This window comes from Zobellia uliginosa, from assembly GCF_018860745.1.
GTDB lineage: Bacteria > Bacteroidota > Bacteroidia > Flavobacteriales > Flavobacteriaceae > Zobellia > Zobellia uliginosa_B.
On the sequence record NZ_JAHKPY010000006.1, the window covers coordinates 57672 to 115342 of the forward strand.

60 protein-coding genes (2 of these 60 cut by a window edge) are annotated in these 57671 nt (G+C 36.9%); 20 read left to right on the forward strand and 40 right to left on the reverse strand.

Annotated elements, in window-relative coordinates; all coding sequences use genetic code 11:
- The 3 genes from KO521_RS10205 to KO521_RS10215 all read right to left on the reverse strand — a co-directional run.
- On the reverse strand, positions 1-779 hold the 5' portion of the coding sequence (locus KO521_RS10205; RefSeq protein ID WP_215939822.1) for a quinone-dependent dihydroorotate dehydrogenase. 256 nt of this gene lie to the left of the window's left edge; 779 of the gene's 1035 nt are visible here — the first part of the coding sequence; its start codon is at positions 777-779; the stop codon falls past the left edge of the window.
- Positions 780-894: 115 nt separating this feature from the next.
- Entirely contained in the window at positions 895-1332 is a 438-nt protein-coding gene (locus tag KO521_RS10210; RefSeq protein ID WP_215939823.1) for a hypothetical protein, read from the reverse strand.
- Positions 1333-1474: 142 nt separating this feature from the next.
- Positions 1475-4333 carry a TonB-dependent receptor gene (locus KO521_RS10215; RefSeq protein ID WP_215939824.1) on the reverse strand — a complete coding sequence of 953 codons (2859 nt, stop codon included), beginning with the start codon at positions 4331-4333 and terminating at the stop codon, positions 1475-1477.
- Positions 4334-4474: 141 nt separating this feature from the next.
- Between KO521_RS10215 and pepT the strand changes: the two genes are divergently transcribed.
- Complete coding sequence (gene pepT / locus KO521_RS10220) at positions 4475-5704, forward strand: peptidase T (protein WP_215939825.1); 1230 nt, start codon at positions 4475-4477, stop codon at positions 5702-5704.
- A gap of 48 nt (positions 5705-5752) precedes the next feature.
- On the forward strand, positions 5753-6352 hold the full coding sequence (locus KO521_RS10225; protein WP_215939826.1) for a YdeI/OmpD-associated family protein: 600 nt from the start codon (positions 5753-5755) through the stop codon (positions 6350-6352).
- Positions 6353-6507: 155 nt separating this feature from the next.
- Here KO521_RS10225 and KO521_RS10230 read toward each other — a convergent pair whose 3' ends face one another.
- The 4 genes from KO521_RS10230 to nusB form a co-directional block, all read right to left on the reverse strand.
- Positions 6508-6675, reverse strand: coding sequence for a hypothetical protein (locus KO521_RS10230; protein WP_215939827.1), 168 nt, complete (start codon positions 6673-6675; stop codon positions 6508-6510).
- 111 nt (positions 6676-6786) lie between these two features.
- Positions 6787-7074 carry a preprotein translocase subunit YajC gene (gene yajC, locus KO521_RS10235; protein WP_215939828.1) on the reverse strand — a complete coding sequence of 96 codons (288 nt, stop codon included), beginning with the start codon at positions 7072-7074 and terminating at the stop codon, positions 6787-6789.
- Between the two features lie 22 nt (positions 7075-7096).
- On the reverse strand, positions 7097-7567 hold the full coding sequence (locus KO521_RS10240; RefSeq protein WP_215939829.1) for a DUF1573 domain-containing protein: 471 nt from the start codon (positions 7565-7567) through the stop codon (positions 7097-7099).
- 39 nt (positions 7568-7606) lie between these two features.
- A complete protein-coding gene (gene nusB / locus KO521_RS10245) occupies positions 7607-8554 on the reverse strand; it encodes a transcription antitermination factor NusB (RefSeq protein ID WP_215939830.1) in 948 nt (315 codons plus the stop codon).
- 323 nt (positions 8555-8877) lie between these two features.
- Between nusB and KO521_RS10250 the strand changes: the two genes are divergently transcribed.
- Both KO521_RS10250 and KO521_RS10255 read left to right on the forward strand, forming a co-directional pair.
- Positions 8878-10632, forward strand: a complete 1755-nt coding sequence (locus KO521_RS10250; protein WP_215939831.1) for an ABC transporter ATP-binding protein — start codon at positions 8878-8880, stop codon at positions 10630-10632.
- Between the two features lie 73 nt (positions 10633-10705).
- The gene (locus KO521_RS10255) at positions 10706-11086 is read left to right on the forward strand and encodes a PUR family DNA/RNA-binding protein (RefSeq protein WP_215939832.1); all 381 of its coding nucleotides are present in this window, start codon (positions 10706-10708) and stop codon (positions 11084-11086) included.
- A 76-nt stretch (positions 11087-11162) separates the two neighbouring features.
- On the opposite strand, the gene KO521_RS10260 is transcribed toward KO521_RS10255, so the two are convergent.
- Genes KO521_RS10260 through KO521_RS10270 form a run of 3 tightly spaced genes read right to left on the reverse strand, consistent with a single transcriptional unit; the run spans position 11163 to position 13466 of the window.
- Positions 11163-12206 (reverse strand): 1-acyl-sn-glycerol-3-phosphate acyltransferase, encoded by a 1044-nt coding sequence (locus KO521_RS10260; protein ID WP_215939833.1) that lies wholly within the window; start codon positions 12204-12206, stop codon positions 11163-11165.
- On the reverse strand, positions 12203-13123 hold the full coding sequence (locus KO521_RS10265; RefSeq protein WP_215939834.1) for a bile acid:sodium symporter family protein: 921 nt from the start codon (positions 13121-13123) through the stop codon (positions 12203-12205). The genes KO521_RS10260 and KO521_RS10265 overlap by 4 nt, the downstream gene beginning before the upstream one ends.
- Before the next feature lie 4 nt (positions 13124-13127).
- A complete protein-coding gene (locus KO521_RS10270; protein ID WP_215939835.1) occupies positions 13128-13466 on the reverse strand; it encodes a tRNA-binding protein in 339 nt (112 codons plus the stop codon).
- A gap of 115 nt (positions 13467-13581) precedes the next feature.
- On the opposite strand from KO521_RS10270, the gene KO521_RS10275 reads away from it, so the two are divergent.
- Positions 13582-14139: a thioredoxin family protein gene (locus KO521_RS10275; RefSeq protein WP_215939836.1), complete on the forward strand. Its 558-nt coding sequence runs from the start codon at positions 13582-13584 to the stop codon at positions 14137-14139.
- Positions 14140-14169: 30 nt separating this feature from the next.
- Here KO521_RS10275 and KO521_RS10280 read toward each other — a convergent pair whose 3' ends face one another.
- Positions 14170-14712: a YfiT family bacillithiol transferase gene (locus tag KO521_RS10280; protein WP_215939837.1), complete on the reverse strand. Its 543-nt coding sequence runs from the start codon at positions 14710-14712 to the stop codon at positions 14170-14172.
- Positions 14713-14821: 109 nt separating this feature from the next.
- Here KO521_RS10280 and KO521_RS10285 point away from each other — a divergent pair, with 109 nt between their 5' ends.
- Positions 14822-15460: a peroxiredoxin gene (locus KO521_RS10285; RefSeq protein WP_215939838.1), complete on the forward strand. Its 639-nt coding sequence runs from the start codon at positions 14822-14824 to the stop codon at positions 15458-15460.
- A 306-nt stretch (positions 15461-15766) separates the two neighbouring features.
- Positions 15767-15961, forward strand: a complete 195-nt coding sequence (locus KO521_RS10290) for a cold-shock protein (protein ID WP_013994176.1) — start codon at positions 15767-15769, stop codon at positions 15959-15961.
- A 535-nt stretch (positions 15962-16496) separates the two neighbouring features.
- Here KO521_RS10290 and KO521_RS10295 read toward each other — a convergent pair.
- From KO521_RS10295 to KO521_RS10305, 3 genes are all read right to left on the reverse strand, one after another.
- A complete protein-coding gene (locus tag KO521_RS10295; RefSeq protein ID WP_215939839.1) occupies positions 16497-17429 on the reverse strand; it encodes a peptidylprolyl isomerase in 933 nt (310 codons plus the stop codon).
- Positions 17430-17583: 154 nt separating this feature from the next.
- Complete coding sequence (locus tag KO521_RS10300) at positions 17584-18966, reverse strand: M28 family peptidase (RefSeq protein ID WP_215939840.1); 1383 nt, start codon at positions 18964-18966, stop codon at positions 17584-17586.
- On the reverse strand, positions 18963-19847 hold the full coding sequence (locus tag KO521_RS10305; protein ID WP_215939841.1) for a PPK2 family polyphosphate kinase: 885 nt from the start codon (positions 19845-19847) through the stop codon (positions 18963-18965). The genes KO521_RS10300 and KO521_RS10305 overlap by 4 nt, the downstream gene beginning before the upstream one ends.
- A gap of 198 nt (positions 19848-20045) precedes the next feature.
- Here KO521_RS10305 and KO521_RS10310 point away from each other — a divergent pair, with 198 nt between their 5' ends.
- Positions 20046-20735 carry a hypothetical protein gene (locus tag KO521_RS10310; protein ID WP_215939842.1) on the forward strand — a complete coding sequence of 230 codons (690 nt, stop codon included), beginning with the start codon at positions 20046-20048 and terminating at the stop codon, positions 20733-20735.
- Positions 20736-20782: 47 nt separating this feature from the next.
- Here the strand turns inward: KO521_RS10310 and KO521_RS10315 are convergent, their stop codons facing one another.
- The 10 genes from KO521_RS10315 to KO521_RS10360 all read right to left on the reverse strand — a co-directional run bounded on the left by KO521_RS10315 (position 20783) and on the right by KO521_RS10360 (position 30390).
- A complete protein-coding gene (locus tag KO521_RS10315) occupies positions 20783-21946 on the reverse strand; it encodes a sigma-54-dependent transcriptional regulator (RefSeq protein ID WP_215939843.1) in 1164 nt (387 codons plus the stop codon).
- Positions 21947-21958: 12 nt separating this feature from the next.
- Positions 21959-22834: a DUF6268 family outer membrane beta-barrel protein gene (locus tag KO521_RS10320; RefSeq protein ID WP_215939844.1), complete on the reverse strand. Its 876-nt coding sequence runs from the start codon at positions 22832-22834 to the stop codon at positions 21959-21961.
- Position 22835: 1 nt separating this feature from the next.
- Complete coding sequence (locus KO521_RS10325; RefSeq protein WP_215939845.1) at positions 22836-23762, reverse strand: mechanosensitive ion channel family protein; 927 nt, start codon at positions 23760-23762, stop codon at positions 22836-22838.
- Positions 23763-23764: 2 nt separating this feature from the next.
- Positions 23765-25093 carry an ABC transporter permease gene (locus tag KO521_RS10330; RefSeq protein ID WP_215939846.1) on the reverse strand — a complete coding sequence of 443 codons (1329 nt, stop codon included), beginning with the start codon at positions 25091-25093 and terminating at the stop codon, positions 23765-23767.
- Complete coding sequence (locus tag KO521_RS10335) at positions 25086-26027, reverse strand: ABC transporter ATP-binding protein (RefSeq protein ID WP_215939847.1); 942 nt, start codon at positions 26025-26027, stop codon at positions 25086-25088. The genes KO521_RS10330 and KO521_RS10335 overlap by 8 nt, the downstream gene beginning before the upstream one ends.
- A 184-nt stretch (positions 26028-26211) precedes the next feature.
- Positions 26212-27342, reverse strand: coding sequence for a molecular chaperone DnaJ (gene dnaJ, locus KO521_RS10340; protein WP_215939848.1), 1131 nt, complete (start codon positions 27340-27342; stop codon positions 26212-26214).
- Positions 27343-27351: 9 nt separating this feature from the next.
- Positions 27352-27897, reverse strand: coding sequence for a nucleotide exchange factor GrpE (locus KO521_RS10345; RefSeq protein ID WP_215939849.1), 546 nt, complete (start codon positions 27895-27897; stop codon positions 27352-27354).
- Between the two features lie 205 nt (positions 27898-28102).
- Entirely contained in the window at positions 28103-29068 is a 966-nt protein-coding gene (locus tag KO521_RS10350; protein WP_215939850.1) for a TIGR01777 family oxidoreductase, read from the reverse strand.
- A gap of 127 nt (positions 29069-29195) precedes the next feature.
- A complete protein-coding gene (mnmD, locus tag KO521_RS10355) occupies positions 29196-29855 on the reverse strand; it encodes a tRNA (5-methylaminomethyl-2-thiouridine)(34)-methyltransferase MnmD (RefSeq protein ID WP_215939851.1) in 660 nt (219 codons plus the stop codon).
- Between the two features lies 1 nt (position 29856).
- Positions 29857-30390, reverse strand: a complete 534-nt coding sequence (locus KO521_RS10360; RefSeq protein ID WP_252730004.1) for a DUF4920 domain-containing protein — start codon at positions 30388-30390, stop codon at positions 29857-29859.
- 67 nt (positions 30391-30457) lie between these two features.
- Here KO521_RS10360 and KO521_RS10365 point away from each other — a divergent pair, with 67 nt between their 5' ends.
- The gene (locus KO521_RS10365; protein WP_215939852.1) at positions 30458-31522 is read left to right on the forward strand and encodes a branched-chain amino acid aminotransferase; all 1065 of its coding nucleotides are present in this window, start codon (positions 30458-30460) and stop codon (positions 31520-31522) included.
- 90 nt (positions 31523-31612) lie between these two features.
- On the opposite strand, the gene KO521_RS10370 is transcribed toward KO521_RS10365, so the two are convergent.
- On the reverse strand, positions 31613-31999 hold the full coding sequence (locus KO521_RS10370) for a nucleoside triphosphate pyrophosphohydrolase family protein (RefSeq protein WP_215939853.1): 387 nt from the start codon (positions 31997-31999) through the stop codon (positions 31613-31615).
- 608 nt (positions 32000-32607) lie between these two features.
- Between KO521_RS10370 and crcB the strand changes: the two genes are divergently transcribed.
- The 4 genes from crcB to KO521_RS10390 all read left to right on the forward strand — a co-directional run bounded on the left by crcB (position 32608) and on the right by KO521_RS10390 (position 36058).
- Positions 32608-32979: a fluoride efflux transporter CrcB gene (gene crcB, locus KO521_RS10375; protein ID WP_215939854.1), complete on the forward strand. Its 372-nt coding sequence runs from the start codon at positions 32608-32610 to the stop codon at positions 32977-32979.
- A gap of 292 nt (positions 32980-33271) precedes the next feature.
- Entirely contained in the window at positions 33272-33610 is a 339-nt protein-coding gene (locus KO521_RS10380; RefSeq protein ID WP_215939855.1) for a P-II family nitrogen regulator, read from the forward strand.
- A 29-nt stretch (positions 33611-33639) separates the two neighbouring features.
- Complete coding sequence (locus tag KO521_RS10385; protein ID WP_215939856.1) at positions 33640-34872, forward strand: ammonium transporter; 1233 nt, start codon at positions 33640-33642, stop codon at positions 34870-34872.
- A 115-nt stretch (positions 34873-34987) separates the two neighbouring features.
- Positions 34988-36058, forward strand: coding sequence for a porin (locus KO521_RS10390; RefSeq protein WP_215939857.1), 1071 nt, complete (start codon positions 34988-34990; stop codon positions 36056-36058).
- 83 nt (positions 36059-36141) lie between these two features.
- On the opposite strand, the gene KO521_RS10395 is transcribed toward KO521_RS10390, so the two are convergent.
- Positions 36142-36792 (reverse strand): DUF1684 domain-containing protein, encoded by a 651-nt coding sequence (locus tag KO521_RS10395; protein ID WP_215939858.1) that lies wholly within the window; start codon positions 36790-36792, stop codon positions 36142-36144.
- An 84-nt stretch (positions 36793-36876) separates the two neighbouring features.
- On the opposite strand from KO521_RS10395, the gene KO521_RS10400 reads away from it, so the two are divergent.
- A complete protein-coding gene (locus KO521_RS10400) occupies positions 36877-37614 on the forward strand; it encodes a DJ-1/PfpI family protein (protein ID WP_215939859.1) in 738 nt (245 codons plus the stop codon).
- Between the two features lie 6 nt (positions 37615-37620).
- Here KO521_RS10400 and KO521_RS10405 read toward each other — a convergent pair whose 3' ends face one another.
- From KO521_RS10405 to KO521_RS10420, 4 genes are all read right to left on the reverse strand, one after another.
- Positions 37621-39036, reverse strand: coding sequence for an alpha/beta hydrolase (locus tag KO521_RS10405; RefSeq protein ID WP_215939860.1), 1416 nt, complete (start codon positions 39034-39036; stop codon positions 37621-37623).
- Between the two features lie 89 nt (positions 39037-39125).
- Positions 39126-39950 carry a mechanosensitive ion channel family protein gene (locus KO521_RS10410; protein WP_215939861.1) on the reverse strand — a complete coding sequence of 275 codons (825 nt, stop codon included), beginning with the start codon at positions 39948-39950 and terminating at the stop codon, positions 39126-39128.
- Positions 39951-40081: 131 nt separating this feature from the next.
- Positions 40082-42151, reverse strand: coding sequence for a T9SS type B sorting domain-containing protein (locus tag KO521_RS10415; protein ID WP_215939862.1), 2070 nt, complete (start codon positions 42149-42151; stop codon positions 40082-40084).
- A gap of 118 nt (positions 42152-42269) precedes the next feature.
- The gene (locus tag KO521_RS10420) at positions 42270-42716 is read right to left on the reverse strand and encodes an Lrp/AsnC family transcriptional regulator (protein WP_215939863.1); all 447 of its coding nucleotides are present in this window, start codon (positions 42714-42716) and stop codon (positions 42270-42272) included.
- Positions 42717-42841: 125 nt separating this feature from the next.
- On the opposite strand from KO521_RS10420, the gene KO521_RS10425 reads away from it, so the two are divergent.
- The 3 genes from KO521_RS10425 to KO521_RS10435 all read left to right on the forward strand — a co-directional run bounded on the left by KO521_RS10425 (position 42842) and on the right by KO521_RS10435 (position 45007).
- Positions 42842-43255 carry a hypothetical protein gene (locus KO521_RS10425; RefSeq protein WP_215939864.1) on the forward strand — a complete coding sequence of 138 codons (414 nt, stop codon included), beginning with the start codon at positions 42842-42844 and terminating at the stop codon, positions 43253-43255.
- Positions 43256-43343: 88 nt separating this feature from the next.
- Entirely contained in the window at positions 43344-44195 is an 852-nt protein-coding gene (gene purU, locus KO521_RS10430; protein ID WP_215939865.1) for a formyltetrahydrofolate deformylase, read from the forward strand.
- A 107-nt stretch (positions 44196-44302) separates the two neighbouring features.
- Positions 44303-45007, forward strand: coding sequence for a DUF4197 domain-containing protein (locus tag KO521_RS10435; RefSeq protein WP_215939866.1), 705 nt, complete (start codon positions 44303-44305; stop codon positions 45005-45007).
- A gap of 266 nt (positions 45008-45273) precedes the next feature.
- On the opposite strand, the gene KO521_RS10440 is transcribed toward KO521_RS10435, so the two are convergent.
- Positions 45274-46062, reverse strand: coding sequence for an alpha/beta fold hydrolase (locus tag KO521_RS10440; protein WP_215939867.1), 789 nt, complete (start codon positions 46060-46062; stop codon positions 45274-45276).
- 384 nt (positions 46063-46446) lie between these two features.
- On the opposite strand from KO521_RS10440, the gene KO521_RS10445 reads away from it, so the two are divergent.
- The gene (locus KO521_RS10445; protein WP_215939868.1) at positions 46447-46644 is read left to right on the forward strand and encodes a hypothetical protein; all 198 of its coding nucleotides are present in this window, start codon (positions 46447-46449) and stop codon (positions 46642-46644) included.
- A gap of 13 nt (positions 46645-46657) precedes the next feature.
- Here KO521_RS10445 and pyrF read toward each other — a convergent pair whose 3' ends face one another.
- Positions 46658-47467, reverse strand: a complete 810-nt coding sequence (gene pyrF / locus KO521_RS10450) for an orotidine-5'-phosphate decarboxylase (protein ID WP_215939869.1) — start codon at positions 47465-47467, stop codon at positions 46658-46660.
- A gap of 47 nt (positions 47468-47514) precedes the next feature.
- Positions 47515-48591 carry a peptide chain release factor 1 gene (gene prfA / locus KO521_RS10455; RefSeq protein WP_215939870.1) on the reverse strand — a complete coding sequence of 359 codons (1077 nt, stop codon included), beginning with the start codon at positions 48589-48591 and terminating at the stop codon, positions 47515-47517.
- A gap of 384 nt (positions 48592-48975) precedes the next feature.
- Between prfA and KO521_RS10460 the strand changes: the two genes are divergently transcribed.
- Complete coding sequence (locus tag KO521_RS10460; RefSeq protein ID WP_215939871.1) at positions 48976-49623, forward strand: ATP-binding cassette domain-containing protein; 648 nt, start codon at positions 48976-48978, stop codon at positions 49621-49623.
- A 25-nt stretch (positions 49624-49648) separates the two neighbouring features.
- On the opposite strand, the gene KO521_RS10465 is transcribed toward KO521_RS10460, so the two are convergent.
- From KO521_RS10465 to KO521_RS10490, 6 genes are all read right to left on the reverse strand, one after another.
- Complete coding sequence (locus KO521_RS10465; RefSeq protein WP_354668202.1) at positions 49649-50644, reverse strand: FAD:protein FMN transferase; 996 nt, start codon at positions 50642-50644, stop codon at positions 49649-49651.
- Positions 50644-51075 (reverse strand): thioredoxin family protein, encoded by a 432-nt coding sequence (locus KO521_RS10470; protein ID WP_215939872.1) that lies wholly within the window; start codon positions 51073-51075, stop codon positions 50644-50646. The genes KO521_RS10465 and KO521_RS10470 overlap by 1 nt, the downstream gene beginning before the upstream one ends.
- 28 nt (positions 51076-51103) lie before the next feature.
- Positions 51104-51550, reverse strand: a complete 447-nt coding sequence (locus KO521_RS10475; RefSeq protein ID WP_215939873.1) for a ubiquinol-cytochrome c reductase iron-sulfur subunit — start codon at positions 51548-51550, stop codon at positions 51104-51106.
- Positions 51551-51601: 51 nt separating this feature from the next.
- Positions 51602-52780, reverse strand: coding sequence for an AIR synthase related protein (locus tag KO521_RS10480; RefSeq protein ID WP_215939874.1), 1179 nt, complete (start codon positions 52778-52780; stop codon positions 51602-51604).
- An 84-nt stretch (positions 52781-52864) separates the two neighbouring features.
- On the reverse strand, positions 52865-53713 hold the full coding sequence (locus KO521_RS10485; protein ID WP_215939875.1) for a hypothetical protein: 849 nt from the start codon (positions 53711-53713) through the stop codon (positions 52865-52867).
- Positions 53714-53842: 129 nt separating this feature from the next.
- A complete protein-coding gene (locus tag KO521_RS10490; RefSeq protein WP_215939876.1) occupies positions 53843-56029 on the reverse strand; it encodes a glutamine synthetase III family protein in 2187 nt (728 codons plus the stop codon).
- Between the two features lie 212 nt (positions 56030-56241).
- Here KO521_RS10490 and KO521_RS10495 point away from each other — a divergent pair, with 212 nt between their 5' ends.
- Positions 56242-57258: a glutamine synthetase beta-grasp domain-containing protein gene (locus tag KO521_RS10495; RefSeq protein WP_215939877.1), complete on the forward strand. Its 1017-nt coding sequence runs from the start codon at positions 56242-56244 to the stop codon at positions 57256-57258.
- A gap of 84 nt (positions 57259-57342) precedes the next feature.
- Here KO521_RS10495 and KO521_RS10500 read toward each other — a convergent pair whose 3' ends face one another.
- Positions 57343-57671, reverse strand: partial view of a glycerophosphodiester phosphodiesterase gene (locus tag KO521_RS10500; protein WP_252730011.1) — the 3' end only. 823 nt of this gene lie beyond the right edge of the window; 329 of the gene's 1152 nt are visible here — the last part of the coding sequence; its start codon lies beyond the right edge, outside the window; it ends in the stop codon at positions 57343-57345.

Genomic DNA, 57671 nt, shown 5'->3' on the forward strand with positions numbered 1-57671 from the left:
GATTTTAAATCCTTACGTTCAATAGTGGTATTAGTAGCTATAACACCGTCAATTTTAGTATCGGCTACTATGGCAATAATATCTAATAACTGGTCGTCCGTTAAGTCAGGAGCTATTTTTAGAAGAATGGGCTTTTCTTTTTGTTGCTTCTGCGAGGCCAAATTTGTATTTTCTTTTTTCAGATTCAACAAAAGAGCAGTCAAAGGTTCTTTGTCTTGAAGCTCCCGGAGTCCCGGAGTATTTGGAGAACTTACATTTACCACAAAGTAATTTACATGGTCAAAAAGTGCATTAAAGCAAATAAGGTAATCCGAAACGGCATCTTCATTGGGCGTTACTTTATTCTTGCCAATATTACCCCCTATAAGCACTTTATGTTCTTTCTTTAAGCGCTCCACCGCATCAACTACGCCCATATTATTAAACCCCATACGGTTTACAATGGCTTGGTCTGGCTTTAACCGGAACAATCGTTTTTTAGGGTTTCCCGCTTGTGGTTTTGGTGTAAGCGTTCCTATTTCCACAAAACCGAATCCAAAATTAGAGAGCTCATTGTACAGCTTGGCATCCTTATCAAAACCTGCGGCCAGACCTACAGGGTTTTTAAATTTTATACCGAAGACTTCCTTTTCTAAACGTGGGTCCTCTATCTTATAAATAGCTCTGAACACCCCGGAAAAACCAATTTTACAAAGAAAACGAACTAATGAAAAAGTAACATGATGGGCCTTTTCCGCATCTAGCGAAAAAAGTAACGGTTGAAGAATAGACTTATACATGAGCGCGAGTAGAGTTTGCGCAAAAATACAAACTTAGCCCTAGTATGGGCACAACTTCTTACTATTTTTAAAAACGGAAAGGCAATGAAAAAATTGATAGTCAAACAACTACTTTTTATTCATCCTCCACAGGAATTTCATAGCTTTTAGGCACTACTCGTATAGGTATCCGTATGGCCTCATTACAAAGCTGAAGATAACGTTCATATTGTTTCATATTAAAAACTGATAATAGCTCCTTATCACTGTCATATGCCGCTTGCACTAATTGTTGCTGAAGCGCTTTATACTTTTCCGCCAACTTAATAAGATCTTCTTCTGTACTCTGCGGGTGTTGCGCCAACAGTTTTTCTATCTGCTCCTCTAGACTTTTGGTCTTCACGGATAATTCCCCTTGCAACGCTTCCATAGTACCAATTTGTTCCTTATTTAATTGAAAAATGGTTTTAATGGTTTCACTATTCTTCCCTCCGATATCCAAGGTGCAATTTTGGGCATATCCAACAGAAAAAAACAGTAAGAATACTAATAGACTATATAATTTTCGCAACATGCTTTTCTATTTAAAATTTGTTTCCGTTTATATAAACAGCAATTTAGTTGAAAAATTATGTTTCCTCCGTGTACGACATCTTAATATAAAAAAGACCGCCCTTTCGGACAGTCTTTCTTCTAATTTTTAAAATTCTAATTTTTTATTTTAATGTGAAATTCACTCTAGCGAACAAAAACCTACCTCCTATACCAAACTGCTGTGCTCTACGAGACCAATCAAATCGTCCGGAACTTCTATTATTGAATTGGTCTTCAGCCCTATCCGGATAGATATCAAGAAGGTTGTTAGCTCCCAAAGTTAAGGTTAAAGCATCTGTTGCTTTATAACCAATAGAAAGATCCGTAACAATCTTGGTACCAAAAACCTGTTGATTTTCTACTACAGTTGTAGCTTCAGTAACTTCTCCAAAATACACATTTCTCAAGAACATGATCCACTTATCCGAAGTAAGACTATTAGAAAGATTAAGCTTTGTACGGGGTACAGCTTCTTCTAAATACACTCTACTATCCTCTGGAAAATAAGTATCTACTAAACCTGCGTTTTCCAACACTTCGGAAGAGTTGATATCTCCTATTTGGTTGGTTTTTGAAAAGGTTCCCGCCAAATCGGATTTCAACCGCCACTTATCGCTTAGATTAGCATTATGGGTGATAACCACATCCAATCCACGTGACTCTGTATTGATAGCATTTGCAAAGAAAGAAGCTGCTGTTGCGTTGGCCTGACTTAACAGATTATCCAATTCCGTTCCTGTTCCCGGGCCTTGAAACTGTCCTGTATATACTACTCTATCATTAATCTCTACATAGTACCCATCAACTGTAATAGTCAAATTCGCATCTGGAATTTTAGCAGTAAGTCCTAAACTAACACTACTTGAAGTCTCTTCTTTTAATTCTGGAATACCTAAAAGTTTAGCAGCTCTACTATCATTGGCAAAAGTACCCACCTCTTGCGGATCGCCGTTCTGATCAAAAATAGTCGATGTAGAATTAAAGTTAATCTGATGTAAAGAAGGTGCTCTAAAACCCGTGTTGGCAGCGCCTCTAATATTTAGGTTATCCGAAATTTTATAACGGGTTGCCAATTTAAAATTAATGGTAGAACCAAAATCACTATAATCCTCAAAACGCGTTGCGAAACTCGCTAAAAATTTTTCCGAAAAATCTGCTTCTATGTCTATATAACCGGCAACGCTACTGCGACCACGCGACAATTCGTTATTAGGACTAAAACCTGGGAAAACTTGAGATCCTCCTGGTCTTCCATTACCGAAAAAGTCCTGAGATGCTTGCTGCGACGCCAAAGTAATACGCTGACCATCTGCTGTATACTGAGAATATGATGCCTCTTCACCTGCTTCAATATCATAATTTTCAACACGATATTCCGCACCAAAAGCTACGTTTACCCCAGACATGGCATCCTCAAAAAAACGTGTAACATCTAAATTTGCGGTGTTTTGAGCGAATGAGAATCCACCTGCATCAAAAATAGTAGGTGATGCATTCTGCATAGATGCATTAAACGTGTTTCCAATAGTGTAAAGGAAAGAGTTCTTTCCATAGGTATTGCTCAAATCAACATCCCACTCATTGATTGTACCTTTAATACCAACAGATAATGATCGATCTTTTATGGTTGAATTAATTTCAGGCAAAAATCCATTATTATAGGCTGGAGTAAAAGTTCTACTTTGATTGGGCAAACGATAAAAACCTGCCGAATTACCTGTTCTAGAACTGATACCTGCAAAAGAGTATACTTCCGTACCATTATCATCCAAGGGTAAGGAGAAATTGGCAAAAATTCTACCTCCACGTAAAGCAGATTGCCCAACTCGCATATTATAATCGCTTCTTTGTTGCCCTCTAGCAGCGAGTTCAGCATCTGTAGCATCAGCAGATAATATAGGCTGAAGCTCGGTTTTTGTGGTTGCTCCATTTAGGTTAATTCCCGCTTGGTTGGCATATTGAATAACATCAGTTACATCATCATCCAACAAATTAGTCAAATTATAACCATCGTTACCAGCAAAACGTTCCACTACGTTGTACTGGTTAAAAACCTCTCCTTCCCATTCTTTCATTCTGCCATACGCTTGACGCACATCAAAATCACCGGAAAGATTCAAGAAGCCTCCATTTTCTCCCAAAGGAACCCCATAACTAGCCGCTACGTTGGTTGTTGCTCCATCTACCCCACCTGTTTGGTCATTTGCGTTCTTAGAGAAATTAGCGCCACTGGTGACGGTCATATTCAATTCATTCACACTTTTATTCAATACAATATTGATAACCCCGGCAATGGCATCAGAACCATATTGGGCCGCTGCACCATCCCGTAATACTTCTATTCTTTGAATGGCTGCTGCTGGAATCGCATTTAAATCCGTACCAACACTACCACGCCCAAAAGTTCCGTTTACGTTAATCAAGGAAGATGTATGCCTTCTTTTTCCATTAATCAGTACTAATACCTGATCAGGACCTAAACCACGCAAAGAAGCAGGATCAACGTGATCCGTACCATCTGAAATAGTTTGGGTGTTAGATGTAAATGACGGTGCCACATAATTCAAGATTTGGTTCAAATTTACTTGAGGAGCAACATTATTAAGTTCCTTCATATCTATTACATCTACCGGAACCGTACTTTCTGTAGCTGTTCTATTAGGGTTACGAGAACCTACGATAATTACTTCTGATAATGCAACGCCAGACGCCAACTGTATACGCATTCCGCCAGCCTTAGCAACAACTTCTTTCTTTTCGTATCCTATGTAAGAAACAACCAGTTGATCTCCAACCTCGGCATCAATTGCAAATAAACCATCAAAATCTGTAGTGGAACCAGTGGTTGTTCCCTTAATTACCACTGATGCACCGGCTAAAGGGCCGCCGTCTTCATCTAATACCGTCCCGGTTATTTGGGCACTGGCAATACCTATTGCACTCAAGAAGAGCGCATAGCACAAAAAACATTGTTTTTTCATAATCATAAGTTTGAGTTAATTCCATGAGAAGTTAAGTAATTTTTAAGATTTATGTAAGAAAATCACTTAAAACATAATCTAAAAAAAGTCGATTTGTATGTAATATGTCCATTTTTGTACTTTTGGTTTAAAATAAAAATAATGCAAAATATCATTGATCGTTTTTTGAGATACATTAAGATCGATACTCAAAGCGACCCCAATTCAAAAACCACTCCCAGTACTGAAAAACAGTGGTATTTAGCAGATTTGCTTGTTGAAGAATTATTAGAGATAGGAATGGAGGAGGTTTCCATTGACAATAAAGCTTATATCACAGCTACCCTACCCAGCAATACAAATGCTAACTTACCAACCATAGGTTTCATCTCTCATTTTGATACGTCTCCGGATTTTTCAGGAACTAATATCAATCCCCAGATTATTGAAAACTACGATGGTAAGGATATTGTTCTGAACGAGCGAGAAAACATTATACTTTCCCCAGAATATTTTGAGGATTTATTACAATACAAAGGTCAAACTTTAATTACTACGGACGGCACTACACTTCTTGGCGCCGATGATAAAGCTGGTATTACCGAAATTATTACTGCCATGGAATATCTGTTGGACCACCCAGAAATCAAACATGGTAAAATAAGAATTGGTTTTACGCCAGATGAAGAAATTGGTCGTGGAGCCCATCATTTTGATGTTGAGAAATTTGGTGCAGACTGGGCCTACACTATGGATGGTAGCCAGATTGGCGAACTGGAATATGAAAACTTCAATGCCGCCAGTGCCAAGGTGATCATTAAGGGGCGAAGCGTACACCCTGGTTATGCCAAGAATAAAATGGTAAATGCCATTAGTATTGCCAGCGAATTTTTAGAAATCCTACCTCCAGAAGAAACACCCCAGAACACTTCCGGTAGAGAAGGCTTTTTTCATGTACATCACATAAAAGGCGAAATAGAGCATGCAGAATTTGAATTAATCGTACGTGATCATGATAAAACCTTCTTTGAAAACAGGAAACAATTACTTCAGGATATTACGGACAAACTAAATGATATACACGGCGATTGTATCAGCATAGAAATAAAAGATCAGTATTTTAACATGCGTGAAAAAGTAGAGCCTGTTTTTCATATTGTAGAATTGGCTAAAGAAGCCATGGAAGCCATGCGTGTAACTCCAATTATTAAACCAATACGCGGCGGAACAGACGGTTCACAACTGAGCTATATGGGGTTACCATGCCCTAATATATTTGCAGGAGGACATAATTTTCATGGAAAATATGAATATGTACCTGTAGAAAGCATGATCAAGGCTACAGAGGTTATCATCAAAATATGTGAGCTGGCAGCCAAAAAAGCAAACTAATAACAAAAGCTTATCTTTAGGAAAGAGACGATGTAAAAACCTCTTTCTATGGATGCATTAGAAAAAACAGAGTTTTATTACTCAGAAGAGCACCACTTTAAAACCGGTATTGCCCTTCTGCGAGATGTTGTACTTAAGACAGATTTAGTAGAAACGTATAAATGGAACTTCCCAACATACACCATAGGCAGGAAAAATGTTCTAGCAGTTTGTAAATTCAAGCATCATTTTGGAATTTGGTTTTTTAACGGAGTTTTCTTGAATGACCCCCAGAATGTGCTTGATAATGCACAAAAAGGAAAAACCCAAGCTATGCGCCATTGGAAGTTTTATTCCAATACAGATGTAGATCAAATGAGCGTCTCTGCATATATTAATGAAGCCATAGAAAATCAGAAAAAAGGAATGGAGCTTCCAAAAAGTCCCAAAAGAAAAACTAGAGAAGTAATTATTCCTTCTGAATTGAAGAAAGTTTTCAACTCGCAACCAAAGACCAAAACCGCCTTTAATAAACTATCGCCTTACAAACAAAAAGAATACACCGAGTATATTGCAAATGCTAAACGCGAGAAGACCAAAGCAGCAAGGCTAGTAAAAATAATACCAATGCTACTCGAGGGAAAAGGACTGAATGATTTATATAGATAGAAAATTCACAAACCCTTCCTTTAACGGAGCTTAGAAGCTATTTTATTACAGCATGGGTAATTTTAAACAATTTTGATAATTGGCGGTAATGATCTTTTTTTATAAGCTTCTTAAATTTTCCTCTTGCATCGTCCCAGTAGATAATAATTACCGGTTTAGAAGGCCACATTTGCCATATAAGATAGCAAAGCTGCATCATAACCGACTTTTATAGGTGTATTTAATTTAGCATAATCTCTACTTTCAACAGCTTCAACATTTTTTTTGGTGTGTAAAATCCTATCTGCTTGCTTTACCCTTATCATAGGATACTTCCGGTACATTGTTCAAGTTATTTATTGCAACTATTAATATACCCATTTACCTTAGTATGAGACCAAAAAAAACACCGCTAATTACTTAGCAGTGCTTTTTTATATACGTAAAGTATATACTTACTTTTTTTCAGGAGTGTTTAACTTTTTGCTCATTTCCATTGAAATGGCAGAACGATCAAACTTTAATTTACCGGCCATGGTTTCTAATATGCAAGAAAAATCATTATCGTTAAGATCCATAATTTTACCATGCAAACCACTTTTAGTAATTACCCTATCGCCTCTTTTTAATTCAGCTGCGAATTTTTTTTCGTCCTTCTGACGTTTCATCTGCGGACGTATCATAAAGAAATACGCAACCACAAAAATCAATATCATTGGAAGAAACTGTCCTATATCACCCATGTTTTTAGTGTCTGATCCGTTATTATTTTGTTGGTCCTACTGGAGCAGCTCCTTTAGGATTAACAAACGCTTTAATACGTAATTGCTCAGTACCTTTTTCCGTATTGGCATTTACCGTAATAGTTTTAGTTACTTGGTTCTGTCCCGAACCGTTAAATTTAACGACCAATTCTCCTGTGTCACCTGGTGCAATAGGGTCTTTTGGTGGATTTGGAACAGTACAACCACAAGAACTAGTGGCATTGGTAATAATTAAAGGTGCATTACCCGTATTTGTAAAGGTGAAAATAGTTTCTTGAGGCGTACCTTGCTCAATAGTACCAAAGTCATGCTCAGCTTTTTCAAACTCCATCACGGGAATTTGTTTACCGGCCTCATCGCGTACAGCCGCTTCTGTAACATTGTCTGATTTTACTTTGCTTGACGCATTTTCTTTACAGGAAACGAACGCCAAAAGCGCACATATACTTAATGCAAAAATTGTTTTTCTCATATCTCTAACTTTAATTTAGGGTAAAATTAATCAATTATTTTAAATCAGCCCCCTACCCATTTTGTTAAGCTTCCCTTCTTTTTTGTAATCCTTAACCAAGTTATCTAAAATACCATTGATAAAAATACTGCTCTTTGGGGTAGAATACTCTTTGGCTATCTCTAAAAACTCGTTTATAGTAACTTTTTCTGGAATGGACGGAAAGTTCAGAAGTTCACAAATAGCCATTTTTAGAAGAATGGAATCCATATCTGCAATACGGTCTTTATCCCAATTAGGTGTTTTACCTTCAATCTCCTTAGTTAGTTCTGCGTCTTTCAACAATGTTTTTCTAAGTAATTTTTGGGCAAACTCCATGTCTTCTTTGTCTTTCAACAAACGAGGCAAAAAGAAAGAAGTAGATTGATCGTTCTTTACTTTTTTGAACATTTTTAAAATAAACGTATTTACAATAGGAATATCATCTACCCAAGTAAGGTTACTATCTTCAAAATAATCATAAATCTTTTCATCGGGAGCGATAACCTCTTTGAACAACGTAATGATAAAATCTTTGTCCTGTGCGTAGGTACTGCCTTCCTTTGACATATAATCTTGGTAGGTAGAACTTGCAATAATATTATTATAAATAATTTTTACATACTCTTCGTTCAAATACCAATTATCTAGTTTCCGTTTTTTGAGCTCAGCTAACAACGGCTCATTGTGTACTAATTGAAGTAGTAACTTATTATTTACAAATTTTGCCTGATCAGGAAACGTATCGGATGCTGTGGCCAAATATTTTTTTGAGGAAATTCTTAGTTGGTCAGATCCTCTTTTCTGAATCTCAATAATCAAACTCAGCATTAGAAGATAAAGCGTATACATATTGTCTATGCTAAACCGTAGAAATTTTTCTTGCTTCTCTAAAGATTCGTCTTTAGATTGGGTAATTGCATAAATACATTGCATTACTTTTACCCGTATATGTCTTCGTGTTAGCATTTTAAAGAACTTTTTTGGAATAGTATTGGTTTGACTTTCACGTGGCAAAAATAAGAATAAAGCCCAAAAGACTACTATACAAACCGATGAAACAATAAGCAGTTTTTACTTTCACGCATCACCATCTCCGCAACGCCTTGTTTTTAAGGCCCTTGAGACTTTATCAAATATAAAATCTTACCGTAAATTTAACTTCTAGGACATGTTAAATTGATTTTTGAACAATTAACGAATCCCCAACATCTTATGCTATTTATAACATATGATTAATACCCAAACCGTTATCTTTGACCAATTAAATCTAGCCTTAGCTTATAGCTTTCATGAAGGAACTTGCCCACCTAAATAAGTACTTTAAAAAATATTGGTCAAAACTATTGACCGGATTATTCATAACCATTATTGCACGCGTACTGCAATTGGTCATGCCTAGGTACGTGAAAGAATCTATAAATGTTATTGAAAACTTTATGGATGGTACCGTTGAAGAATCTGCCGCCAAAGGACTTCTTCTTGAATATATTTTAATCATTGTAGGTGCCGCACTCTTATCCGGATTCTTTACTTTTCTTATGCGCCAGACCATAATAAACGTTTCAAGATACATTGAGTATGACCTTAAAAATGAAATATTTGACCACTATCAATTCTTAAGTCTAAGCTTCTACAAGAAAAATAGAACCGGAGATTTAATGAATCGTATTAGTGAAGATGTAAATCAGGTGCGCATGTATGCAGGACCGGCTTTAATGTACGGTATCAATACCATTACTTTATTTGCCTGTATTATACCAATAATGTTCATGACCGCTCCCAAGCTGGCGGCATATACTTTAATACCATTACCTATCTTATCTGTACTTATTTATTACATAAGCAAAGTAATTCATGAGCGCAGTACCATTGTACAGCAATATCTTTCTACACTATCAACCTTTACGCAAGAAGTTTTTTCTGGAGTTTCCGTTATCAAGGCTTATGCTTTGGAACCGCAGACCAATAATGATTTAAGTTCCCTAGCTTTAGAGGGCAAAGATAAGAGCATGGATTTAGCCAAAGTTAACGCATGGTTTTTTCCGTTGATGATTTTATTGATAGGCATTAGTAACATTTTCGTTATTTATATAGGTGGAAAACAATACATAAATGGCGAAATAGAATCTTCTGGTGTAATTGCTGAATTTGTTCTTTATGTAAATATGCTTACGTGGCCAGTGGCAATTATAGGTTGGCTAACATCAATTGTACAGCGTGCGGAAGCCTCTCAAAAACGTATTAATGAGTTTCTGAAAGAAACACCGGATATTAAAAATACAGTTTTAGAAGAAACTCCCATCAAAGGAAAAATAGAGTTTAAAGATGTAACCTTTACTTATGAGGATACGGAAATTACCGCGCTAAAAAATATCTCATTTACCATTAATGAAGGAGAAACAGTTGCTATATTAGGCAAGACAGGCTCAGGAAAATCTACCATTTTAGATTTAATTGCCAGATTGTACGATGTAACCTCCGGAGAAATATTAATAGACGGCACACCTATTAAGGAATTGAATATCGTTAGTTTGCGCGAGGCCATTGGTGCAGTTCCTCAAGATGCCTTCCTTTTTTCGGACTCTATAAAGAACAATATTAAGTTCGGTAAGGAAAACGCAACGGATGAGGAAGTTATAGAGGCTGCTAAGAACGCTGTTGTAGACGAAAACATCAAAGGCTTTCAAAAAGGATATAAAACTGTTTTAGGCGAAAGGGGAATTACCCTTAGTGGTGGGCAAAAGCAAAGAGTGTCCATTGCCAGAGCTTTATTAAAAAAACCAGAGGTATATCTTTTTGATGATTGTTTATCTGCAGTAGATACAGAAACCGAAGAAGAAATTTTAAACAATCTAAAAAAAGCCTCCAAAAACCGCACCACACTAATCGTTAGCCATAGAGTATCATCTGCTAAAAATGCAGACAAAGTACTGGTTCTTTCGGACGGTGAACTTCTCCAAGAAGGTAACCATACTGATTTAAACAGCGTTGAAGGATATTACAAAGATTTGTACTACACGCAACTGTCAGAGAAAGAAAACTAAAAAATTGTTGCCGCATTGGCTTTTTTTTTACATTTTTGAAAGATTAACAACTATTAACTACACTATACACGCGATGAACGAAAAAGATTCAATGGACCAGGAGGAAATTCATTCCAAAGTTTTACGGGCGGGTAGACGCACGTATTTCTTTGATGTACGAAGTACCAAGGCAGGCGATTATTATTTGACCATTACGGAGAGCAAAAAATTTACTCATGATGATGGCTCTTTTCATTACAAAAAGCACAAAATTTATCTTTATAAAGAAGATTTTGAAGCCTTTAAGGAAAATGTAGAGGAGATGATGAATTTCATAATTGATGAAAAAGGCTCTGAAGTTATCTCTGAACGTCACCAAAAAGACTTTAAGAAAGAAGAGGAAGTTAGTACGAACGGAGAATTAAAATCTACCGAAACAGAGAGCTTTACAGATGTTAGTTTTGATGATATTTAAAAACTAATCTTACAATAATTAAACGACCCTTTCGGGTCGTTTTTTGTTTTAACACGTTGTAGTTTTGACGCCAAAATTAATTGCTACGAACATATATCCAATTGTAAAATAATAATAATAGAACAACTAATAATCCTACAAGCGCATTACTGAACATAGCAACAATGGCAAATATAAATGCATAGTAAATAGGGTAAGCCAGTAATGCAAAACCAAACCTAAGTGTTCCCATAAATTCCGGTTCCCAAACCTTAGGTCTAGCCCACTTACGCCATAATAGGAGTAACGGAAAATTTAGAACCGTGAATACGAAAGTTGCCAAACTCCCAAAAAAATTTTTGTTCTCAACGGCAGGAGTAACACTCACAGAAGAATCAACAGTTTTAATTATTTTATTGGTTTCAAAAGGGTTTAGATAATCAACATCCAATGCATCTAACTGTCCAATAATAGTATCATAATTTTTTTCGTCCTCAATATGGGTCGTTAAGTGCTTAAGTCGTTTAGAGACCATGCCTTTTACTCTGTTCACAGAACCCTGTACATCGTTTATATCATACAGTGTATTTACCAAAATACTTTTATCATAATAAATAGCGACTCTATCCGGAAACCCAGAATTACTCTTATAATTTAAGCCTACGGGAACAATATGAATTTCAGTATCCGGCAATCTATTAACTGCATTGAATAAGATGCGTGTGAACCCTTTGCTTAATGGTCTAACCCTACGTTTAATATTATGGTTTGCCTCGGGAAACATCAAAATAGAATGTCCTTTTCCAAAAATTTCCGCGCATTGATCAAATACCGCTTGGTTATTTTTTAACGCTTCCCTTCCATCCCTGATCCTGTATATAGGGATCATTCTTAAGTATGCAAAAAACTTTTTTAGAGTCGGCTTGGTAAATACATCGGACCGTGTTAAAAAGAAAGGTTTACGATTGCACTTTACACCAATTAAAAGTACGTCTAGAAGTGCACTTTGGTGATTGGGTAAAAATAGTACCGGTTTATCCTTTGGTACATTTTCCAACCCCGAAACTTGAATTTTTCCGTAGTAAAAATACAATCCGGTCTTAATCCAGGTTTTCAATAATTGATAGCCTATATTTTTCAAGTCAGTGTTTCGGTTTTAATAGGTTTATATCCCCAGAATGCAGCTAGCAAAAGACCCGAGACCAAATGCCAAATTCCCCAAAAAGCAGCCAATAGCGCCATTCCGCCAAGTCCATCAAAAAAGGAAAAAATTAAGAGCAAGCCCAATCCGGAGTTTTGAATTCCTGTTTCTATGGTTATAGAACGCACATTCTTTTTAGAAAGGCCCATAAGTTCGGCAAACGAAAATCCTGTCAAAAATGCCAAAACATTATGTAGAACAACAATCCAAAATACATATATAATATATTCGTAAAAGACCGCTCTATTATTAAACAATGCCAAAAATACCAATACTATAAAAAAGACCAAGGAAACTACTTTAAGAACTTTGCCCATTTTTTTTGCAAAGTTTGGCTTAAGATGATTTACATAAATCCCTAAAACCAAAGGGAGACCTAACAAAAGAGAAACGAGTTGAATCATTTCCCAAGGGGAAAGAGCCACTTGTTTTAAAATCTGCTGTGCAGGCAAATATAAATTACCCCAAAATTGAAGGTTTAAAGGCGTAAAGAAAACGCAAAGCAGAGTGGCAGCCGCGGTGAGGCTTACAGACAAAGCCGTATTTCCTTGGGCTAAATGCGATATAAAATTAGAAACATTGCCTCCTGGACAAGCTGCAACCATAATCATCCCCAAAGCAACACTTGGTATTGGTTCAATAAGCCATACCAATAGATAAGTAATTAATGGTAATAGGAAAAACTGACTAAAAAGACCTACGAAAATTGGTTTAGGTCGTTGAAAAAGACCCTTGAAATCTGATATAGAAATTTCCAGGGCAATACCGAACATCACTAAAGCCAGTGAAATATTCAACACCCATTGCGCCTGTGCATCAAAGTTAAGAGATACGTTATCTAGTAAGTTTTCGGTCAATCAATTATGATATTTTCAGTCCGTTATCAACTGTGGCTTTTGGCTGCAGAAGCTCTACATCTTTTCCTTTAACGGCGCCCAATATAAGACATTCACTCATGAAATTAGCAATTTGCTTTTTAGGAAAGTTTACAACGGCTACAACCTGTGTCCCCAAAAGTTGTTCTTTGGTATACAAGGTGGTGACTTGGGCAGAGGTCTTCTTTACCCCTATTTCCTCACCAAAATCAATATGAAGCTGATAAGCAGGATTACGAGCCTCTGGAAAATCATTAGCCTTTATGACCGTTCCAACGCGCATATCTATCTTTGCAAAATCTTGCCAATTTATAGTTTCCTCCATACTATTCTTTTCGGATTTAAATCTTTTTACGAAATATGAAGGTAAAAATAGATTATGGTTTGACAAAGGTGCGTAAAATACTTTTTATAACTTTATACATTAAATACATATAAAAATGGCAAGAACTCCCAGTAATATGCTTCCTCTAGGCACTCTGGCTCCGGACTTTAATTTATTGGACACTCAGACCAATCAACAAGTGGAGCTTAGTGATTTAAAAGGCAAAAAGGGAACGGTGATTGCCTTTATTTGCAATCATTGTCCCTTTGTAATTCATATAAACCCCCAATTTGCAAAGTTGGCAAAAGAATATCAATCCAAAGAAATAGGTTTTATTGCCATTTCTAGTAATGATGTTGAAAACTATCCTCAAGATGCGCCACACCTAATGAAGAAAATTGCAGAAGAACAAAACTACAGCTTTCCCTACCTATACGACGAAACGCAAGAAACGGCCAAAAACTATGACGCGGCCTGTACTCCTGATTTTTATTTATTCGATTCAGATCTAAAACTGGTATATCGCGGTCAGCTAGATGACTCCAGACCAGGAAACGAAATTCCCGTAACTGGAAAAGATTTAAGAAATGCCCTTGATGCCCTAATTGAGAATAAAAGTATTAGTAATCTTCAAAAGCCAAGTATTGGCTGTAACATTAAGTGGAAAATATGATAAAAGGATTTAGAAAACGGACTTTAGGCTTTACCACCCCTTTCTCTCAATTAAATTAAAGATTTGGGCAAAATGATGCCTCCCGTGCCAAGCATATGTTCCAATATTCTGGTCTAGGGGCACTTGTTCATTATTACTTGGATGGGTAAAAGTTTTTTTAAGTTGAGCATTGGACAGTCCCTTTAACAAAAAGACCAACTTTCCATGAACCGCTTTTAAATGATCCAAAGAAAGCTGAATAGGTGCGGTTTTCGTATCAAAAAGTTCCGCCCAGCCTTTCTCATCATACGCTTTTATGATAGGATTATCTTCTGTAAGCGCCCATTTAAAGCGAATATAGCTATTGTGGTGGCTATCTGCAATATGATGTACGGTCTGTCTTACCGTCCATCCACCAGGTCTATAAGGAGTTTCCAATTGCTCCTCAGTTAAGTCTTTAACCATAATTTCAAGTTCTCTGGGAAGAAGCTCTAAAACATGTATCCATTCATGAATTTGCTCATGGGTTATTTGCTCTGGTATTTCAAATTTACCTATAGGGTACTTTAACTGTTCCAATTCCTCGTTTTCCATACGTTAAAAATAGGAAACTTTAATACATTTTTAACCATAAACTTAAGGTTGTCTTTGAGTAATCTACTAATTTTATAGGATAATTTTTTTACCTAAAAAAACATAACACATGGCAACAATACGATTGGGCGATAAGGCCCCGAATTTTACAGCGGACAGTTCTATAGGCGAAATAAATCTTTATGATTATTTAGGAGATAGTTGGGGAATTCTTTTTTCGCACCCAGCAGATTTTACTCCTGTTTGTACCACAGAATTAGGTACCGCAGCTCAATTTAAGGGTGAATTTGATAAGCGAAACGTTAAAATGATAGCGTTAAGCGTTGATGGTGCTGCGTCACATAAAGAATGGATAAAGGATATTAACGAGGTTCAGCATACAAACGTAGAATTTCCGATTATAGCAGACGAAGACAGAAAAGTATCTGATCTGTATGATATGATTCACCCAAAAGCGGATAATACCCTTACCGTACGTTCTGTATTTATCATTGCACCAGACAGAACGGTAAAATTGATGTTGACCTACCCTGCTTCTACGGGTCGTAATTTTTACGAGCTTCTACGTGTTATAGATTCTTTGCAACTTACAGCTAATCATAAGGTAGCAACACCAGCTAACTGGAAAAATGGAGAAGATGTAGTTGTTAGTCCAGCAATTTCTACAGAAGATGCCAAAACAATCTTTACTAAAGGAGTTAAGGAAGTAAAGCCTTATTTACGTATGACGCCAGACCCTGCTTCATAAAGTTTTTTTAATACTTAAAAATCCATCTATTTTTAAAGAATAGATGGATTTTTTATTTCAAATAATTTCCTACAATTTAAAATAGATATTGTAAGCAATTGCAACATTATTTTTTCTGAAAATTGCAATTAATTATATAACTTAGCTATGAAGAACAATCTGTAAAAAACTCAAACGAAAGCTGTTAGGTACGCAGAGAATTCTTCTTATAACCCTTAGTTAAAGTAAAGATAACTTAGTAAAAATCATTGGTTTAATTTTTTATAGTTATCTTTGCGGCATAATTTAATTTAATTTTTTTGTATTATGAGTAAAGGAACAGTAAAATTCTTCAATGATTCCAAAGGTTACGGATTTATCACTGAAGATGGTTCAAGCGAAGATCACTTTGTACACATTTCTGGTTTAATCGATGAAATTCGTGAAGGTGACGTTGTAGAATTTGAGCTACAACAAGGTAAAAAAGGACTGAACGCGGTAAATGTGAAAGTAGTTGACTAAGAAAGACGCAAAAACTTTTTTTATACAAAAGCCCTGTTACCTATGGTAACAGGGCTTTTTTTCTTTTACATACGTAAGTAGACATTGTTTTGTCGTATTTTTCATACATTTGTTTTGAAGTTTTTAACGCAACCCTTTTACTTTTTACGCGTCTAGTTAAAGACTAGGTTTTCCCCGATTAACCAAACAATAGAATATGCTTACTTTTTTTGGTATTATTTTCGTTTTGCTGGTAGTAAATATTGTTTTACTCCTTCTGAGTACAGATAGAGCAAAGAAAACTCGATAAACAATAGAATCGGGTAGATTGTTTGATTTGCTTGCTGAGTGGCCCTACACTGCTCTGCCATTCCTCTTTTTGTTTATTTTGAAACTAATTTAGACTGCACAACAGCTGGTACTGCGTGTTCCTTCTAAAAGTATTTAGAATATAGAACACTCTCAAAGAACAGTAAAAAACATGATTTATATAAAAAAGCCTTGACATTACTGCCAAGGCTTTCATTATATTCTTAAAAGCGTACACGCACTCTTTTTATTTTACCCCCATAAGTTCAACATCAAACAATAATGTAGCATCTGGCGGAATAACACCACCTGCACCTGCACTACCATAAGCTAAATTAGAAGGAATTACCAATCTGGCTTTATCCCCTACTTTTAAAAGTTGAATACCTTCATCCCAACCCGGAATAACCTGACCAACTCCTAACTGAAAATCAATTGGTTGATTACGTTTATAAGAAGAATCAAAAACTTGACCGTTCAATAAAGAACCTTCATAATGAACTGATACCGTCTGACCCTTTTCAGCCTGTGCACCGTCTCCATTTTGGATCATTTTATATCTTAAACCACTTTCCGTTTCATCAAAGCCAGCAGCAATTTTATCCAATTCTGCAGATTGCTTTGCTTTTTCTTCGGCAAGACGCGCTTCTTTAGAACTTTTAAACGTTGCAAAGCTCTCTAGTGCATCCCATTTTTGGGCCTCGTCACCTACACGAACAATCTCAACACTATTTATTTTATCGCCTTGAGCAATAGCGTCAACAACTTCTTGACCACTTTCTACTTTGCCAAAAACAGTATGCTTATTATCTAACCACGGCGTTGGCACATGGGTAATAAAGAACTGGCTTCCGTTTGTACCAGGACCCGCATTTGCCATAGAAAGAACACCTGGCTCAGAGTGGTTAAGATCTGGATGAAATTCATCATCAAACTTGTAACCGGCATCACCAGTACCTGTTCCTTGCGGGCATCCGCCCTGTACCATAAAATCAGGAATTACCCTGTGGAACTTTAACCCATCATAATAAGGCTCTCCTGCAGCTTTTGCAGAATTTTCTTGTTTTCCTTCGGCAAGGGCAACAAAGTTACCTACCGTACCCGGAGTTTTATCATGGGTAAGTTTAACTAATATCTCACCTTTATCCGTATTGAATTTTGCGTAGATTCCGTCTTGCATTTTTCATTTTTTTAATGAGCGGCAAAGATATGCAAATTTGTTCATAAATCTGTGGCTCAAACCTTAGGTTCTATGAATTCCAAACGCATCTTTTTTACGTGAAAAACATCTATTTATTGCAAGATGGAAAAGAAGATTGCCTGGCTTCTTTGCATTACTTTACAATTCCATATTTATCAAACAAATAGATTAAACTGGCCATGCTAGCTGCACCTAACTCTAATTCACGCTCATTAACATGCTCAAATGTATCGTTCTCCGCATGGTGGTGTACAAAATAACGTTGTGAATCCGGTCTTAGACCTGCTAGCACCATGTCATCATTTTTCAACGGTCTTATATCCGCTCCACTATATCCTTTTTCGAAAAGGTGAATGTAATACGGCTCAAAAAGTGATTTCCAGCTATGTACTTGTTTTAGGTTTTCATCAGAACAGTCAAAAGAAAATCCGCGTGGTGTAAAACCCCCGGCATCACTTTCCAAAGCAAAAACATGGTTCTCCTTTTGTTCGTCCGCCACCTCGGCATATTTATTTCCACCTCTTAGTCCATTTTCCTCATTCATGAACAACACTGCACGAATAGTTCTCTTAGGCTTATATCCGGTAGTTTTCAAAAGTCTAAGTACATCCATGCTCTGTACACACCCTGCTCCATCATCATGCGAGCCATCTCCCAAATCCCAAGAATCCAAATGCCCTCCTACAACCATAATCTCGTTTGGAAACTCGCTGCCTTTAATTTCCCCAATAACGTTAAAAGAATCCACGTCATTAAACTGTTTGCAATTCTGCTTGAAATAAAATTGAATATCTGCATTTAACTTTAGCGTAGTACTCAATAGCTCCGCTCCATTTGTACTTATAGCTGCTGCCGGAATGCGTTTTGACACGGGAAGATCTCCATAGCTCATAGAACCTGTATGCGGATAATCATCCAATCTTAAATTCATTGACCTTACAATTACTCCTACCGCACCATATTTAGCAGCCTCGTCTGCACCGGAATACCTCTGATCTACACATCCCGAATATGCCGCAAACGTGCTTATCAAGGTTGCGTCCATCGGTCTATTGTAAAAAACGATCTTGCCTTCTATTTTATCCTTTCCCAATTTCTCTAACTCCTCAATACCCTGAACTTCTACTATACCTGCCTTTACCCCTGTAATAGGAGTTGCTACAGAACCGCCAAGTGCACAAATAGGAACGTTGGTGGATAAGCCCGGACTGGTTTCAAAATAAGCGAATTCCGGTGTACCCCGGACCCATTTAGGGACTTTTACAGGTTGTAACCAAACACGATCAAGACCTAAAGAGTCCAGTTGTCCTTTAGTATACTCCACAGCTTGTTGTGCCTGAACGCTACCAGACAATCTACCTCCTATTTGATTGGAAAGATAGTTTAGCCAGTCATAGGCTTTACTATCCGTAAGTGCCAAGTCATATATTTTTTTTAACTGTTGCTCATCTTCGTTTTGAGCGTAGCCTTGAACACTAAGACCTATGCCTAACAAGAGCAGGATTACTTTCTTCATTCTTTTTCTTTTTCCAGTTGTTCTTTGTAAAGTTCCAAATTTGCCTTTATCTTATCATCTAGCTCAGGCTCTTTAATGTCTTTATATTTTTTTAGTTCTTCAAGCAAAACAGAAGCTACAATTACTCTTGCCGCCTTTTTATTATCAGAAGGCACTACATACCAAGGCGCATGCGGTTTTGATGTTTCATTAATTGCATCTTGATAACATTCTTGGTAGGTATCCCAAAGTTTTCTTTCCTTAAGATCCCCGGGTGAAAATTTCCAATTCTTACGTTTTAACTCCAGCCTTCTAATTAGCCGCAAACGCTGTTCTTCTTTTGAAAGGTGCAGAAAAAACTTAAAGATAATGGTACCGTTTTCAGCAATATGACGCTCAAAATTATTGATTTGCTCAAAGCGTTTATTCCAAAATTCCTGGTCAATATCATCTACAGAATGAATACCTGGAATATGCTCTCCTAAAATATATTCCGGATGAACACGAGTTACCAATACGTTTTCATAATGAGTTCTATTAAAAACACCAAATTTACCTTTGGCAGGCAGTGCAATGTAGTGCCTCCACAAAAAATCATGCCCCAACTCTAATTTGGTGGGCACTTTAAAGCTATGGACCACAACACCACGGGCATTAAAATCTTTGAATACCTCACGAACAAGACTATCCTTTCCCGCACTATCCATTCCTTGCAAGCAAATTAGAACACTATACTTCGCATGGGCATATAAGGTATCTTGGAAATCGCCAAGCTCTACACGAATTTTTTCCAGGTCTTTTTTAAGTTGTTTATCTGTGGCTCCAAAATCTTCTCTTGTAGCACATTTTGATAAGTCGATGTCCTTATCGACCCTAAATGATGATATTTCTTTTCCGTACATAGGTTGAATATAAAACTATTTTGTCGTTGAACGGTTGCGAATGTTAAAAAAAATGACCGTTTAGCAACAGAATCTTCCGGTTCATCCAAAATACTTCCTAGGGGATACCATCTATCGAAAAAACTACCTCTTAACGACTTGACGTGCTTAACTTTACATTGTAATAATCCCAAATTTTACAGCAGAAAAACTTACTTTATGAAGTTACTTTACTTTATATTATCTCTATTCGTATTTACATCTTCTTCCTCTTTTGGGGCAAGTCAGGATTGCGATTACGCAAATTCTAATATTGGTTATGTAAAAAGTCAAACTAAAAAAGCTCTTTCTATGAAAGACTTGCAAATGACCCGTTTTTACACGTTTAAAGCTTTGACCGCATTAGAAAAATCAAAAAAACAAATTGAGGATTGTGGTTGTGAATATGCAACCGATAGTACTGTGGAAAATATAGAATACTTAAAAAATGCTACCCGTGCCACCTCACTTGCAGGTACCCGAATTTTACTTAACAAAGCCCTTAAATTCAGTGTTGAAAGTTTAGAAGCTATTGCCAATCATCATGAACATGATAGTATATATGGTTCTGATAACTTGATTATGAACGTAGATAATTCTGAAGCACCAACCACTATGGCTTTTCTTGACAATGTAAAAATCAGAAAAAAAATAGATGCATCTCTGGCCAAATATAAAAACTCTTTAGATAAGGTTATTAATACCGTAGATTGCGCTAAAGCAAGAGATTTTGCTCAAAATATCTATGAAAACTGTGAGCAAGAGTTATTAGATCCCAATTTATCCGAAAGTAAAAAATACTACAATTTAAAGACCAAGGAAATTACTGAGACAGCTTTAGAACGTTTAGGTTCCTGCGGTAGAAAGTAGAATTTATAAAAAAGCCTATTCTTTTTTCTCTATAAGAATACTACAGTTTATTTACTAGCAAATAGCTTTACATCTTCTTCCGCTACCTCTTTTCCTCCTAGTATGATTAAACGCTCTACTACATTCCTTAGCTCTCTTATATTACCGGTCCAATCATAGCTCTTTAAAAGTTTAACAGCCTTTGCAGAAAATGTCTTGGGAACTATTCCTTGTTCCGAAGCTATTTTTTTGGCAAAGTGTTCTATTAGTAAAGGTATATCATCGCGCCTATCGTTCAGTGCTGGTACCTGAATTAATATAACCGCCAATCTATGATATAAATCTTCCCGGAAGTTACCTTCCTCTATTTCCTTTTTAAGGTTCTTATTCGTTGCAGCTATAACCCGTACATCTACTTTGATATCCTTATCCGTGCCTACTCTTGAAATCTTACTTTCCTGAAGTGCCCTAAGCACCTTTGCTTGAGCGGACAGACTCATGTCACCAATCTCATCAAGAAAAATTGTGCCTTTATTAGCAGCCTCAAACTTACCTGCACGATCCCGTACAGCAGATGTAAAAGCTCCTTTAACATGACCAAAAAGTTCACTTTCGATTAGTTCCGATGGGATAGCTGCGCAGTTTACCTCTATAAAAGGAGCCTTACTACGCTGGCTTTTTTCATGTACCCAATGCGCCACCAACTCCTTACCTGTTCCATTAGAACCGGTAATAAGCACACGCGCGTCCGTAGGGGCCACTTTTTCTATCATATCCTTAATAACCGTGATTTCTTCACTATCACCTATCATCTCATAATTCTTACTCACCTTTTTCTTTAAAACCTTATTCTCTACTACCAACACTTTGCGATCTACCGCATTGCGTACTGTAGTTAAAAGCCTATTGAGGTCTGGTGGCTTTGATATATAATCAAAAGCACCTAGTCTCATAGTATTTACTGCGGTATCCAAATCTCCGTGACCTGAAATCATTATAAAAGGAATTTCCGGCTTTATTTTACGAGCGGCTTCAAGGACCTCTACACCGTCCATCTTTGGCATTTTTATATCGCAAAGCACCAAATCGTAATCATTATTTTTAACGGCCTCCAGCCCTTTAAGACCGTCCTCCGCTTCCTCTAGCTGATAGCTATCGCTTTCTTCAGAAAGAATCTTGACCAGTACACGTCTAATTGCTGATTCGTCTTCAATTACCAATATTTTAGGCATAGTATCTAAATTTTAAAGTCCTATTCTAAATCCTGTTCTAAAGTAGAAACTAGGATTATCGTTTAATGTAAAAATATCATTTCTATCCTCATCCCTCAAAACGCCATCTTGAAATACTGTATGACCGGCGTACGCATAAAGAAACGTACTGGATGCCAATTTAAACTGATATCCTACCGTGACCAGTGCTGCAGATGACGATACGGAAGAAGCACTTATAGTATTTGGTAGTACAATATTATTCTGCAAATTAACATAATAGCCATCAAAAATGAACTCCGTTTGAAATTGATGTCTTTCTTTAAGATGATATTTCATCCCGGTCTTGGGGATACCTACAACAAAACTCCAGTTTCTGTGAAAACGTTGTTCATAGTAAAAAATAGGTATCGGTATGCGTAATGCTACCGTTGAATTATAGGCAAGACCCAAAACCAAAATACTAGGTTTTGAAACTTTCTTCTTTTCCTTCAGAAAACCTATTGTGGAGTTTACGGAGAAATCTCCATTTTCTAAGGGGTTTGTTAATGTTGATGACAAACGCGGGGTAACTACACCTATAAATCGCCAATTAGGATTAAATTTCCAGACGTAAGCCAAATTTAAATCTACGATATGAAATTGCTTTAATCCGGCACTACTAAAAGGTAGTTCTTTCTTTAAATGATATGCCAACCGATTGTATTCTGCTCCTAAGACCAAATTATTGGAGTCCTTTATTGTAATGGGTACGTTCACCAGAAGTTTCATTCGGGACAATTCCGCATCCGAACCATTTTTTGGCATCATCATATATTCTGCCCTTACTACATCTGGAGTTTGGCTTAGACCTAAAAAAGACCCTATAAGAAAAAAGACAGTACAGGCAATAAATTTTCTGCTATTCACCTTAATTCGCTTCGATATTATTGGCATTACTGTCTTGAAACGGTTTTTGGTGAATAATATGTATATCTCTTTGCGGAAAAGGTATAGAAATATTGTTCTTTCTAAATTCTGCATCTAATTTATAACGCATTTCACTCTTAATTTTGGGTACATTAAAACTATCTAGTGTATAAAAATTCATGCTAAACAGAAGTGCTGAATCTCCAAAATCCTCAAAAATCACAAATGGCTTAGGACTTTTTAATATCCCATTTTGGCCATCTGCAATGCTCTCTAAAATTTTGGTTGCCATAACAACATCGCTACCGTATGCAATTCCGATTTTTACTTGCTCTCTTGTGGTTTTATGGTTTTGGGTATAGTTATAAATTATATCACTAATAAATTTGTGATTGGGAATAATAATTACCTTATCATCTCTTGTTATAGCCCTGGTCGTTCTAAGTTTGATTTCAAAAACCTTGCCTACCTTATTATCCACTTCAATAATATCACCTACATGAAGTGATTTGTCAATAATAATAAATATACCTCCTATAACATCTTGAAAGAGTTCCTGGAGTGCTAAGCCAAGCCCAACGAAAAGTGCTGCAGAAGCCGTTAGAAGTAATGTTATGTCAATTCCTGCCGCACTCATCGTTAAGAGAATGACGACCATATACACTACATATCTAATAAATTTAAAGACACTAATGAACTTTAGTTTATCCTCTGCTTCCATGCGCTGCGTCAAAAGTATCCGCAACCATTTTAATACAAATCCAGTAAGCAAGAATACTACGGTAACGAGCAACAAAAGACCAATAGTAATATTTATGGAATTTTCACCTTCTCCATATCTAAGTCCCAGATTAAGAAATTCCTTGATCCCTCCCCAAATATCTTCTTCTATAATTTCTTCTACCTTACTTTGCGTGTCTTGAATCATGATCAATACCTTAACCACTTGAACAACTCCTTATACGTTGGCTTCTTACCATACATAAGAATACCTACCCTATAAATTTTTGCCGCTAGCCATACGATACCTATAAAAGTAACGATTAAAAGGATAATAGACGTAACCAATTCCCATACTGGAACACCACCTTCTCCTATACCTCCGGGAAGACGCATGAGCATAACAATAGGCGAGGTTAATGGGAACAAGGAAAAACCAACTGCTATAGGTCCGTGGGGATTACTAAAAACAGAAAAGAACCCCACGTATATAGCTAACATCAAGGGTAAAATAATAGGGAAAATAAATTGTTGCGTATCTGTTTCATTATCTACAGCAGCTCCTATTGCCGCATAAATTGAGCTGTAAATAAGATAACCCAAAATAAAATATACAAGAAAAAAGGTAATGAGCATACCCCATGGAATCTTAAAAAGTTCTTGAGCGTATAATTGCATCGTATGATCAACAGATGGTAAACCAGGCCCTATATTAGGTGTTATTGCGGCACCGGAATTCATTGCCACCGGATCAATATCAAATACAGCAAACGATATAAGAAGCAGAAGACTTGCGGAAACAATCCAAATTGCAAATTGGGTTATGCCTGCCAAAGATGTACCTATAATTTTGCCCAACATAAGTTGAAAAGGTTTTACCGAAGAAATAATTACTTCAATAATTCGACTGGTTTTTTCCTCTATGACGCTTCTCATAACAAAGCCACCATAGATGATTATAAACATCATTATGAGATAGCCAAAACCGCCACCAATAAAAGCCTTTATCTCATTTATACCCTTTAGGTTGGTCTCCCCCGAATAGGTTGCGGTATTCATTTCAAAATGAGTATCCATCTTTGCGAAATCTTCAGCACTTATACCCATTTCTTGTAAACGCTCCTGTCTTAATCGTTCTTGAAAAGTATTCTCAAGACGTTCCACCACTTGCGTAGGCGGGGCATCTTTGGAATAGAAAAACGAATGTGACGTTACCGTTCTTAAATCAGAGTCTTGAGGAATATACAGAAGCCCATCAAAGCCTAAACCGGCAACCGAGTCCTTTGCCTCTTCTAGAGTAACATCTTTAAAATCTACAAAAGTTGTGGTTCCACTAGGCACGAAATCATTTGAAAAAAATTTACTCTCGTTCAATATACCGATAACCCGAGATTCATTATCGTTCACCTTGGCTAAATAGGCTACCAAAATAACCATGGCAACCATGAGAATAGGACTTAAAAATGTCATTATTACGAAGGACTTATTCCGCACCTTGGCCAAATACTCCCTTTTTATAATAAGTGGTAGTTTATTCATTTACACCTTTGCTTTTGCTTTGTACCGCTTGTATAAAAATATCACTTGTAGACGGAATGGTCTCAACAAAGTGATTAATGTTAGCTTTTGAAGAAAGATAGGTCAATATTTCACGAGAATCGTTTGTAGGCAATTGTAGTGTTAGGTTCAACTGATTTTCTACAGAATCAAATTGAGAGGTATTGATCGTAAACTTATCTGTGAGTCCCTTTAAAAGTATGTCACCATTGTTCGTTTCCAATCCAACTTTAAAAATGTTATTTTTATACGCTTTCTTAATCTCGGATAATCTACCATCCAATATTTTTTCGGAGCGATGTATTAGTGCAATATATTCACAAAGTTCCTCTACGGATTCCATCCTATGGGTAGAAAATATTATAGAAGTTCCGTTCTCCTTTAACTTAAGAATCTCCTCTTTTATAATGTTGGCATTAATAGGGTCAAATCCACTAAAGGGCTCATCAAATATCAAGAGTTTTGGCTCGTGTAATACAGTTACAATAAACTGTATTTTTTGCGCCATACCTTTGGAAAGTTCTTGAATTTTTTTGTTCCACCAATCTCCTATTTCTAAACGTTCGAACCAAAATTTGAGTCTTTTTTTTGCTTCAGCCTTAGATAGGCCTTTCAATTGTGCAAGATATAAGGCTTGCTCTCCCACCTTCATGCTTTTATACAGCCCTCTTTCTTCTGGCAAGTACCCAATTTGGGCAATGTGCTCCGCTTTTAGCGGTTCTCCATCAAACAAAACCTCACCCTTGTCAGGGTATGTAATTTGATTAATAATTCTAATGAGAGTAGTCTTCCCGGCACCGTTAGGGCCTAGAAGACCGTAAATACTATTTTTAGGAATCTCTAAAGAAACTTTATTAAGAGCTGTATAATCCCCAAATTGTTTGGTGACCTCCTTAGTGACCAAAATATTGTTCATGCAAGCAATTTTGTCAAAGATAGTTTTTTGTCTTCACAAGACATTACCAATGTCCCTAAAAACAAAACCCACCCTTAAGTAAATCAAGGATGGGAAAAAAATTGCTATGAAAAAGAAAATTAATATTGGTAATCCAATATTAAACCAAATATACGTTTTTTATTTAAAACGCATTCAATGGTGGTTATGAGAACATATCCTTTACTTTTTCAAAGAAAGACTTATCAGATTTCTCAGGTTTTGGTTCAAAATTTTCATTGTTCTGCATTCTTTCAAAGAACTCTTTTTGTTCTTTGTTCAACTCCTTTGGAGTCCAAACGTTTACGTGAACCAATAGGTCTCCACTACCGTAACCATTTAGGCTTGATATACCTTTACCTCTTAATCTTAAAATTTTACCAGATTGAATTCCGGATTCCAATTTTATACGAACTTTTCCACTAACGGCATCAATCTCTTTAGATGTTCCTAGAACTGCCTCAGAAAAACTTATGTACAAATCATAATGAAGGTTATCTCCTTCACGTTTTAGAGTCTCATGGTCTAACGTCTCAATAGCCACCAATAAATCGCCTGGTACTCCGTTACCTGGCGCATCATTACCTTTATTGGGAACCTTTAACTGCATACCATCCTCTACCCCGGCCGGAATATTAATAGCAACCGTTTCCTCGGAGACTTTAAGTCCTTGAGCATCTGCATCACTAGGTTTCTTATCCAAAATCTGGCCACTGCCACCACAAGTACTACAGGTAGCTGCAGTTTGCATACGGCCAAGAATTGTATTGGTAATCTTGGTAACCTGACCAGCACCTCCGCAGGTTCCGCATGTTTTATAAGTAACACCGCTTGCCTGAATTTTTCTTTTGACCTTTATTTTCTTCTCTACTCCATTAGCAACTTCTTCTAGGGTTAATTTTACGCGAATACGCAAATTGCTTCCTTTAACCCTACGTTGACCGCCGCCAAAGCCGCCGCCGCCGAAACCACCAAAACCACCCCCGCCACCGCCGAAAGCGCTGCCGAAAATGTCTCCGAACTGACTGAAGATATCATCCATGTTCATTCCGCCGCCACCAAAACCGCCAGAACCGTCAAAAGCGCCATGTCCAAACTGGTCATAACGTGCTTTTTTGTCAGGATTGCTCAAAACCTCATATGCTTCTGCAGATTTCTTGAACAATTCTTCAGCCTTGGTATCGCCAGGGTTTTTATCCGGGTGATGCTCCAATGCTTTTTTTCGATAGGCCTTTTTTATTTCCGCTGCGCTGGCACTTTTACTAATGCCAAGTACTTCATAATAATCTTCCTTCATCCTTGATTTTTAGTTTCCTACAACCACTTTAGGGTGACGAATAATTCTATCACCAAGTTTAAATCCTTTTTCAACGACATCGACAATCTTGCCTTTCAGTTTTTTATTTGGTGCCGGTATTTGCGTAATAGCCTCGTGCAAATCAGCATCAAAAGCATCTCCTGGCTCTGCATGCACCTCTTCTAATCCTTTTGATTTCAAGGTTTCGCGGAACTTAACTCTAATCAACTCTACCCCTTTGAACATTTCTTTGTCCTCAGACTTGGCCATCTCTTTTAAAGCACGCTCAAAATCATCCAAAACCGGTAACATGGAAACCATGATTTCCTGTCCGGCAGTTTTGAATAACTCTACCCGTTCTTTTGAAGTTCTTCTTTTAAAGTTCTCGAACTCAGCAAACAACCGAAGAAATTTATCTTTTTCCTTCGCAAGGTCTTCCCTTAGCTGTTCTTCTACACTTAGTTCTTCTTGCTCTATATTGCCCTCAGACGTTGCTTCAGCTTGGTCCTTGTCCAATACTTCGTCAATGTCTTCTGTATTTTGTTTATCGCTCATTTGTGATACAATTTGAATTCTCGTGATTAGGTTGGCAAAAGTACTGCCATTTCTTTAAAAATGTCAAAATGTCATTAAAAAAGAAAGTACATTCTGTCTCTTTATACTTGTCCAACGGTAATCTGCCAACTTATAAAATGTACTGCATAAAAAAACACCTGCAAATTGCAGGTGTTCCACATGTTTCCTTTTTTTTAAAATCAATCTATGAAATGTACTCTTTAGAAAGCGTACCTATACCAGGCGTGTCAGAACATTCAGAACCCTTATACAGAGATTCTAGAGCTACGCAGACATTAGGAAAGATAAAATTAAAACCTTCTTCTTCAATTTTCTTACAACTTACTCGCTGGCTAGCGAATAATAGATAGGACATTTTACCTAAAATCATTTGCATTGCAAACTTGGGTATATTGGGCAGTACCAAAGGTCTTTCCAGAACTTTGGCTATCTCCTTAACAAGTTTGTTATTTGTAACAGGATTTGGACCTACACCATTATATACTCCTTCTAGACCGTATGCTAGGACAAACATAAAAATACGTGCTAAATCTGCAATATGCACCCAAGACTGCCACTGTTGGCCGCTACCGAATGCAGCACCTACATAATTCTTAACCGGTTTTGCCATCTCTGGAAGCGCACCTCCCTTGCAGGACATTACCAAACCTATTCTAACTTTGGCTACCTTAAAATCAAAACTTTTGAATTTATCCGTTTCCTTTTCCCAAACCTCTACCACTTCTCCCAAAAAACTATCATCTACAGCAGTTTCACTTTCCGTATAGAACTTGCTCAAAGAATTAGGATATCTACCAGTTGCAGAAGCAGAAACAAAAGAGGTGATTTTACTAGTGTCTACTTTTGAAAGTGCATCATGTAAGGTACGTAAGGAATTAACCCTACTAGAAATTATTACCTTTCTATAACTAGAGGTCCATCTTTTGGAAATGGTAGCTCCCGCTAAATTAATAATCGCGGAAACCCCGTCAAAACAATCCAAATCGATTTCGGCTTTGTCCGGATTCCAATAATAACCTTGAAAGTTGGGCTCTGAAGTAATTTTACTTTTACTGGTGGTAAGATAGTTTACAGCAATATTCTTCTTGTGACATTGCTCTACAATTGCACTGCCTACCAGACCTGTTGCCCCTGTAATCAGTATTCTCATACTTCAAAGATATGGGATTTGTAAACCACCTGACTATCATTTAATTCCGATTTAACACTAATGAGCGCTTATATGTTAAGAAACACCGTTATGACGCTTCTTATTAACTTTTCCTTAGCACCAAAAGTTACTTTCTAGCCCTTAACATCTCTCTCTTTCCTGGAGGGCCAGGTAAACGTTCTACCTCAAAACCAACGGCGATCATGGCTCTCCTAACACTCCCTTTTGCTGCATATGTAACCAGAACACCATGCTTTTTCATAGCGTGGTACATTTTAGCGAAGATTTCTTCGGTCCACAACTCGGGTTGCACTCTTGCACCGAACGCATCAAAATAAACAAGGTCAAAAATATTTTCATCGGTTATATCAGCAAACAATTTCTGTTCTTTATTGAGAATAAAATTTTCAGAAATCAAAATATCACTCTCCCATGGGGATACATGCATTTTTTCTAAATCTTTTTGAAATTCCTCAGCTTTCAATTCAGAAATATAATCAAGTTGTTGTATTTCTTCTACCGAGACCGGGTAGGCTTCTACACCTGTATATCTAACTTCCGTATTGTTTTTTTTAGATTCGATATAGGTGATTACAGCGTTGAGGCCAGTACCAAAACCAATTTCAAGGACATTTACTTTCTTTCCAAAAAAGAGGGAAAGCCCATGTTTAATAAAAACGTGATATGCTTCTTGCACAGCACCATGCTTAGAATGGTACTGCTCATCCCATTCAGAAATCTGAATGGTCTTAGACCCATCTCCCGTAGTAATTATCTTTCTCTCCAAACTAGTTGTTTTCTATCAAAACTCCATCCGCTTCAAAACCAAAGGTTTTCTTAGGTTCCTTAATTTCATCAATTTTAGATTGACATTCACCCCCATCCTTTGCATAATGTTTTTGGTCTTCAACACTCATTGCCTCTACATATGCATAACCGTTTACAACAACATCTTTTCCGGCAATATCACTTGGCATAAAAAAACCATAATCCTTAAAACGGACCATTGTCTCTTGCCCATTGTTCAACTGCAATTTCATCCAACAGCCTTTTACCTTGCAGACCTCTGTTACTTTAGCCTTGAATTTTGTGCGGAGCGTATCATTAGTCTGCATTTTATTAAACCTATCGTCCATTTGGGCATCACTTAGTACATTACCTAAATCTAAGTTTGCACCAATAGTACTATAGGTAACACCATCATAGGTTACCTTTTCCGCTTCTTGCCCTCTACAGGTCAATACCACCGTAAATACCGCAAGTAAAATGTTAAATAGACGCATTTCCAATAAAAATTTAATGAGTACTACAAAACTGGTCATTTTTCAACGAAAAAAGAAGAACAGGTAAGGATAAATCATTATTTTTAATCCTTTAATTCAAAAAGTTATGAACTCGACCATGCAAAAAATCAGCATTGAAAAGGTAAAAGAATCAAAGATTGAACAAGTTGACTTCAACAATCTCGCTTTTGGGAGTGTTTTTACCGATCATATGCTGGTCTGCGATTATAAAAATGGTGCTTGGGAAACCCCAAAAATAATCCCCTACCAACCTATTAGTCTTGACCCTTCAGCTAAAATCTTTCACTATGGACAATCTATTTTTGAAGGAATGAAAGCTTATAAGGATACCGATGAAAAGGTTTGGCTTTTTAGACCATTGGAAAACCACAAGCGGTTTAACATATCTGCTAAACGTATGTCTATTCCAGAAATCCCTGAGGAATTTTTCATGGAGGGACTAAAGACATTATTAGAGCTGGAAAACAAATGGATTCCTCAAACAGAAGGTAGCTCTATGTATATAAGACCTTTTATGTTTGCATCGGGAAATGGCTTTCATGCTTCTCCTGCGGATGCCTATAAATTTATTATTTGCCTTGCACCATCCGGTTCTTATTTTTCGGGCAAGGTGAAGGTCCTTATTGAAGAAAAATATTCTCGTTCTGCTAATGGCGGTGTGGGTTATGCCAAAACGGGCGGTAACTATGCCGGTCAATTCTACCCTACGCAATTGGCAGTTGCAAAAGGCTACAACCAAGTTATTTGGACGGATGACAATGCCCACGAATATATTGAAGAAGCCGGCGCCATGAATATCTTTGTACGTATTAACGACACTTTAATTACAGGACCTACCAGTGATCGTATATTAGACGGAATTACTCGTAAGAGTATATTGGAGCTAGCCGAGAAAAAAGGTATAAGAACCGAAGTTCGGAAAATTACAGTTACCGAAGTTGTTACAGCCGCTAAAAATGGAAGTTTAAAAGAAATGTTCGGAGCGGGAACCGCTGCTGTTGTTTCCCCAATTTCTGCATTTGGCTACAGAGATGTAGATTATAATTTACCAGAACTTAAAGATAGTTACGCCTCTCAAATAAAGAAAGATATTACCGATATTCAATACAACCGAGCCGAAGACCCTTTTGGCTGGCGAGTCAGTTTGTAAAAACATATCATTTTACATCCTACATAATGAGGATACAAAAAAACGGACGCTAAAGCATGGCGTCCGTTTTTTATGTTTTAGAAGACTTATTTACTCCTCTAAAATTTTAGAAATATTAGGTTTAAAATAGTTGGGTCCTTTTAAGACCTTGCCATCCTCACGATAGATGGGGTTTCCGTCCTCACCCAACTTACTCATATTACTACGCTGTATTTCGTTAAAAACTTCTTCTATTTTATATTGCATGCCATGTTCAAGTATGGTACCACATAATATATATAGCATATCTCCCAAGGCATCTGCAACCTCCACCAAGTCATCATTCTTTGCAGCTTCTAAATACTCATTATTCTCTTCATCCATTAAATTAAAACGGAGCATATTCTTGGTCTCACCCAAATCTGCACGCATGGTTTGCGAAACACCTTGCCCAAAAGAAGTATGAAAAAGCGCTACTGCCCTTAATTTGTTTTTCATCTATAGTTGTATTGATTTAAAAATAGTTTCTGCCAATAATAGCGTAATTTTGCCGAAAAATAAAGAATATGTTCACCACCGGACAAATCATTTTTGCAGTGATTTTTGCTATCAGTTTTATCTGTGTCATCTTTTTATCTTATAAAAAAGACAAAAAACTACATGCAAAGAACTACAAAGGTGTGAAATGGGTAGGGCTTTTATTCATATGTTTCGTAATAATCCTCCTCTTCATTAAGCATTTTCTTAAAAATTAAGACAATATTCATAGTTTCGATAAAAGTGTCGTTTTACACGACCAAAAGTCATTTTTCTCCGTATAACATAACAAATAGCGTAATTTTGCGTTAACTATTCCAAAGGGGCAATAAAATGATGACATTTTTTACTATACTTTTAATACTTATCGGAGCAAACGCTCTGTTTATGGTATTCAGTCTGAGCGGAATTTCCAACGATGGCAAAAAATCCGAAGGTAATGTACCTAAGTCTACATCACCTAAAGTTTACCCTCTAAACAATATTTCCTCTAAATTTAAAAAAGCGGTTTAAAAAGTTAGTGCTCAAAGCGCATTTCATCTGATAAATTATTTCCGTAATTTGCGCCGATGAAACAATTGTTACTCGTTTTCTTTGGAGGTGGCATAGGCAGCATACTTCGCTATCTAGTTTCAAAATTACTCAATTCCCATTTTCAGCATTTTTTTTTAGGTACATTTTTAGTGAATATCATAGGTTGTCTATTAATTGGTCTTGTTTTAGGGCTTTCTCTTAAAACCAATTATTTATCCCCCAACCAAACACTTTTATTAGCAACGGGTTTTTGCGGTGGCTTCACTACTTTTTCTACGTTTGCATTTGAAAAACATTCGCTTTTGACTTCTGGCGAATTATTGCACTTCTCTATTTATCTTATTGCCAGTATTGTAGTTGGTATTGCAGCAGTATCCTTTGGATTATGGATATCCAAAATGTTATGATATAAATTTTTATAACAGTCCAACCCTAAATTTGTTAAAAATATAAAATTTTAAGGCTTCAACTTAAGATAATCTAACCTTATGGCATTTTTTTGCCCTTTTTTTCAATTTTCCTCCACTTTTTGCAGATTTAAATCAACGAAAATGCATTTTTGAGTAATTTTTATTAGATACCCCAAAAAATATAGGGGGTAATATTCCTATAAACATAAAAATAAGTCATTAGACCCCAAAATTTTAAGGGTGTTAATTATTTTAACATACATTTGTTTCTCTAATTAATACAATTATTATGAAACAAATCGAGGCAATTATTAGAAAATCGAAGTTTGATGACGTCAAAAAAGCGTTACATCAAATAGAGGTTAACTTCTTCAGTTACTGGGATGTAACCGGAGTTGGAAATGAAAAACAAGGTCATGTCTATAGAGGAATTTCCTATAGTACTAGTGACATTCAAAGAAGATACCTATCTATAGTGGTATCTGACGAATTTGTACAGCGCACAGTTGATACCATTTTGGAAACAGCTTACACTGGCAATGTTGGAGATGGAAAAATATTTGTTTCCGAAGTTTTAGAGGCATATAGAATTCGCACGAAAGAAAGCGGGCAATCCGGAATCAACTAAAAATTACCAATAACTAAACTTTATAGAAAATGGACGCAGGATTATTTACAGCAAATAACGTTTGGATGATGGTGGCTACCGCTCTGGTATTCTTCATGCATACCGGATTCTCCTTTTTGGAAATAGGTCTAACCAGACAAAAAAATACAATTAACATCTTATTTAAGAACATCTTTATTATTACAGGTGGGCTTTTACTCTATTACGCATGGGGATTTAACATGATGTACCCTGGTTTTGAAGAAGGATCTTCAGGAATTTTCGGTTTTGCCGGTTTCGGTATAGCGGCTCCGGAAGGCGGAATGACACCAGACTACGCAGATGGCGGTTACACATGGTGGACAGACTTCTTGTTTCAAGGTATGTTCGCAGCAACAGCAGCTACTATCGTTTCTGGAGCAGTTGCAGAACGTATTAAAATTGGTGCCTTTATGATTTTCACCGTTATTTACGTAGGACTTGTTTATCCTATAGTAGGCGCTTGGAAATGGGGTGGCGGTTTCTTGGATTCATGGGGTTTCTATGATTTCGCAGGTTCTACATTAGTTCACTCTGTAGGAGGTTGGGCAGCATTGGTTGCTATCTTCTTATTAGGGTCACGTATTGGTAAATTTGATGAAAACGGTAAGCCAAAAGCAATACCGGGCCATAGTATACCAATGGCAACCGCAGGTGTGCTTATCCTATGGCTAGGATGGTTTGGATTTAACGGTGGTTCTGTACTATCCGCTGATCCGGAATTAACCTCTCTAGTATTGGTAACTACTAGCTTAGCAGCAGCAGCGGGTGGGTTTGGATCTATGATCTTATCAACTATACTTTACAAGAACTTAGATTTAACTATGTTCTTAAACGGTATTCTTGGTGGTCTAGTTGGTATTACCGCAGGTGCAGATTTAATGTCTCCCAATGAAGCCGTAGTTATCGGTTTCCTAGCAGGTCTGTTAATTGTTCTTGCTGTTTCTCTAGTAGATAAATTGAAATTAGATGATCCAGTTGGTGCCGTTGCAGTACACCTTGTATGTGGTATCTGGGGAACTTTGGCAGTTGGTCTTTTTGGAGCAAAAGCTGGTGGTGGCCAATTTATGGTTCAGCTATACGGTGTATTGATCATAGGTGCCTTCTGCGTAATTTGTACATTCATTATCCTAGGTGCCTTAAAAGCTACTATGGGACTTAGAGTAAGCAAAGAAGAAGAGATCGAAGGTCTTGACATTCACGAACATGGTATGGATGCTTATCCAGATTTCATAAACGACTAAGTATATTAATTAGAAACGGAGCGTTTTGCAGAACGCTCCGTTATTTACCACTTTCAAAATCTTAATAGATTTCAATTCAATCATTCCAAAACAGGGATAACTAAATAAAATTATAATGAAAGCGATTACAAATACAAAATACGTAAAAAATCTATTTTTCCTAGCGGTACTACTTTTCTCTGCAACAATTGTTGTTGCTCAAGAAGAAGAGGAAGAAGAGTCTAAACCTAAGTTTTCTTTTAGCGGTTCTGTTGATGCGTATTACCGAGCAAATTTAAATGCTCCTAACGGAGTAGATGCCCAGGCTCCAGGAAGTTCATTCGCTAACTTACCAGGATTTGCTTTGGGTATGGCCAATGTTATTGGTGCTTACGAAGGCGAAAAAGTAGGTTTTGTGGCTGATTTAGTTTTCGGTCCAAGAGGAACGGATGCTATTTTTGCTTCTCCAATGTATTCTTCTACCGGAAACATCGTTAACCAATTGTATGCTTACTGGAATGTAAGTGATGCCGTAACCTTAACTTTTGGTAACTTCAATACTTTCTTAGGTTATGAAGTAATCTCACCGGTTGCCAACTTTAACTACAGTACATCTTACCTGTTCTCATATGGTCCGTTTTCACATACCGGTTTAAAAGCTGATTTTGCTTTATCTGATGATTTCAGCTTAATGCTAGCGGTAATGAACCCAACTGATCTTACAGAGTTCAACCCAACAGGCCAGTACGCTTGGGGAGCTCAATTAGGCTACAGCGGTCAATACTTGAACCTTTTAATTGATAACGGTTCTTACGAAGTAGATTTCACAGGTGGTTTTGACCTTTCGGATACTTTCTTCCTAGGTCTTAACGCTGCTTATTTTGATGGTGACGAAGATGACGGTGTTGGTAGCTTTGCAGGTCTTGCAGTTTACCCACAGTTAGCTACTTCCGATACTTTCTCAATAGGTCTAAGAGGTGAATATTTTGCTGAAACTGATTTCTTTGGAGCAGTTGGAGGAACCGATGCAGATGGAGATGCGAGCGTATTTGCTGTTACTTTAACAGGAAGCGCTACTATTGGTGATTTGATCATCAAACCTGAATTAAGATTAGACAGCGCTTCAGAAGAAGTATTCATTGACAATGATGGAAACCCAATTGGAGGTCTTTCTTCTTTTGTGTTGGCTGCGGTCTACTCTTTCTAAAAAAAGAATTATAATGGTTAAGTGTTTATAATTTAAGTTAAGCTAATTCAAATAAAGACCTCAACGTTTAATCGTTGGGGTCTTTAGCTTTTTATAGGTTTAAAAGCTTTAACCCCAGCAAGTATTTCCGTATCCAAATTATTAACACTTGGTACAATAGGACACGAAAACTTTTTATTGTAAGCACAGTATGGATTATACGCTTTGTTAAAATCTATAATTATAGTTTCACCAGCGGGAATGGTTAAATCTATATACCTGCCGCCTGTATACGTTTGCACACCATTAGTATTGTCGGTAAAAGGCAGAAATAAATAATCTCTATATTTTTCCTGCAGCATCAATTCTTTGTTTTGGTACACTTCTAATTGCCTGTTCTTTCCGTTAAGCGTGAAATGAGCAATACCATAAACCGTTTCCTCAGATTCATCCCCAGTTGTACTTGGCATCATAAATGGCAGTGCCTCGGGCGTACGAACAAATTTAGCAGTTACTACATAAGTGGTGTCCGGAGCAAAGAAATCCAATGTCTCAAAGTTCTTTCGGTAACGATCTGGCAAAGGTGATGTCTCAGGATTTTTAAATTCTTCGTTCTTTTCCTTTTGATAGTTCAAAATAGCCTGCAAGGCACCTGTTTCAAGAACAACTTCTTGCTTTTCCGGTGCATCATGATACTTCTTGTCTGTCTTACAGCTTAAAACCGTTAGGCAAAGAATTAAAACAATAATTCGCATAAAATTTAATTTTACCACAAAAATACAATATAAAGTTATTAACCTATTCGAACCAATTGTACATTGCAACTCAAAATATTGTAAATGAACAGAATTTTCCCATTATTGCTTCTTATAGTCACTATTTTCTCCTGCAATACTCCAAAAGAAGAGACTAAGACCATCGCGCATTTAAAAAGGGTATTACCAGAAATTTCACCTGACAGATATAACGTAGCCTTCCTTATCATGGACGGCACCTTCAATACCGAACTAACAGCTCCCTTCGATATTTTTCAGCATACCAAATTCAGAAAAAACATCAAGGCCATGAATACTTTTACCGTGGCAAATACATTGGAGCCTATAACCACTTTTGAAGGTATGCGCCTATTGCCTGATTTTGATTATACCAAAGACGACCTACCTCCCATAGATATTTTAGTAATACCCAGTGCAGAACACCATTTAGATACAGATTTAAAGGATACTGTTATGCTAGACTTTGTCCGAAAAGTTGATAGCACAGCACTATTTATGACCAGCCACTGCGATGGTGCTTTTGTGTTGGCCAAAGCCGATGTGCTTAAAGGAAAATCCTCTACCACATTTCCTAGCGACATTGATACCTATAAAAAAATGTTCCCCGATTTAAAAGTAGCGGATAGTGTTCTTTTTGTTCACGATGGAAAATATATTACTTCGGCAGGAGGCGCCAAAAGTTTTGAAGCCGCCCTATATCTATGCGAGCATTTATACGGAAAAGAAGTGACCGATGCTCTGGCAAAAGGTTTAGTTATAGATTGGAACTTAAAAAAAATCCCACACCTAATTATAAAATAACCCTTTCTACTCTTCAATTATGGTGTAGCGAGCATCTTTCAAATACTTTTCAACCAACTCATTAAACTCCGGTGTAATGCGTAATAAAGCCGTATTTTCTAATGCGTAAAGTTCGTTGCGGTTAGTATATCCTTTTTTGAGAAGTTCCTCCAAATAAAAAAGTGCCGTTCCGTAATCATCTGTTTTAGCCGTATAGGATATGATTTTCAGATAACTATCAAAATTATCGGGTTCTATAATCGTCTTCAACATCCATAAAAAATTCAGGGCCTCACTATCAATTGGGGTTTCTGCACTTAACACATCTACATTATCGGAAACCAATGCCTTTACATAACCCTCCAAACGTTTGCCCATTTTTTGCTGAAGGACCTCAGGGCTTTTTTGGAATTTCTGAAGTTCTTCCATCTGGTACTTCCACCATCCCAAATTATTATAATTGTAAGTTATAATATCCTCCTCTAAATAATAATTATACTCCTCCTTAATTAAACTTTCTTTTAAATTTAGTGAATTCTGAGTTCTATTTTGCTCTCTAAATAATCGGCTTTTCCTCAAAGTTTTTCTACTTGTTTTTATAGAGTCCAAAGACATATAAGGCTGATAAATTTCGGACATCTCTGCCAACCAACTATCTGCCAACAAAGGTTTGCTTTCCGTATACAACCTATTTACCTTGACAAAATCCTCTTTATAACTTGCATCTACATATGCCGTATCTTTTGGCACATGACCTTTAGCCATGGCAGATAGGGTCAAAAGTTTTAATGCCGAACTAAGTTCTTTCGTTTTTGGCCATTCACGACCTCCATCAAAAACCAACAATTGGTTGGGAAATTTTAATCTATTTAACAATTTCTCTATCGTAAGCATCTCTGGATATGTAAAATCCTCATCGCCCACAATTCCAACATAATGAAATGGATTCCTACTGGTAAGTACCCCTATATTCGCTACCGAAGCACCACAGGCAACTACTCCTTCTACCTCTTTTATAAAAGTAGGAATCAAAGTTGAAAACCTACCACCGCTAGAAAAACCACTTGTATATATACCATGATTTCTTATTGGTAACATATTTGCTACCGTACTGAACATTCTACTGGTAATCAAAACATTCTTGGAAATAGACAAAGTATCACTAATGCTATTGGAAGCAGCAAGTATATAACCCTGCTCTTCTGCAGCTGCCCTATACATAGATAAAGCCTGCCTACCTCTACCGTCCATGTCAAAAACAAAAATTACAGGCCAAGCTTTTGAAACATCAAATTTCTTAGGCAAGTACAATGAAAATGTTTCGGGAACCGTATCATTAACCACAAGAGAATCTATAATCACACCTTTCTTTAGCGTGATATTATTTTGGGCCAACCCAACAAAAACGGTACAAAAGGCCAACAACAGTAGTGTTTTTTTCATAAAAATTAAATCATCAAAAATCTAGCCAAAAGCCGAACCTATAGGATTTTTGCTCACTGCGCATATCGCAACTACAGTACAAGATTAGATTACTCCCCTATTTTACCTATTTCTACGCCTTCTGAGTAAGCCACTTTAATATCATGTTTACTAAAGGCTCTTTTAATATACTTATTTGCATTGAAGGTAACTTCCCAAAAATCATCCGGCAGAACATACGGTCTAACGATCAATTGTACATTATGAGAATCAAAATCTAAGATTCCTATTTCCGTTTCCGGTTCTTGGAGTATTTTTGGAACCTCTTTTAAAGCTTCCCTTAAGACCTCTTTAACTCTGGGAAAACTTTCCTCGTATGGCATTGTCACTTCCAACTCCAGTCTAATCATTCCTTTTTCGGAATAATTGGTCACTACAGATTCTGTAATCATGGAATTAGGGATGATTAATATTTTGTTTCCAGGAGTAAGCACATCTGTACTGAAAATACCTATTTCAACCACTCTACCGAACTTATCTTCTACCTGAATCCAATCTGATACTTTAAACGGTTTTAGGGTAAGAATAAGAATACCCGAAGCAAAATTCCCTAAGCTTCCTTGCAAAGCCATACCCACTGCAAAGGCAGCTGCAGCCAATATTGCGAATAGACCTGTTAAATCTGCCCCAAGCACGGTTGCAATAACAAAAAGCACCGTACCTTTTAAAAGCACACCAACTATAGATGATAAAAAAGGACGTAAGGTTTCAGAAAAACCGGTCTTTTCCAAAGCTTTCCCAACAAGCTCAACTATTTTTTTGACAAGCTTAAAGCCAATCCACAAAATGAGACCTGCTAAGAAAATTCGCGGTACATAAAAAATTACCTTATCCGTGGCTATCTGAGCGTACTCATTAATTTTGTCCAAATCCATGAATTAAAATTAATAATTAGAGTCCACTCTCCTACAGAAAGTTCATTTTTTTATTCATTTAATATTAAAAACCTTGAAAAAACAACTATTAGAAGGATGTTTGGTGATGCTCAACACAAGAATCCGTATTATTATCTTTTAAGTGAAAAATGGCTTTTAAATTCTTTCCGTTCTCCATCTTTAGTATACTCCACCTTAAACCAATAGTCATTTGAAGGAACGTTCTTCCCGTTGAAAGTGCCGTCCCAACCATTGTTTCCATTAAATTGATACATAAGCATGCCATATTGATTGTAGATACTTACATCCGGGTCTTCCATCTCCGGAAAACCAACTATTGTCCATGTTTCATGCATACCATCTCCGTTAGGCGTAAAAAACCTAGGATAATCTACAACAGTAAATTCTTCTGATAACACGCTACAATTGTGTATATCGGTAACATATGCAATGTGCTCTCCAGCGCTTAAGTTTTCAAATCTATTTTCCGAAGTAAAATCCGTATTGTCTATACTGTATAGGTAGCTACCTTCACCTTCTGCAATAATATCTACCGTATTATTATCCGTAAAAGGATCCGACACGAAATTTACTTCAAACACCTCTGGTTGAGGAGAGGTAATTACAACAGTGGATAAAGGAAATTCACAACCCAATCCCCTATTATTAAGAACAACCACGTAAACCCCTTCTTGACTTGCTGTATAAGATGCATCTGATGCACCAACGATTAAATTTTCTTGTGAGACACTTTCTTTGTACCAAGTAAAACCATACTCTGCGTTAGAAAGTCCGGTATTTAAAATTGGCAGTGGATCTATCGTTTCCCCATTTACATCTAGGCAAAGAATATATTCCTCTTCCAAATCAGATTGAAAATCCAACCCTAGCAACTGAGCCTCAAAAGAGGTAAGCTCAAAACAACTATTACCAGAAGATATCCTACAGAAAATAGTCTGAGAAGCGGTAGTTAATTCAAAAGATTCAGGGCTTTCAATAGGATTTACAAAAGCTTCCGCGTCTTCCTTTGCCAAGTAATAAGTTACTTGATAAATAGTTGCGTCCTGCTCACCCAATACTAATTTATCGTTCAAGGTGAGATCAATAACCTCACTAGCATTCCCATCTACATCACAGAAAATAAGGTTTTCTGGCTCTGTTGCGATAACTGGTATTGGAATAAATTCCGCTTTCAAAGTTCCGCTGGCCACACAAGATTCCGAAAAAACCAACTCCACCCTGTATTCACCGCTATCCGTGACATCTACTACAGGCGTTCCGGACCATTCGGTAATTTCAGTATTGTCTTTAAACCATACATAATCCGTTACACCTTCTACTGTAGCATCCAAGGTTATAATCTCATCTATACAAGCAGGATTACCACCGGCTACAGTTCTATCTTCCCCTAAATTATATCCTAATGAGAAGCTTCCCGCTTCTAAAAAAACTGCCGAATCTACCTGGGAGTCCCTATTATCCGCAATAACCAACTTAATAGTGTAAGAGTTATTTGGCACCACTACGGATTCTGCAATCATGCTGACAGTCTGACCATGAAAGGATATTGCAGAATTTTCGCCATTGATCTTATCAAAATAAGAAAGATTACGAGGAGCACATTCTCCATCTACCCCTGCCCTAATAGTAGTTACACTAACCGGAAGTTTATTATTTGGAATTACTGCAAGGTTCGTAGAAACACCTTCTGAATCTGTCAAAATAAAAGCGAAAACATCCCCAAAAGTACATTGATAGTTTTCTTGATATTCTTCTGATGCAAATAAAAAGTTGAAACTGATGCGATTGGTATGGGGAACAAAATCAAATTGAATATAGGACGCGTTGAAAAGAATATCCGATCCTGTTATGGTTTTCAAATCAGCATCCCCTAACCACTTATCACTTCCTGAATTATGAATATCATCATTGGGACCTTCAGCAAGCTTAGCCTGCCCAGTACTCAGGACAATACCTTCTTCATAGGCAAAGCCAGACCCATTAGATTCGAAATAACCTATACCATTCAATCCTTCCGAACTGCCCGTCTGCGCTTCATAATTACTAGTCTCTGCGCAATTACTATTGATCAATACATCATTAACCAAATCCTCTACGGAATAATTGGTAACATCAACGCGTATCTGGGCCATAAGACCATTAAACGATAGTAGCAGTAGTAAAAAACTTAATGTTTTCATTTTCAATAGCGTGCTTTAAGAAAGCTTGAAGAGTTAAATATAAGAAACTCTTTACAAGTTAACCGTACTTATTTTGAAATATCAGGATAAAGAAATCCAGAAACCAAACAAGCCCATTTTAAAATGGGTTCTTACCAATTGGTGCGCTAGACACCACATTAGATAATATGATATGAGTCCTAGTCTCCCCATACTGGATTAGCTTATCTATAAAGCGTTCCAGGTGAAATTGATCCTTGAGAACTACCTCCATTACAATATTCTCATTACCAGTTATACGATAGCAATTTACAACCTCTTTATACGTTTTTACAATCTCTAAAAATGGTTTGAGCTTACCCATAAAGGCCCGCAAAGTAATTATTGCTTTTAGATGATGACCAGTCTTGGCATGAGAAACCTTAGTATTATACCCTTCTATAATGCCTAGATCTTCCATCTTCTTTATACGCTCTGCAACTGCAGGGGCAGTAAGCCCAACATGTCTGCCCATATCAGCATAAGTTTCACGTGCATTTGCCTGAAGTCGATTGAGAATTTTCCAGTTTAAATCGTCTATATTCATTTTCGAGCCTAAATTTAATAAATAGCTTGTTATCTAAAGCTAATATAACAATATACTTTTAATTCTAAAGGTAAAACTTAGAATCTGGCCGTAACTTTATTAATCCAAATTGTTAGCGAAAAAAAATGTCCTATAAGAATCTTCGGGCCTTACCGGTCTACAAAAAAGCTTTAGAGCTCTGCCATATGAGCAGGGAGATTGCTTCGTATGTTTCTTTGAACAAAGACCTTATTAATCTCTATCAATCTAACAGCCACAGAGATAGCATTGCAGATTCTTTACTGACCGATGCAATTCTTATCCCAAAAAAAATTGCATCCGCAGAAATAAGCGGTTGTCACATAGAGCGCATGAAGAGCGCTAGCTTCATAAATATTATGATCCGCAATATTAATTCTTATTGTAATGGTCTTGAGAAGGATGGCGTAAAAGAAAAAGAGTATCTAAATCTTTTAAGAAAAGAAATCAAAAGTTTTAGACGTTCCTTTAAAAAATGGAGAAGCTCTTTTCCAGATGGTGGCGCCAACTATTTTCATTAAGAATCCACTCTCCCATTTTGTTTTAAAATTTAGGTTATACTAAAATTGTTAGTTTAAAGTTCTAATTTTGGATTTTAAATTAAATATTTTGAAAACAACGATTCTTATTCATTGTCCTGATCAAGCAGGAATCATAAGTGTAACCACTAACTTTGTGCACCAATATAAAGGAAACATTGTTTACCTTGATCAGCACGTAGACAAGGAAACGAACGTATTTTTTATGCGTTTGGATAGTGATTTCGAGAATAAAGATTTCTCTACTGAATCATTTAAAAAAGAATTCCAAACAGAACTTGCAAATAGGTATGACATGAAATGGAGCATGCATGAAGCTGGAGTAAAACCTAAGATGGCTCTGTTTGTTTCTAAATACAACCACTGTCTATATGATCTTTTAAGCCGGTTTAACTCTAATGAATTGGAAGTTGAAATTCCTTTTATTATAAGTAATCACATAGACCTTAAACCTATTGCCAATCAATTTAATATCCCTTATTTTCATATTCCGGTAACCAAAGACACCAAACCCCAGGCGGAAACCAAACAATTAGCGCTTTTAAAAGAGTATAAAGTTGATTTTATTGTCTTGGCGCGATACATGCAGATTGTAAGTCCAAAAATCATAAGTAACTTCCCTAATCGTATTATTAATATCCATCACTCCTTTCTACCGGCATTTGCTGGTGCCAAACCATACCACGCTGCCTTTAAACGTGGAGTAAAGATTATTGGAGCCACTAGTCATTACGTTACGGAAGAATTAGATGCAGGACCTATTATTGAACAAGATGTAACTACGGTAACACATGCTCACAGTATAAAAGATTTCATTGCTAAAGGTCGCGATTTGGAGAAAATAGTCCTTTCTAGGGCTGTTAAGCTACATATTCTGAGAAAGACGATGGTCTACAACAATAAGACCGTGATTTTTTCGTAGTATATTTTGAAAGTACAGAAATAATCAAGTTCTATTCTTAATGCGTAGTAAAGTACTAGGCTACTAAGGACTATTATTTCCTTCTTTATCCATTTTAAAAAAAAGCTATGAAAAAACTGGTTATCTTATTTCTTGCACTGAACTTAAGCTCATGCCATGAACTACAACAAGTTGTTAATCAATTACCCCAAGGCAATGTTGCATTAGGCAACGACCAAATTGCGGCAGGCCTTAGAGAAGCATTGGACAAAGGAATTCAAAGTCAGGTAAGTAAACTTACCAAAGAAGACGGATTTCTAAAAAATGAAGCGGTAAAAATACTTTTGCCCGAAGAGCTTCAGAAAGTAGACAAGACCCTACGCGATGTTGGACTCGGTAGTTTGGCTGATGAAGGTCTTAAAGTTTTAAACCGGGCTGCTGAAGATGCGGTAGGTGAAGCCACTCCAATTTTTGTAGATGCCGTGAAAGGAATTACGTTTAGCGATGCAAAGAACATTTTATTAGGAAGCGATAATGCTGCCACTCAATATTTAACCTCAGCTACACAAACACAACTTTATGCAAAATTCAATCCGGTGATCAAGAATTCTTTCAGTAAAGTTGGTGCCGATAAGATATGGAGCAATCTTATCACTAAATACAATAACATACCACTAACCAAAAATGTAAATCCTGACTTAACGGATTATGTTACCCAAGAAGCACTTAGTGGTGTTTACACAATGATAGCTGTTGAAGAAAAGGAAATTAGAAACAATGCCAGCTCTAGAACCACTGACCTTTTGAGACAAGTTTTTAGCTTACAGGATTAAAAATAAATTTTTCCTATCAACCTTACAATAACTTGAAAATTAACACGTTAAATTTATAAGTGGTCTTTATGGACTGCCAATCTCCAAGACTTTGTCAATCACATAAAATTAGAGATTGTAACACTGAATTTTTTGAGTTAGTAATTTTTGAGTTAGTTAGTTTAAAACCGGTGGGAGCACCGGTTTTTTTTGTATCTAAATCCGCGATATTCTTAAGATATGACTGCAAAGATGCTTGCTAACTGCCGCTTAAACATTAAAGGGTTTTAACCTCTATCTACATCAGCAACAAAATCTATTACAAAGCGATTGAAAAGTTGAGGCTGTTCTACGTTCACCACATGACCACAATGCTCAATAGTTAATAAACTTGATTGTGATTGCTTTTGAACCATTTTCTTTACAGAAGGAAGAAATAGATAATCCTCTCCACCCATAACATATAACGTAGGAATATCAATATCTCCCGCTCTAAAGAAACGCAAAAGTTTATTTATTTGGGATCCCATTTTATACCATCTCACAAACTCCTTTTGATACATACGTTTGGCCTCACGTACAAAAAGCAATCTAGACTCTTTATGGTTTCCATCTGGCATAATCGCAAAAGTAAACAGCTTATACAACCATATGTAAGGCACCAAAGATTTAAAAAGACCGCCAAAGCCCATTAAAATTCTAAAACGCATATCTAACCGAATAATAGCACCACCCAAAACCATACTCTCTACACGGTTCGGATATTTTTCAGCTAAATTTCTGATTAATACGGTCCCTAGGGAAATACCGATAAAATGTGATTTTTTAATTTTAAGAAAATCTAGAACCTCCAGGATATCTTCCGTGATATAATCAAAAGTATATTTATCATCAAAGGCATCCTTTAAGCCAGGTTGAGAGTCTCCATGTCCCCTGAGATCCAATAATAATATATTGAAATGCTTCTTAAACTCTCTTAGTTGTTTAAACCAAATAGAAGAACTCCCTCCTGCTCCATGCACGAAGGTGACCCAAGAATCTGATTCTTGATGTAAGTATGTTACGTAATTCAGCAAAGTGTTCTCTCGTTTTCTCCCATTTGGAAACCTTGCAATGTATTAAATCTTTTGATTCAATTTAATATTAAATGAAAAATATAGTTCACAAAGTAGCCAGAAAGCGAAAAATTCAATAAAAATCAAGAAAAGCTAAGAATCTGATTCACAACTGTCTTCGGTGCCTGACCGAGATTGTTAATATCTTATCATTTTAACGTAAAACACTTTACATGACCTGCAAGAAAAAAAGAGTTATTAACATGTCTTAAAGGAGATTCGCAAGCATTGCATTGAGTAACTGTTAATAAATCATCAATTCATCTTAATTTTTGCTATCTACAGCGAATATAGAGATCCAAAGATGATTTCCGTGCGTATATTTGTTGTAAAGGATTTATAATTATGGATAATCAGTATTGCAAAGTAGGAACAGTTACTCCAATCACTTCTAACAGAAACGTGATTTCCCTTTTAGAGTATCAGTATCAAACCTTTTTGAACAAAGCTAGTGACATGAAATATACCGATGCTAAATTGGTGGAATTTTTTGAGCAAAAAGCTGAGAAGATTCAAAGAGTTTTGGATAATATGATGAACTAGTTTTTTTCGGAAACTACAAAAATTCGGCCATTTGACTTTGTAGCTCTAAAGTCTTATGTCTTGCTGCGTCCGCAAAATCCGTATTTGTTGAGGCATAAATTATACCTCTAGAAGAATTTATAAGAAGGCCTACGTTTTCGTTCATTCCGTTTTCACAAACATCCTTTAAACTTCCTCCTTGCGCACCTACACCGGGCACCAGTAAAAAACTTTCAGGAATAATTTTTCGAATGTCTTTGAAGTACTCTGCCTTAGTTGCACCCACAACGTACATTAAGTTTTTAGAGTTACTATACGTTTTTGAGGTTTCCAGTACGGTTTTGTACAGTTCTTTACCTTCTATTAATTTCGTCTGAAAATCAAAAGCACCAACGTTAGATGTTAGGGCCAAGAGTATGGTATGCTTATTCTTAAAGGCTAGGAAAGGTTCTACAGAATCCTTGCCCATGTAAGGAGCAATAGTAATGGAATCAAATTCCAGATCTTCAAAAAAAGCTTTTGCATAACGTGTAGAAGTATTTCCTATATCACCCCTTTTCGCGTCTGCAATGGTAAATATCTCCGGATAGTTAGCATTAATATATTTGATGGTTTTTTCAAGAGAATGCCAGCCTTTAATTCCATACGCTTCATAAAAAGCAATATTAGGCTTATAGGATACACAAATATCATGTGTAGCATCTATTATAGCTTTATTGAATGCAAAAATTGGATCTTCCACCTTGAGTAAATGAGGCGGTATTTTCTGTAGATCGGTATCTAAACCAATACATAAAAACGACTTTTTCTTTCTAATCTGGGCAACTAATTGTTCAGTAGTCATAGAGACGCTACAGCTATAGTGTTATGGTTTCCAATAAAATTTAAACATTAAAAAATCTCGGAAGCTTCTTTTAGTTTTTCGGTATTCTCTACAAAACTTAATTCATCAATTATTTTCTGAATATCCCCATCTATTATGTTTTGCAAATCGTAAAGCGTTAATCCAATACGGTGATCTGTTACACGGCCTTGCGGATAATTGTATGTTCTAATCTTAGCCGATCGGTCACCGCTACTTACCTGAGAGTTACGTTTGGCCGCATCCTCTTCTTGTTTTTTGGCAAGTTCAAGATCATATAGACGCGAACGCAACACTCTAAAAGCCTTATCCTTGTTCTTATGCTGTGATTTTTGATCCTGGCACTGCGCCACCAATCCTGTTGGAATGTGAGTAAGACGCACCGCAGAGTAAGTCGTATTCACCGACTGACCACCTGGGCCAGAAGAACAGAAAAAATCTATCCGGACATCTTTGGGTTCAATCTGAACATCAAAATCTTCCGCTTCAGGAAGTACCATTACCGTTGCAGCACTGGTATGAACCCTTCCTTGTGTTTCTGTCTGTGGAACACGTTGCACGCGGTGTACACCCGCCTCAAACTTAAGCGTTCCGTAAACATCTTTCCCAGTAACTTCAAATTGGATTTCTTTGTAACCGCCACTGGTGCCTTCACTTAAATCTATAACGTTGGTCTTCCAGCCCTTGCTCTCGCAATACTTGGTATACATACGGAATAGATCTCCTGCAAAAATACTAGCTTCATCACCTCCGGTTCCTGCTCTAATTTCAACCACGACGTCTTTGGCGTCTTCTGGGTCTTTAGGTATAAGCATTAATTTAATTTCCTCTTCTAATTCCGGTAAACCTCCTTTAGCCTCATCTAATTGCATTTTGGCCATTTCAACCATCTCTGCATCACTCCCGTCCGCAATAATCTCCTCTGCTTCTTGAATATTATTAAGCAACTCAATGTATTGCTCACGCTTAGCTACAAGCTCCTTCAAATCGGAATATTCCTTGGTTAATCCTACATAGCGCTTTTGATCCGAAATAATATCCGGCTGAATAATAAGGTCGGAAACCTCATCAAAACGCTGCTTAACTATATTGAGTTTATCTATCATTATCTTGCATCACTTGTATTGCGAATTTACGACAAATTTGTACATTTATTGATATACCTTGGTTTTGATAAAAAGCTTATTTCATCTACGCACCTATCATATAGTCTTTCTATTCTACCGTTCTTTGTTAGTTTTTTCTACTGCAATAACCCTGCTTCAGTATGTATTACTTAGGTCTTCAGGCTCAACCGGAATGGCAATAAAAATCCTGACATCCAAGTTTTTTTTGATTCTTTTATACTTTGCTTTTACATTTATAGGCCCAACAAATAAAAAACTGGTGTTCTATAAAAATTTTGGGATTTCCACTATTCGATTATTTTTTATCTGTTTTGTTATGGATGCTATTCTTTCCATAATTACCGTTCAAATCCTCAATCTATTTTGAAACTAGAAATAGACAACATAGAACTCAGTTTTGACCACAAACGTATCTTGTACGGTATATACTTAAAGGCCGAAACCGGAAAAATTACAGGCCTTTTAGGTCGGAATGGCTGCGGAAAAACATCCTTGCTACGTATTCTATTTGGAAGCCTCACTCCTAAATATTTAAACATAAGGATAGATGGCGTTCATCAAAAAAGAAAATTATTTAAATACGGAAATATCGCTTACTTACCTCAACATCAATTACTACCAGAAGGACTTAAAGCATACAAAGCCTTCAATTATTTTAATGCAGATTGGCAACTGTTCATCTCTACTTTTCCTTCTTTTGAAAAATACAGGAATAATAGTGTTGAAGAATTAAGTTCTGGAGAACTCCGCGTTATTGAAACGTATTTGATATTGAATTCAAACAAAAAAATCATCTTATTAGATGAACCGTTTTCATTTATAGCTCCTGTTTATGTAGAAAAGATGATAGCACTTATTGAAATAAAAAAGCAGGATACCGTAATTGTCATAACAGACCATTTTTACAAGGAAATAATGGGAATTAGTGATACTGTTTATATTTTGAAAGAAGGCTCTTGCAAACAGATAAATTCTTTAAAAGACCTAAGAAACGAAGGCTATATTATCTAAGATATCCATATTATTAACTAAGAATTCAGGGTTTCTCATTCAATAATATACCACTACTCTTATATACTTTATTAGCATTATCTATTAGAATAACATCCGTACCTCCTAATTGATTTATTAATGCGAGTCCATCTTCTTTGCCCATAATGTAGACTGCCGTAGCCAATGCATCACAAAGTTCGGCGCTTTTTGCAAAAATAGATACACTATTCACACCCTCTGCCGGATAGCCTGTTCTAGGATTTAAGATATGAGAGTATTTTAATCCCTCAAAAATGACATATTTTTCTGAATCCCCGGAAGTTGCTACCGAAGATTCCACAACGGGCAACCAAGAAAATATCTTATCCTTACTTAACGGATTGGCAATACCAATCAGCCATTTTTCTCCGGTTGCTTTAGTTCCCCACGTTGTAAGGTCTCCAGCTGCGTTTATTATACCTCCTTGAACTTGTTTGGACACCAAAAGTTCCTTGGCCTTATCTGCAGCATAACCCTTACCAATAGCCCCAAAAGAAATTTTCATACCCTTCTTACTCAAATACACGGTTCTTTCCAACGGATTTAAAATTATTTTCTCATGACCTACTGTTTCCAAAGCCTTACTCACCTCTTCCGGTGTTGGAACTTTGACCATAGACCCATCAAATTTCCAAATATCATAGAGGGAAGCATAAGAAATATCAAAAGCGCCATCCGTTATTTCCGAAATCTGTTTTGCACGCTCAATCAACATAAAGAGTTCCTGACTGACCTTTACGGGCTTTACCCCAGCGTTAAGATTTATCAAGGAAGTTTCCGAATCTGGATTCCATGATGAAATCATATTTTCTATCCGAACAATTTCTGCAGTGGCCTCTTCTATATTTATATATCCTAAATCTTCATTAGTGGATACCACAGTAATATCAAACCGTGTTCCCATAAGCTCCATAGCCTTGTGCACGGTCACTAGTTTCTTTTCCTGGGCAAAGCCATAGGATAAGAAGAAAAAAGAAAGTATGTAAAATACTATCCTCACTAGAACATAGATTTTAGATGTGTTATATACTCATTAGGAGAAAGTTTTAAATACCCCGTTTGCCCCAAAACTTCCGCATCTCCATTTAATAAAACCACCAAAGGAAAATGACCTTTGGGATTATATTTTTCAGCTAGCCTATGATTTTGGGCGGTCATTGCCTCACTAAGTCTGTTCGCTTTTTTTCTTGGAAAATCTGCTTTGTAAAGAATTAAATCAGATTTGGAGAAGCTCTTGAAATCTTCAGACTCCCATATCGCCTTTTCTAACTTCATACAAGGTGCACACCAATCTGAACCAGCAAAAACCAATAATAGGCCTTTATTATTTTTCTTTGCCAAAGCTTGAGCGTTTGCAAAGTTTTCCTGCCAATCCTGGGCCGAAATAGAGGCAACCATACTCAAACAAAACAAAAATAAAATCTTCTTCATATTGATGTTAAAACAAATTCAGTGCCATTTATTCATAAATGCGCAACATTGTACCTGTCAATTCGGTTTTAAAAATCTTTAATGTTTTTGCCGTTGCACCATCTACTTGGTTCAATGGCGCTCCATTTTGTTCAAAACGGGACCCATGCACATCACAATAAAAGATGCCTCCATCCGAATCTACAAAGCGTACTTCTTCATAACCTTGGTGGCTACAAACTTGACTAGCGGCAACAAATTCACCCTCCAAATTCCTAGCTATCACCACCAAATTTTTTAATACAAAACCGCCATTATCGGCAAGTTTTGCATTAGCAGGTTCGTCCAAATCAATTGTAAAATCTATTCCGGTAGGTATTGGGGTATTCCCTTCGGTTTCTTCATCATTATCGCTAGAACAGCCATGTAAACATGGAAAAGCAATAGCAAATGCCGCGCTGGCTCCTAAGCTTTTTAAGAACTGTTTTCTTTCCATAACACTGTTGTTTACTAAAGAAAACGAACTAATGATACGATTCGTATGCCTTTAATAAACAAACTTACCACAAGTACTCTCTATTGTAAGTTTTTTAGAGGCACTAGCCTCTACCCTACCCACAATCTGAGCTTCTACACCAAAACTTTCCGATATTGCTATTAAATCTTTAGCAACAGCTTCGTTCGTATAAATTTCAAGACGATGGCCACAATTAAAAACCTGATACATTTCTTTCCAGTCCGTACCGGATTGTTCTTGAATTAATTTAAAAAGCGGCGGAACAGGAAAAAGGTTGTCCTTAACAATATGGAGCTCATCAACGAAGTGAAGAATTTTAGTTTGTGCACCACCACTGCAGTGCACCATACCATGAATATCTTCGGAAGTATACGTATTCAAAATTTTCTTTACAATTGGTGCATAGGTACGTGTTGGTGACAGCACCAATTTACCCGCGTCCACAGGCACACCATCAATTTTGTCCGTCAATTTCGTATTACCCGAATATACCAAATCAGCAGGCACGGATGCATCAAAACTCTCCGGGTATTTCTCAGCAAGATATTTTGAAAAAACATCGTGTCTAGCAGAAGTAAGTCCGTTACTCCCCATTCCCCCATTATATTCCTTCTCGTAAGTAGCTTTTCCAAAAGAGGCCAAACCAACTATAACATCTCCTGCTTTTATATTTGCGTTATCTATAACGTCTTCTTTCTTTAAACGCGCCGTAACCGTAGAATCCACAATTATAGTACGGACTAAATCACCTACATCTGCAGTTTCTCCACCAGTAGAACGTATGGTCAACCCATGTTCCGCCAAGTCATTTATAAGCTCCTCGGTACCATTAATTATTTCTGATATCACCTGACCGGGAATCAAATTTTTATTTCGTCCAATGGTAGAAGAAAGCATAATATTATCCGTAGCCCCAACACAGATAAGGTCATCTATGTTCATAATAAGTGCATCTTGCGCAATTCCTTTCCAAACGGATAAGTCTCCTGTTTCCTTCCAGTACATATACGCCAACGAAGATTTTGTACCCGCACCATCTGCATGCATTACCAAACAATAATCTTCATCATTAGTTAAGTAATCCGGCACAATTTTACAGAACGCCTTTGGAAAGAGTCCCTTATCAATATTCTTTATAGCATTGTGCACATCTTCTTTTGAGGCGGAAACTCCTCTTTGGCTATACCTTTCACTGTTAGATGAACTCATTATTATGGCTTTTTGGCAAAAATAAGGTATTCACCGAATAATCATAGCTTGACAAAAAAAACTTTCAAAAAGTTCTTAAATCGATTAAAATTTATGATAAACACCGCCACCAATAACTGCTCTTTTTGGTACATTGGCCCCTGAAATAGCTGAAGTATAATTAGCTAGTACACCTATTTTTTCGGTAATTTCTATAATTCCCTTTATACCGTAAGCAACATATTCCTGATCATTCAAATACAGTCCTGTGGCCAAATTAGCTTCCGGAAGTATAACCTCTCCGTTTTCAAAAGAAGTTGAAAAATCAAGAAAACCAATAAGCCAAAGTCTCTTTATCGGTTTTACACCAGCTTCAGCGCTAGCTCTAAAATTTGAACTATAGTCATTAAAACGAATATCAACTCCTGTAGATGCCTGAACAAAGAAATTATCATAACCTCTACCAATATTCAGTCTTGGAGATAATGTAAATGTATCATAACCACTTCTAAGTCCGGATGCCTCAAAATAGTTTCCGGTGTTGGCCTCAATATTAAATTGACCGGAAATCACCCATTTATTGTTATAAAGTTGATGTTTTACGCCAACGACCAAATTACCCAAAGCAGTTTCAGAACCATTTGAAGTAATAGGTATGCCATTAGCAGATGATACTACATCGCCAGCTTTTATCATTTTAATAGGTAGACTTAATAAAACAGTAGTCTTATCAGAAATACCATATTCACCAAAAAGTTGAAGGGTGTTATCTGTTATTTTACGCTCGGTTCTATAATCGGGATTTCCGTAGATACCGGAATAGCCAGCTATATTATAATAAGATAGTTGAACGTAAGCTTCGTTTTTTGCTTTTGTCCACGCTCCCTGAGAAAAAAGAGAAATAGAAAATAAAAAAAGCAAGGTGAAAAGGTATTTTTTTACAGTACTATGCATCTTTAAAATATTTACAATATTCCCTACTTAGTATATCTTTTCACCGCTCCCTTACATCCATTTAGCTAATTTTTAGGTGTTTTAGCTAAAGTGATCTATGATTTCCCCCTAAAACAGAAAAAAGGATTTTTATTTAATGGATAACAATTCGCGATACTTGGTAAGCGGCCAATACCTATTATCTACCAACCTTTCCAATTTATCGCAATGCATCCGTATTTCATCAAAATACGGCTTTACATTATCACTGTAAGCAAAGGCTTTTTTATGTGTATCCGTTAGTTTGTTTGCCTTCCTTCTTGCATCGGTCATAGCGTCCGTCTGCTTTTTAAGATCAGTAATATGCTCTGCAACTTGTTCTATAATTCCTGATTGGCCATCCGTTAACTTCCTATGAGCAGCACCATATATTTCTTTGAGACCCAATACATTTTTTATCAAAATATTCTGATACTCCACAACCGACGGAATGATGTGATTGTACACCAATTCATTGAGAACCCTACCTTCTATTTGAATGTGTAAAATATAAGCTTCCAATTCTACTTCCTGTCTTGCGGCCACCTCTTTCTCACTCATAACGCCCATAGAATCAAAAAGGTCTAGACTTGTTTTTGAGGTCAAAATCCGTAAAGCTTGCGGAGTGTTCTTATTGTTGCTTAATTTTCTTCTTCTCGCTTCTTTTTCCCATTCATCACTATAGCCATCACCATCAAAACGAATACGTTTGGAAGTTTTAATATACTCACGCAGCACATTAAAAACGGCTTCATCCTTTTTGAGACTCTTTTTATCTACCAGTGCATCTACTTCCTTTTTAAATTCCTGTAGTTGCTTTGCCACAATAGTATTTAAAATTGTCATGGGTTTTGCACAATTGGTTTTGGCCCCAACACCACGCATCTCAAACTTGTTTCCGGTAAATGCAAAAGGAGACGTGCGGTTACGATCCGTATTATCCAATAAAATTTCCGGAATTTTACCCACTACATTTAATTTAAGCTCCGTTTTCTCCTCCGGTGATAATTTTCCTTTGGACACCCCTTCTAACTCATCCAAAACATTACTTAACTGCTTACCAACAAATATGGATAAGATTGCCGGAGGCGCTTCATTAGAACCCAATCTATGGTCGTTACTAGCAGATGCAATAGAGGACCGTAAAAGCTCCTCATAAGTATCTACCGCTTTAATGGTATTGATAAAAAACGTTAAGAATTGAAGGTTCTTCATTGGTGTAGAGCCTGGACTCAATAAATTTACACCTGTATCCGTAGCCAAAGACCAATTATTATGCTTTCCCGAACCATTGATACCAGCAAATGGTTTTTCGTGAAAAAGGACCTTAAGTTGATGCCTATCCGCTATCCGATCCATCACATCCATTAGAAGTAGGTTGTGATCCACCGCTAAATTTGCTTCTTCAAAAACAGGTGCTAATTCAAACTGATTAGGAGCTACTTCATTATGCCTTGTTTTTAAAGGAATGCCCAAAAGCATACATTCTACCTCCAAGTCCTTCATAAAATTAATTGCCCTCAGTGGTATAACGCCAAAATAATGATCATCTAACTGCTGACCTTTTGCCGCGGAATGGCCCACAAGTGTTCGCCCTGTTAAACTGATATCAATTCTTGAGAGAGCAAGTTCTTTATCCACCAAAAAATATTCCTGCTCCCAACCTAAAGTTGCGCTAACTTTTACCACAGTCTTATCAAAATACCGAGCAACAGCTGTAGCCGCTTCATCTACTGCACTTAAAGCACGTAATAAAGGTGCCTTATTATCCAAAGCCTCCCCGGTATACGATACAAATATTGTAGGTATACACAACGTAGTATCATATACGAAAGCCGGACTAGTGGGGTCCCAAGCCGTATATCCTCTAGCTTCAAAAGTATTACGGATTCCTCCACTGGGAAAACTAGAGGCATCGGGTTCTTGTTGTACCAACTGGCCACCGCCAAACTTCTCTAAAGCCCTCCCATCTGGCATAAGATCAAAAAAAGCGTCATGCTTCTCTGCTGTTGCACCAGTAAGTGGCTGAAACCAATGTGTGTAATGGGTAGCACCCATTTCAATAGCCCATGACTTCATGGACTCCGCTACCTGATCAGCTATTTTCCTATCAATTTTCGAACCTGAAAATATTGCCCCTTGAACACTTGCCAAAGCATCCTTGGTTAAATATTGTAGCATGCGTTCATTATTAAATACGTTGTTCGCATAAAGCTCTGACCTACGCCCCTTTTCATCAACACTTACGCGTTCCCTTTTTCGGCTCTGGGCAATAGCATCAAATCGCTGTCTAGACATACTTTTACTTTTATTTATATCGGCTAAAATAAGTATTACCGAATTAATAATAAATTCTGGAAAAAATCAACTTACCACAAAATACCCCGTTAAAATTAGGGCAATCGTAAATAATATTCAATTTTTTCATATTTACCCCCCTAAAAATTAGTATAATTCAACAAAAAACATATTTTTGTTCGTCTGTAAATTTAAAATTAATTACCGTAATTATGAGCAAAACTAAATTAGAATACATCTGGTTGGATGGATATTTCCCTACGCAGAACATGCGTAGCAAAACTAAAGTTGTAAACGATTTTGGAGGCAAATTAGAAGATTGTGATATGTGGTCTTTTGATGGAAGTTCAACGAGGCAAGCAGAAGGTGGATCTTCTGACTGTTTGTTAAAACCAGTTGCAATTTATCCAGATCCTGCACGTAGAGATGCCTTTTTAGTAATGACCGAGGTCTTAAATGCTGATGGTACTCCTCACGAATCTAACGGAAGAGCAGGTATTGATGACGATGATAACGATTTCTGGTTCGGTTTTGAGCAAGAATACTTTATCATGGATACGAAAACACAACTTCCTTTAGGTTTCCCTATTGGCGGATACCCGGCTCCACAAGGAATGTACTACTGTTCTGTAGGTGGTTTACATACTCACGGAAGAGAGCTAGTAGAAAAGCATGCTGACCTTTGTATCGATGCTGGTCTTAACTTTGAAGGAATCAACCAGGAGGTTGCTTCTGGACAATGGGAATTTCAATTATTCGCTAAAGGTGCCAAGAAAGCGGGAGATGAAATTTGGATTGCAAGATACCTTTTAGACAGATTAACCGAGCAATATGGTTACTACATTGAATACCACCCTAAGCCATTAGGTAAAGATATGGACTGGAACGGTTCTGGTATGCACGCTAACTTCTCTAATGAAGTCTTAAGAACATGTGGTTCTAAAGAAACTTACGAGAAAATATGTGAAGCTTTCCGTCCGGTTGTAAAAGAACACATTGCTGTTTACGGTGAGTTTAACGACCAACGTTTAACAGGTGAGCACGAAACTGCTTCAATCAACGACTTTAGCTTTGGTATTTCTGATAGAGGCGCCTCTATCCGTATTCCAATTATTACAGTTGAACAAGGCTGGAAAGGCTGGTTAGAAGACAGAAGACCTGCTTCTAATGGTGATCCATACAAGATTGCCGGTAGAATTATAAAAACAGTTAAATCTGCGAAGATTTAATTATACAGTTTTTTGTTGTTGACATAATGTAGAACGCCCGAACCAATTGGTTCGGGCGTTTTTTTGTTTTCTACTTTATAAAAACTATTGGTCATTACCTTTCCAAGTCTGCAATGCGCTCACAGCCTCATCTGTATAATCCGTAAAAACACCATCTACACCAGCATCAAAGAACAGGTGGTACTCATCTTCCACATTACCGTTACTCCACTTGTTATCTTCATTTCTAAACGTATATGGATGTACTTGTAAATCATATTTGTGAGCCAAATCTACAAAGTCGGTTTTTGGCAGCACCGCGATAGTTCCACTTTCATCCTTGGTAAAAGAAATGACAAAAGGTTTCCATGGGCCAATACCTTCTGCATAAGAAGATACGAATCTCATACCTTCATCCGTAGAAAAATACTCGT

Bases quoted from the DNA above. Each gene is read 5' to 3' on its own strand.
- KO521_RS10475 (WP_215939873.1), bottom strand. From the start codon at position 51,550: ATGGAAAGAAAACAGTTCTTAAAAAGCTTAGGAGCCAGCGCGGCATTT.
- yajC (WP_215939828.1), bottom strand. From the start codon at position 7,074: ATGGGTGATATAGGACAGTTTCTTCCAATGATATTGATTTTTGTGGTT.
- KO521_RS10365 (WP_215939852.1), top strand. From the start codon at position 30,458: ATGAACTCGACCATGCAAAAAATCAGCATTGAAAAGGTAAAAGAATCA.
- KO521_RS10420 (WP_215939863.1), bottom strand. From the start codon at position 42,716: ATGAATATAGACGATTTAAACTGGAAAATTCTCAATCGACTTCAGGCA.
- KO521_RS10435 (WP_215939866.1), top strand. From the start codon at position 44,303: ATGAAAAAACTGGTTATCTTATTTCTTGCACTGAACTTAAGCTCATGC.
- KO521_RS10445 (WP_215939868.1), top strand. From the start codon at position 46,447: ATGGATAATCAGTATTGCAAAGTAGGAACAGTTACTCCAATCACTTCT.
- KO521_RS10415 (WP_215939862.1), bottom strand. From the start codon at position 42,151: ATGAAAACATTAAGTTTTTTACTACTGCTACTATCGTTTAATGGTCTT.
- KO521_RS10350 (WP_215939850.1), bottom strand. From the start codon at position 29,068: ATGAGAATACTGATTACAGGGGCAACAGGTCTGGTAGGCAGTGCAATT.
- KO521_RS10395 (WP_215939858.1), bottom strand. From the start codon at position 36,792: ATGCGAATTATTGTTTTAATTCTTTGCCTAACGGTTTTAAGCTGTAAG.
- KO521_RS10315 (WP_215939843.1), bottom strand. From the start codon at position 21,946: ATGCCTAAAATATTGGTAATTGAAGACGAATCAGCAATTAGACGTGTA.
- KO521_RS10370 (WP_215939853.1), bottom strand. From the start codon at position 31,999: ATGAAAAACAAATTAAGGGCAGTAGCGCTTTTTCATACTTCTTTTGGG.
- KO521_RS10470 (WP_215939872.1), bottom strand. From the start codon at position 51,075: ATGAAGAAGATTTTATTTTTGTTTTGTTTGAGTATGGTTGCCTCTATT.
- KO521_RS10225 (WP_215939826.1), top strand. From the start codon at position 5,753: ATGGATGCATTAGAAAAAACAGAGTTTTATTACTCAGAAGAGCACCAC.
- nusB (WP_215939830.1), bottom strand. From the start codon at position 8,554: ATGCTAACACGAAGACATATACGGGTAAAAGTAATGCAATGTATTTAT.
- KO521_RS10490 (WP_215939876.1), bottom strand. From the start codon at position 56,029: ATGTCTAGACAGCGATTTGATGCTATTGCCCAGAGCCGAAAAAGGGAA.
- KO521_RS10230 (WP_215939827.1), bottom strand. From the start codon at position 6,675: ATGTACCGGAAGTATCCTATGATAAGGGTAAAGCAAGCAGATAGGATT.
- KO521_RS10255 (WP_215939832.1), top strand. From the start codon at position 10,706: ATGAACGAAAAAGATTCAATGGACCAGGAGGAAATTCATTCCAAAGTT.
- KO521_RS10425 (WP_215939864.1), top strand. From the start codon at position 42,842: ATGTCCTATAAGAATCTTCGGGCCTTACCGGTCTACAAAAAAGCTTTA.
- KO521_RS10485 (WP_215939875.1), bottom strand. From the start codon at position 53,713: ATGCATAGTACTGTAAAAAAATACCTTTTCACCTTGCTTTTTTTATTT.
- KO521_RS10390 (WP_215939857.1), top strand. From the start codon at position 34,988: ATGAAAGCGATTACAAATACAAAATACGTAAAAAATCTATTTTTCCTA.
- KO521_RS10330 (WP_215939846.1), bottom strand. From the start codon at position 25,093: ATGAATAAACTACCACTTATTATAAAAAGGGAGTATTTGGCCAAGGTG.
- KO521_RS10480 (WP_215939874.1), bottom strand. From the start codon at position 52,780: ATGAGTTCATCTAACAGTGAAAGGTATAGCCAAAGAGGAGTTTCCGCC.
- KO521_RS10310 (WP_215939842.1), top strand. From the start codon at position 20,046: ATGAAGTTACTTTACTTTATATTATCTCTATTCGTATTTACATCTTCT.
- KO521_RS10250 (WP_215939831.1), top strand. From the start codon at position 8,878: ATGAAGGAACTTGCCCACCTAAATAAGTACTTTAAAAAATATTGGTCA.
- KO521_RS10240 (WP_215939829.1), bottom strand. From the start codon at position 7,567: ATGAGAAAAACAATTTTTGCATTAAGTATATGTGCGCTTTTGGCGTTC.
- KO521_RS10335 (WP_215939847.1), bottom strand. From the start codon at position 26,027: ATGAACAATATTTTGGTCACTAAGGAGGTCACCAAACAATTTGGGGAT.
- dnaJ (WP_215939848.1), bottom strand. From the start codon at position 27,342: ATGAAGGAAGATTATTATGAAGTACTTGGCATTAGTAAAAGTGCCAGC.
- KO521_RS10405 (WP_215939860.1), bottom strand. From the start codon at position 39,036: ATGAAAAAAACACTACTGTTGTTGGCCTTTTGTACCGTTTTTGTTGGG.
- KO521_RS10215 (WP_215939824.1), bottom strand. From the start codon at position 4,333: ATGAAAAAACAATGTTTTTTGTGCTATGCGCTCTTCTTGAGTGCAATA.
- crcB (WP_215939854.1), top strand. From the start codon at position 32,608: ATGAAACAATTGTTACTCGTTTTCTTTGGAGGTGGCATAGGCAGCATA.
- KO521_RS10300 (WP_215939840.1), bottom strand. From the start codon at position 18,966: ATGAAGAAAGTAATCCTGCTCTTGTTAGGCATAGGTCTTAGTGTTCAA.
- KO521_RS10495 (WP_215939877.1), top strand. From the start codon at position 56,242: ATGAGCAAAACTAAATTAGAATACATCTGGTTGGATGGATATTTCCCT.
- KO521_RS10360 (WP_252730004.1), bottom strand. From the start codon at position 30,390: ATGACCAGTTTTGTAGTACTCATTAAATTTTTATTGGAAATGCGTCTA.
- KO521_RS10400 (WP_215939859.1), top strand. From the start codon at position 36,877: ATGAACAGAATTTTCCCATTATTGCTTCTTATAGTCACTATTTTCTCC.
- KO521_RS10325 (WP_215939845.1), bottom strand. From the start codon at position 23,762: ATGATTCAAGACACGCAAAGTAAGGTAGAAGAAATTATAGAAGAAGAT.
- KO521_RS10380 (WP_215939855.1), top strand. From the start codon at position 33,272: ATGAAACAAATCGAGGCAATTATTAGAAAATCGAAGTTTGATGACGTC.
- KO521_RS10410 (WP_215939861.1), bottom strand. From the start codon at position 39,950: ATGGATTTGGACAAAATTAATGAGTACGCTCAGATAGCCACGGATAAG.
- KO521_RS10290 (WP_013994176.1), top strand. From the start codon at position 15,767: ATGAGTAAAGGAACAGTAAAATTCTTCAATGATTCCAAAGGTTACGGA.
- KO521_RS10210 (WP_215939823.1), bottom strand. From the start codon at position 1,332: ATGTTGCGAAAATTATATAGTCTATTAGTATTCTTACTGTTTTTTTCT.
- KO521_RS10270 (WP_215939835.1), bottom strand. From the start codon at position 13,466: ATGGAGGAAACTATAAATTGGCAAGATTTTGCAAAGATAGATATGCGC.
- pyrF (WP_215939869.1), bottom strand. From the start codon at position 47,467: ATGACTACTGAACAATTAGTTGCCCAGATTAGAAAGAAAAAGTCGTTT.
- KO521_RS10385 (WP_215939856.1), top strand. From the start codon at position 33,640: ATGGACGCAGGATTATTTACAGCAAATAACGTTTGGATGATGGTGGCT.
- KO521_RS10295 (WP_215939839.1), bottom strand. From the start codon at position 17,429: ATGCAAGACGGAATCTACGCAAAATTCAATACGGATAAAGGTGAGATA.
- KO521_RS10280 (WP_215939837.1), bottom strand. From the start codon at position 14,712: ATGGAAAACGAGGAATTGGAACAGTTAAAGTACCCTATAGGTAAATTT.
- KO521_RS10285 (WP_215939838.1), top strand. From the start codon at position 14,822: ATGGCAACAATACGATTGGGCGATAAGGCCCCGAATTTTACAGCGGAC.
- pepT (WP_215939825.1), top strand. From the start codon at position 4,475: ATGCAAAATATCATTGATCGTTTTTTGAGATACATTAAGATCGATACT.
- prfA (WP_215939870.1), bottom strand. From the start codon at position 48,591: ATGATAGATAAACTCAATATAGTTAAGCAGCGTTTTGATGAGGTTTCC.
- KO521_RS10305 (WP_215939841.1), bottom strand. From the start codon at position 19,847: ATGTACGGAAAAGAAATATCATCATTTAGGGTCGATAAGGACATCGAC.
- KO521_RS10345 (WP_215939849.1), bottom strand. From the start codon at position 27,897: ATGAGCGATAAACAAAATACAGAAGACATTGACGAAGTATTGGACAAG.
- KO521_RS10275 (WP_215939836.1), top strand. From the start codon at position 13,582: ATGGCAAGAACTCCCAGTAATATGCTTCCTCTAGGCACTCTGGCTCCG.